Origin of the sequence: Streptomyces sp. AA4 (assembly GCF_000158875.1) — a bacterium.
Lineage (GTDB): Bacteria > Actinomycetota > Actinomycetes > Mycobacteriales > Pseudonocardiaceae > Amycolatopsis.
The window spans coordinates 6,718,734-6,773,242 of record NZ_GG657746.1 but is presented as its reverse complement, the minus strand read 5'-3'; the positions used below and the strand labels follow the sequence as shown (position 1 = coordinate 6,773,242).

Below are 54,509 nucleotides of genomic sequence, written 5' to 3'. Positions count from 1 at the left end.
CGTCGGCGGCGGGCGAGGAAGGCGTGGTGGAGAAGGAATTCACGCTGACCAACGACGTCGGCCTGCACGCGCGCCCGGCCGCGGTCGTGGTGCGCAGCCTCGCGGAATTCGAGGCCGAGGTGTCGATCCGGCTGGGCGAGCAGGAGGCGGACGCGCACAGCGTGCTGGCGCTGATGTCGCTCGGCGCGCGCCAGGGCGACCGGATCGTGGTGCGGGCTCGCGGGGCGCAGGCGTCCGAGGCGGTGGCGAAGGTGGCCGAGCTGGTGGAGTCGAACTTCGGGGAGTGACGCCGGATTCCGTCCGGGTGACTTCGTCGGCACTGACTCGATTCCGATGTGCTTTCCCGGGGCCCGCATGGCACAGTGAGCGGCAATTACCAGCGGGTAACCTCTGGAGGCCCTGTGGCACGGGAAATCTCGACGGTCGGTGTGGTCGGTCTCGGCACGATGGGCGCGGGCATCGCCGAGGTGCTCGCGCGCAGCGGACTCGACGTGGTCGCGGTCGAACTCGACGAGGCCGGGGTCGAACGCGGCCTCGGCCACCTGCGGCATTCGACCGGACGGGCGCTCGCGGGCGGGAAGCTCGACGAGGCGGGCCGGGAGGCGCTGCTGGGCCGGATCCGCGCCACGACCTCGCTCTCCGAACTGTCCGAAGTGGACTTGGTGATCGAGGCGATCCCGGAGAACCTCGCGGCGAAGGCCGAGGTGTTCTCCCGGCTGGACCAGGTGACGCGGCCGGACGTGGTGTTCGCGTCCAATACGTCCTCGCTGTCGATCACCGAGATCGGCGTGCACACCGCGCGGCCGGGCAAGGTCGTCGGGATGCACTTTTTCAACCCGGCGCCGGTGCTGAAGCTGGTCGAGGTCGTGCGCACGGTGGTCACCGAACCGGACGTGGTGTCCGACGTCGTGGAATTCGCGCAGCGGCTGGGCAAATCGCCGGTGGTGATCGGCGACCGGGCCGGGTTCATCGCGAACGCGCTGCTGTTCGGCTATCTCAACCACGCGGTGCGGATGTACGAACAGCGGTACGCCACTCGCGAAGATCTCGACGCGGCAATGCGTTTCGGCTGCGGCTACCCGATGGGCCCGCTCGCGCTGCTCGATTTGATCGGGCTGGACACCGCGTACGAAATCCTCGACACGATGTACCACCAATCCCGCAACCGGCTGCACGCGCCCGCGCCGCTGCTGAAGCAGATGATCACCGCGGGTCAGCTGGGTCGCAAGAGCGGGCACGGTTTTTACACCTACGACGCCCCGGATTCGCCAGTGGTGGTGGATTCGGTCGCATCGTCTACTGTGGACTCTTCGGTGGCTCGCGAGGTGCGTTCCGTCGGCGTGATCGGCACCGGAACCATGGCCACCGGCATCGCGGAAGTGTTCGCCAAGCGCGGTTTTGCCGTCGTACTGCGGGCGCGCAGCCTGGAGAAGGCCGAAGCGTCGGTGGCGAAGGTGAAGAAGTCGCTCGACAAGGCCGTGGTGAAGGGCAAACTGTCCGAAGAGGACGCCGCGGCCGCGCTCGGCCGGATCCGGCCGGTGACGGAATTCGAGGAACTGGCCGACGTCGACCTGGTGGTCGAGGCGGTGGCCGAAGAGCTTTCCGTTAAGCAGGCGGTGTTTTCGGCGTTGGACGAGGTCGTCCGGCCGGGCGCGGTGCTCGCGACCACGACGTCCTCGCTGCCGGTCATCGAATGCGCCGCGGCGACTTCGCGGCCGGGAGACGTGGTCGGTCTGCACTTCTTCAATCCCGCGCCGGTGATGAAACTGGTGGAAGTGGTGTCGACGATCGCGACCGCGCCGGATGTCACCGCGACCGCGGCAGCAGTGTGCGCGGCGGTCGGCAAACACCCCGTGCACTGCGGCGACCGCGCCGGATTCATCGTGAACGCGTTGCTTTTCCCGTACCTCAACGACGCGGTGAAAATGCTGGAGGCGCATTACGCGTCGGCGGACGACATCGACACCGCGATGAAGGTCGGCTGCGGCCTGCCGATGGGACCGTTCGAATTGCTGGACGTGGTCGGACTGGACGTGTCGCTGGCGATCGAGCGGACGCTGTTCAACGAGTTCCGCGAAGAAGGCTTCGCGCCCGCACCGCTTTTGGAACACCTGGTGACGGCGGGACGGTTGGGTCGCAAGACGGGCAAGGGTTTCAAGGATTACTGACGCTGGCAAGGGCAGAGAATGACCTGCCCGCAGCTCACCGGTCGCGTCGCCGGATGCGCGCGCCCTTGGCGGGTTCGCCGTCCGGCGGCAGCAGCGGGCCGCCTTGCCACTGCTGGAACACGAGGTTCGTGTGCACGCGGGCGACCTCGTCGCGGGAGGTGAGTTCGTCCAGCACCAGCCGCTGCAGTTCGGCGGCCGACGTGGTGGCGACGTGCGCGAGGAAATCGTCCGGTCCGGTCAGGTGGTAGACCGCGCGGATTTCCGGCAGCGCCAGCAGATGTTCCACGAACTGCTCGACCAGCGGCCTGCGGTGCGGCCGGACCTGCACGAACAGGAACGCCTCCAGCGGGCGGCCCAGCTTCGCCGCGTCGACCTGGGCGTGCTGGCCGGTGATCACCCCGGTCTCCCGGAGCCGCGCCACGCGGTCCAGGCAGGTCGACGGCGCGAGCCCGACGGCGGCCGCGAGTTCCTTGTTCGACGTCCGGGCATCGTTCTGCAGCACTCGCAGAATCTCAAGATCAACCGGACTCAGTTCGACAGTCTCGCCCATCGTTGAATCTTATCCGAGATTGTTGCTTCGGAGCCGTGGCGTGTCCGAACGTGGCTGCCATGACTTCCGCCTTGCGCACCCGAGCCGTCCACGCCGGTCGCGACGATCTCGCCGACCTCGGCCTGCACGCCGCCCCGCTCGACTTCTCCACGACCTACCCCGCGCGCGACAGCGCCGAGGAGGCCCGCCGGATCGACGAGTTCGCCGCGGGCGGGAACGTCACCGGCATCTACGGCCGGATCGGCAACCCGACCGTCGAACGGTTCGAGCAGGCGCTCGCGGAACTCGAGGGCTTCGACCACGCGGTGGCGTTCGCGAGCGGCATGGCGGCGGTCTCGGCGTGCCTGCTTTCCGCGGTGTCGCAAGGAAAACGGCACATCGTCGGCGTCCGGCCGCTGTACGGCTGCACCGATCACCTGCTGATCACCGGACTCCTGGGCACCGAGGTCACCTGGACCGCGCCCGAGGACGTCGCCGACGCCCTGCGCCCGGACACCGGCCTCGTTTTCGTGGAGACGCCCGCGAACCCGACCCTGAGCGAACTGGACATCGCCGCCCTGACCGCCGCGTGCGGCGACGTCCCGGTCCTGGTCGACAACACCTTCGCGACGCCGGTCCTGCAACGCCCCGGCCACCTCGGCGCCCGCATGGTGCTGCACAGCGCGACGAAGTTCCTGGGCGGTCACGGCGACGTCATGGGCGGCATCGTGGCCTGTGACGCCGAAGAAGCCGCGCGTCTGCGTTCTCTGCGCTTCGCGACCGGCGGCGTGCTGCACCCGCTCGCCGGATACCTGTTGCTGCGCGGCCTTTCGACGCTCCCGCTGCGCGTGAAGGCCGCCTCGGAAACCGCTGCCGTCCTGGCTTCGCGGCTGGCTTCGCACCCGTCGGTCAGCGCCGTGCACTACCCGAAGCTGGGCGGCCCCTTGGTGGCCTTCGAAGTAACCGGCGACCCGCACGCGGTCGTCGGCGCGGTCCGGCTGATCACGCCCGCGGTGAGTCTGGGCAGTGTCGACACCTTGATCCAGCACCCGGCGTCGCTGACGCACCGGATCGTCGCTGAGGACGACCGCACCGGCTCCGGCATCACGCACGGCCTGCTGCGGCTTTCGGCGGGGCTGGAGGACGTCGAGGACCTGTGGCTTGACCTGGATCAGGCGCTGAAGTCCTGCTGATCGGCCGCGGCCTCCGCCGCCAGAGTGGCGGTGGAGGCCCGCTCAGCCGCAGCAACCGCCGCCGCAACACCCTCCGCCGACCGGGGCCGGGGCGGAGGCCGAACCGGTGAGCGCGACCGTCGTGAGCAGCTTGACCGTGTCCGTATGCCCCTCCGGGCACGGGGCGGGCGCGCTGGACTCGGCCATCGGGCGCTGGAGTTCGAACGTCTCGGTGCAGTCGCGGCAGCGGTAGGCGTAGGTGGGCATGCCTTGATTATCGCTGGCGCGCCGCCGCAGTGGGAAGCTGTCCGGGTGGATGTGCCCCAGTACGCGGATGTTCCGCATCTCGGCCAGGTCGTTCCCGCCCTGCTCGGCGCGCTGGGCGTGCCCGGCGAGGACGGCGGCCTGGCGCTGCCCGAAGCCCGCAGCGCGTGCGTGCTCCTCATCGACGGCCTCGGCTGGGAACTGCTCGCCCAGTACGCGGCCGACGCGCCGGTGCTCGCCGAACTCGCCGCCAGCCCGCTGCGAGTCGGCTTCCCGTCGACCACCGCGGCCGGGGTCGCGGCGATCGGCACCGGTCTGGCATCGGGCGAGCACGGCATGGTCGGCTACACCTTCGAGATCCCGGGAGCCGGCGTGCTGAACGCCCTGCGCTGGCGTTCCCACGACGACGGCAGCGACCTCCGCGGCGCCCTGCCGCCCCGCGAAGTCCAACCTCTCCCGACCACCTTCGAGCGAGCCGCCGCCGCGGGTATCGAGGCCGCTGTGGTGTCCTCGGCGCATTTCGCCAACACCGCTCTCACCCAAGCGACGCAAAGCGGCGCCCGGTACGCCGGGGTGCACGCACTGGGCGACCTGGCCGCGCGGACCCTGGAGGTACTGTCCTCGCGCGCGTTTTGCTATGCCTACCACAGCGAATTGGACCTGCTGGGCCACCTTTACGGCCCCGGCTCGACCGCCTGGCGCATGCAACTCCGGCACGTCGACCGGCTCGTCGAGTCCATTGTGGACGGACTGCCCGCCGGTGCGGTGCTGGCGGTGGTGGCGGACCACGGAATGGTGACCGTCGAGGAGAAACTGGACCTGGAAGACACCCCGGAGCTGCTGGCGGGCGTCCGGGCTTTCGGCGGCGAGGTCCGCGCCCGGCATGTGTACACCGAACCCGGCGCGACGGCCGACGTGGTGGCCGCGTGGCGCGAGGTCCTGGGCTCGCGGGCGTGGGTATTGCCGCGCGAGGAGGCGATCGCGGCGGGCTGGTTCGGGGCATCGGTGAGCGACCGGGTGCGCCCGCGGATCGGCGACGTCGTCGCGGCGGCGACCGGAACGTTCGGCATGGTTCGCGAACTGGCCGAGGCGGTCGAGTCGAACCTGGTGGGCCAGCACGGTTCGCTGACCTCCGCCGAACAGCTGGTCCCGCTGGCGATCGCGCGGGGCTGATCCGCTGGACCACCGGCTGAACCGTCCCGGCTGCGCCCGGTTACCGTGGCTGCGTGCCCAGACGCAATCGACCCGGCCGCGGCCGTTCCGGTCCCGTCGAGCGACCGGACGCCGGCGCGGTCAGCGGCTGGGCTCGCAGCGAATCCGCCCCCGACGGCGACTGGCTCGTGCGCACCGTGCCCGGTTCGCAGGCCGCCAAGACCTACCGCTGTCCCGGCTGTGACCACGAAATCCGGCCCGGGGTCCCGCACCTGGTCGTCTGGCCCGCCGACGAGACCGGCGGGGTCGCCGACCGCAGGCACTGGCACCGGCCGTGCTGGGAGGCCCGCGCCCGGCGGCGTCCGCAGCGGCGCCGGTGACGTGAGGTTCTTTACCGCGAAAGGGTTTCCTTCTTCCGGGCGCGGTGCCGCCGGACCGCGTCGCGGTTGACGCAGGCGTGGGTGCAGTAGCGCTGCGTCCCGCTGCGGGTGAAGTCGACGAACGCGCGGCGGCATTCCCTCGCGGCGCAGCGGCCGAGGCGGTGCAGGCTGGTCGAGGTCAGGTACTGCGCCGCCGCCACCGAGGTGACCGCGCGCAGCACCGCGGGCAGGCGCATCCCGTCGTCCTGGTAGTGCAGATGCCAGCTGTACCCGTCGTGCTCGGTGATCCTCGGGTAGGCGGCGGCCTCGGCCAGCAGCGCGTTCAGCAGCCGGACCCGGTCCGCCTCGTCGGTGGCGTCGACGACCTCGATCCAGCGGTCCAGGAAGGCGCACACCTCGGGAAAGTCCTCGTCGGAGACCGGCGGGACCGGGCCCATCTCCGTTTCGTCCCAGCGTTCGACCAGGTCAGCGAGGTCGGCGGGACGGTCGTTGGCGAGGCCGGTCACAAACTTGAGAAAACTCCGGTAGTAAGAGTTATGCGGCATAAGCCTATTACAGCACGCTCTTAGCCATGCCTCATTCGACGAGCGGGGCCGAACCCGCGGTCGCCGCGCCGTCCTGGATTCCGCTGATCGCCGCGTGCGTCGGCACGTTTCTGCTGCTGGTCTACACCAGCGTCGTCACCGTCGCGCTGCCCGCGATCGGGGTCGAACTCGGCGCGGGATACGGCCAGCTGCAATGGATCGTCGACGTCTTCACGGTAGCCCTCGCCGGGCTGCTGCTGGGCTTCGGCTCGCTGAGCGACCTGCTCGGCCGCAAGCGGGTCTACCTCGCCGGACTGGTCCTGTTCTCCCTCGCGACGCTCGTCTGCGGCCTGGCCGCGACGCCCGGCGAATTGATCGCTGCGCGGGTCGTGCAAGGCGTCGCGGGCGCGGCGATGTTCGCGACGATCCTGCCGCTGGTCGGGTTGACCTACGAGGGCCGCGACCGGGCCCGAGCGTTCGCGGTGTGGGGGACGGTCGCCGGAGTGGCCAGCGCGGTGGGCACCTTCTCCGGCGGCATAATCGCGCAATTGCTCGGCTGGCGGTGGATTTTCTTTGTCTCCCTGCCCATTTGCGCGGTCGCGATCGTCATGGCGGCGACGTCGTTGAAGGAAGGACCGCGAGCGCGCGGCCGCAGTGTCGACTACCCGGGCATCGGCACGTTCTCGCTCGCCGCGACCGGACTCGCCTATTCCGTCATCACCGGCGGCGACCGCGGATGGTCTTCTGCCGGTGCGGTGACCGGATACCTGGTCACGGTGGCGGCCATCGCGGCGTTCGTGGTGGTGGAACGCCGCAGCAGCGCACCCATGGTGCCGACCAGTTTGTTCGGCACGCGCCGGTTTCTCGGAGTGCTGCTCGTCGCGTTCAGCTATTACTTCGCCGGATTCGGTGCGCTGCCGGTGATTTCGCTCTGGCTGCAGAACGCGACCGGCCTCAGTTCGGCGGCGACCTCGGCGGTTTTGGCGCTGCAGGTGGTGGTGTTCGTCGTGGTGTCGGCGCTGATCAGCGGACGGCTGCACGCCCGGTCGCCGGACCGGGTGCTGGGCGGCGCGACGGCCTTGCTCGGCCTCGGCTGCCTGACCGCGGTCGCGGTGCTGCTCAGCCCGACCTGGGTGGCGTTGCTGCCGGCGCTGGTCCTGACCGGAATCGGCGCGGGCATCGTGTCCCCGGTCCTCCCGGCAGTCGCCATCGCGTCGGTCCCCGCGGAATACGGCGGCACGGCCGGGGCGGCCGCGAACAGTTCGCGGCAACTCGGGCTGGCACTCGGAATCGCGGTGTCCGGAGCGGTGTACGCGACCCGAGGAGAGGGGAGCGAAGGGGCGACGCACGGGGTGTTGCTGGTGTTGCTGCTGTGCGGCGTGATCGCGGTAGCGAGCGGTCTCATGGGCGGCTGGCTGTTGCGGGACAACGCGAATCGCCTCGACTGAGGGCGACTCGCGGCTTTAGCGCAGACTTGATTCGCGCGTCTGTCCACAGTGGTCACTGGAGGGAACGAGGCCGCGTTTTGGCAACGCAGTCGCCTGCTTGGGCCGCTGTGGAATGCCGGTACGAGTGCGGCAACTATTTCCAGCACGGCAAACCGTGCTGCACCTCGGCACGTGCCGGGAGACCTCCTGCGGCCTGGTCGGCAGCGCACTCGCCCGCCCCCGCGTGCTCGACCTCTGGCTGGCCCGGGTGTTCGTGCGTGGCCAGCCCAGACGGCGAACCCAGGCGTGTGGCCTGGTCGGCATCGCACTCGCCCGCCCCCCGCGTGGTTGGCCTCCGGCTGGCCCGGGTGTTTGCGCGCGGCCAGTCCAGACGGCGAACCCAGGCGTGTGGCCAGGTCGGCTGCGCACTCGCCCGCCCCCGCGTGGTTGTCCTTCGGTTGGCCCACGTCTTCGCGCGCGGCCAGCCAGACGACGAACCCCGGCGTGCAGCCTGGTGGCAGCGCACTCGCCCGCCCCGGCGTGCTTGACCTCCGGCTGGCCCAGGTGTTCCCGCGCAGCCAGTCCAGACGGCGAACCCAGGCGTCCGACCAGGTCAAACCCAGCCACTGCGCGGATGCGCGGTTCCCGCGTTCACACCCGCTCAGGCCGGGCAATCGGATCCGGCTGGCCCTCGTCCCACCGGAAGCCGTTGCGCGTACTCGCAAGCGACCAACCCGCCTGCTCGCCCCTCCTCAGCCCGTCTCCCCAGCCCAGCCACCTCTCCACTCCGGCCAGTCACCGCTTCCCAAACCCAGCCATCACCGCCGGAAATGCCGCGAAACCGCCCCCTCGTACTCCTCCTCCACGTACTCCCTGAACCCCAGCTTCTCCACCACCCGCAGCGACGGCGTGTTCGTCACCGACACGCTGATCAACACCGGAACCGCCGACATCTCCCGTTCCGCCCACTCCACCGCCGCCCGCGCCGCTTCCGCCGCGTAGCCCTTGCCCCACGCAGACGGGCGGAAGCGGTACGCCAGGTTCAGCACCTTCTCGCCCCGGAACTCCCGGTTGCGCACTCCGGTCATGCCGATCACGTCCGACCCGTCCGTGGCCGCGGGCCTGCCCCGCTCCCGGACCGCCAGGTAGCCGTAGCCGAACGTCGCCCAGTGCTCGAGCCAGCTGTCGAACATCACGAGCGTGGTCGCGGTGTCCGGGGGATGCGGGTTGTACCGGTTCGTCTCCGGGTCGCGGTGGATGTCCACCACCGCCTGCCGATCGGTCTCCACGAAGCGCCGCAGCCCCAGCCTTTCCGTCACGATCTCTGTCACGCCCCCGACCATAACGACGGGGTCCGACAAAAAACGCGCCCAAAAGGCAGCGACAATCTCAGCCATGACCGAACTGCCGTTGGTGCTCCTGCACGCCTTCCCGCTCGACGCCCGCATGTGGGACCCGGTCCGCGCGCCGCTCGCGGAGCGGTTCCGGGTCATCACGCCGGACCAGCGCGGTCTCGGCCGGAGTCCGCTGCCGGAGAGCGAAGCCGAGCCGGATCTGGCCGACGCCGCGCGGGACGTCGTCGCGCTGCTCGACAAGCTCGAACTCGATCAGGTGATCCTCGGCGGCTGCTCGATGGGCGGCTACCTCGCGATGGCCGTCCTGCGGCAGGCGCCCGAGCGCGTCGGCGGTCTGCTCCTCATCGACACCAAGGCCACCGCGGACACCCCCGAAGCCGCGCAGGCCCGGCTCGACGTCGCGAGCCGCGCCGAGGCCGAGGGCGTCAAGGGTTGGCTGGCTGAGGCGAACCTGCCGAAGCTGCTGGCCGACAGCGCGTCCACGGATGTCCAAACGCGCGTGCGCGAATTGATCGACGCGCAGCCGCCGTCCGGGGTCGCGTGGGCCGCGCGGGCGATCCGCAACCGGCCCGATTCCGTTGACCTGCTGCGCGAAGTCGACGTCCCGGCGCTCGTCATCGTGGGGGAGCGCGACGCGCTCACCCCGCTCGACGCCGCCAACACCATGGTCGAGGCGCTGCCGGACGCGACCCTCGCGGTCCTCCCGGACGTCGGGCACCTGACGCCGCTGGAAGACCCGGCCGGCGTGGTCGAGGCGATCCTCGGCTGGGTCAGCTGAAGTACTCGACCGCCGCGGCGCGCGCTTCGACTAGCCGATGCGGGAACCGTTGTGCGATCAGGAACCGCCACGCCACCGCGAAGAGCGCGCGAAGCTGCGTACACGTCGAGAGGACGGCTTCGTCTGCTTCGCCCGGGTACGCGGCGAGGAACTCCGGACCGCCCTGTTGCGCGAGGATTGCCAGGTCCCATTCGAGGGGCCCGCGCCAGGTGTCCTCGAAGTCGAGCCAGCACGGGCCGTCGGCGGTCTCGATGAGGTTGCCGGGGTGTGCGTCGCCGTGCAGGGCCTGGAGCGGGCCAGACGGCAGCAGCGCGGCCAGCCGTTCGGTTTCCGCGCGGATCCGCTCCGCGAAGCCGTCCAGCAGCGAGCCGCTGCGGGCGACGGTGTCCAGGAGCTCGCCGACCGGGCCGCGGGACGGCAGTTCGCCCGGGTAGTCGCGCAGCGCGGCGTGGACCCGGGCGAGCGACCGGGCGGTCTCGTCCGGCCCGTGCCGATGGTCCGGATCGTGCGGGGTCCAGTGCCAGAGCGTGACCGGCAATCCCGCCGAGAAATGCGGTCCGGCCGGGGGATCCGAGGCCGGTGAGACGACGCGCACACCACGTTCGGTGAGGTAGGCCGAAAGGGCGACGTCCCGCTCGAGCCACGCGGTCGCGTCCGGCCGCAGCAGCCGGGTCGTGGCGGGGACCCTCGCGACTACCGGACCCATCCTCACCAGCACGTTCGAGCGTTCGTGCAGTACCTCGGCGGCATCGGCCGGGAGCCCGAACCGGCGGCCGACGGCCAGCGCGGAGGAGACCGCCGCGGCGCGGTACGGGTCGGTCATGCGGTGATCTAACCAGCCGGTGCGCGCGACTGTCGGTACCGAGGGCTACGATCCCCTTGACCGCCCGGATCAGGCCCGCCTGAGCCCGAGCGCCCCGAAGTTGACCACCACCAGGCTGCAGTGTTGGAGGCAGGAGTGACGGCCGTAGCCCCCAAGCCGATCGCAACGCGCCCGTATCCCGCGCGCGAGACGGCAAAGGGTTCGTACCTGCTGCGGTTGTTCCGCACGACGGACCACAAGCAGATCGGGATCATGTATCTGGTCTCGTCGTTCGCCTTCTTCATGATCGGCGGCGCGATGGCCATGCTCATCCGGACGGAGCTCGCCCAGCCCGGGCAGCAGTTCCTGTCCCAGGAGCAGTACAACCAGCTGTTCACCATGCACGGCACGGTGATGCTGCTGTTGTACGCGACGCCGAGCCTGTTCGGGTTCGCGAACTTCATCCTGCCGCTGCAGATCGGCTCGCCCGACGTGGCGTTCCCGCGGCTGAACGCGTTCTCCTACTGGCTGTTCCTGTTCGGCAGCCTGATCGTGCTGTCCGGCTTCCTGACGCCCGGCGGCGCCGCCGACTTCGGCTGGTTCGCCTACACGCCGCTGTCGGACGCCATCCACTCGCCCGGCGTCGGAGCCGACCTGTGGATCGCCGGTCTGGCGGTGTCCGGTCTCGGCACCATCCTCGGCGCGGTCAACATGATCACCACGGTGGTCTGCCTGCGCGCGCCGGGCATGACGATGTACCGGATGCCGATCTTCACCTGGAACATCCTGATCACGAGCATCCTGATCCTGCTCGCGTTCCCGATCCTGACCGCGGCCCTGTTCGGCCTGATGGCGGACCGGCACCTCGGCGCCCACGTGTTCGACCCGGCCAACGGCGGGGTGATCCTGTGGCAGCACCTGTTCTGGTTCTTCGGCCATCCCGAGGTCTACATCGTCGCGCTGCCGTTCTTCGGGATCGTGTCGGAGATCTTCCCGGTCTTCAGCCGCAAGCCGGTGTTCGGCTACAAGGGCCTGGTCTTCGCGACGCTGTCGATCGCGGCGCTGTCGGTGGCGGTGTGGGCGCACCACATGTACGCGACCGGCGCGGTCCTGCTGCCGTTCTTCTCCTTCATGACGTTCCTCATCGCGGTCCCGACCGGCGTGAAGTTCTTCAACTGGATCGGCACGATGTGGAAGGGCCAGCTGTCCTTCGAGACGCCGATGATCTTCTCGATGGGCTTCATCGTCACGTTCCTCTTCGGCGGTCTGACCGGCATCATGCTGGCCGCTCCGGCGATCGACTTCCACGTGTCGGACAGCTACTTCGTGGTGGCGCACTTCCACTACGTCCTCTACGGCACGATCGTGTTCGCGACCTTCGCCGGGATCTACTTCTGGTTCCCGAAGATCACCGGCCGGATGATGGACGAGAAGCTAGGGAAGTGGCACTTCTGGACCACGTTCATCGGCTTCCACACCACGTTCCTGGTGCAGCACTGGCTGGGCGCGGAAGGCATGCCGCGGCGATACGCGGACTACCTGGCCAGCGACGGGTTCACCACGCTGAACACGATCTCCACGATCGGTGCGTACATCCTCGGGGCGTCCACGCTGCCGTTCATCTGGAACGTGTTCAAGAGCTACCGCTACGGCGAGATCGTCACGGTCGACGACCCGTGGGGCTACGGCAACTCGCTCGAGTGGGCCACGTCCTGCCCGCCGCCGCGGCACAACTTCACCGAACTGCCCCGGATCCGCTCCGAGCGGCCCGCGTTCGAGCTGCACTACCCGCACATGGTGGAACGCCTCCACACCGAAGGCGAGATCGGCTTCTTCGGCAAGGCCAAGCACGTCGGGGCCCCGTCGCAGAAGCTCGTGGACGCCACCATGCCGGGCGACCACAGCAAGGACAACGCGAGCGAGCAGTAACCGGCGCTCTTCAGTTCCAGACGGCGCGTGCCCGGTCGAGGATTCTCTCGGCCGGGCACGCGCCGTTTTCGTGCCTGGAACTACGGGGATGGTTGCCGGGGCCCGGGCGCGGGGCGGCGGCGCTGGTGGGAGCTGGTGAGTGTTTATGCCGGTTAGAACCGGCATAGACACTCACCAGGCTCGGCCAGGCTCGGCCAGGCAACGATGCTCGCCTGGGTGCCTGGGTGCCTGGGTGCCTGGGTGCCTGGGTGCCTGGGTGCCTGGGTGGGTGCCTGGTGCTCGGCTGAGATTTGCCCTGCCCGCTGCGCTTCTGTCCAGGGTCAGCCCTCGCCCCGTCACCTCGGCCGCGCCCGGCCGCGCCCGGTCCGTCCTGTCCGGCGGCTCCCCCTCATCGCCCGTTAGTGGCACCAGCGGTGTGAAGCGTGGCACGGGGGCGTTCTGCCCGCCGCCGCCGGAGGCCAGACTGGGCGTGCCGACTCGCCGTGGCCTAAAGCGTCGGTGCCGAGACGAACGAGGGATACCGAACCAGTGAGCCAGACTCCCGTCCTCATCACCACGACCGGCCCGGACAAGCCCGGGGTCTCGTCCGTGCTGTTCGCCGTGCTCACCCGGCACGACGTGGACGTGCTCGACATCGAGCAGGTGGTCATCCGAGGGCAGCTCGTGCTCGGCGTGCTCGCCGGCGTCTACCGCGACCCGGAGGGGCTCCAGGAGTCCGTCGAACAGGCGATGGCGACGGTCGGCATGGAGGTCGAGGTTCGCATCGGCGACGCGATCGGCGCGGATCCGTTCGCGCTCGGCCGCCGCGATTCGTCGCACGTGCTCGTCCTGCTGGGGCGTCCGGTGACCGCGCGGGCGTTCTCCGAGATCGCGCGGCGGCTGGCGGGCGTCGGGGCGAACATCGACTCGATCCGCAGCGTCGCCGACTACCCGGTGACCGGGCTCGAACTGTACGTCTCGGTCCGCGAAGACACCGAAGAAACAGACGCCGAACTCCGGTCCATGCTGGCCGATGCGGCGTCCGAGGCCAACATCGACGTCGCCGTCGAGCGCGCGGGCATCACGCGCCGGGCGAAGCGGCTCGTGGTCTTCGACGTCGACTCCACGCTCGTGCAGGGCGAGGTCATCGAGATGCTCGGCGCGTACGCCGGGGTCGAGGAGCAGGTCCGCGAGATCACCGAGGCCGCGATGCGCGGCGAGCTGAACTTCGCCGAGTCGCTGGAGCAACGCGTTTCGCTGCTCGCTGGGCTGCCCGCCAGCGTGATGGACGAGGTCGCGGCGAAGCTCGAGCTGACCCCGGGGGCCCGCACGACCGTCCGCACGCTCAAGCGCATGGGTTTCCGCTGCGGCGTCGTGTCCGGCGGATTCACCCAGGTCATCGACCATCTCGTCGACGACCTCGGCCTCGATTTCGCGGCGGCCAACGAGCTGGAGGTCGTCGACGGCAAGCTCACCGGCCGCGTCGTCGGCGACATCGTGGACCGCGCGGGGAAGGCGACCGCGCTGCGCCGGTTCGCCGGCGAGTACGGGATCCCGCTGGGCGCATGCGTCGCGGTCGGCGACGGGGCCAACGACATCGACATGCTCGCCGCAGCCGGCATGGGCGTCGCGTTCAACGCCAAGCCCGCGCTGCGGGAGGTCGCCGACACCGCGCTCTCGCACCCGTACCTCGACGCGGTCCTGTTCGTCCTCGGCGTCACGCGCGCCGAGGTCGAGGCGGCGGACGCGGCCGACGGACTCGAATTGGCCCGCCCGTGAACCCTCTGCTCGAACCGCTGCGCAGCCGGTACGCCTCGTGGCTCGGCCTGCCCGCCGAGGACACCTCGGACACGTCCGACGAGAACCCGGACGAGGTCCGCGCGATGCCGATCATCCTGCGGATCGAACGCGCCGAACCGCCCGGCCGCACCGCGCTGCTCGAAGCGGCGGCCGCGGCGGCGCTGGCGGTGTGCCTGGACGAACGCGCCGAGCCCGGCGGCGAATGGGCCGAGCCGGTGCACGCGTGGCTCGACAACCGCATCCGGAAGGTCGCGCGCCGGGCCCGCAGCGCGCACTGGCAGGCGGTGCTCGACCTGCCGGGCATCACCGTCGAGGTCGACGGCGCGGAGGCGCGGGCGCTCGTGCCCGGGCTGGTCAAGGAGGCCCCGAAAGAGGTCTCGCGACTGCAGATCTCCGGCAGCGAACTGCCCGCCGACACTCCCGGCCCGGCCCCGGCGGACGTCCCGCTGCTGATGCTGAACCCGGACGTCCCGATGACCGTCGGCAAGGCGTCCGCGCAGGTCGGGCACGCCACGATGATCCTCGCGTCGCTGCTGCCGGACGACGAACTGGCGGCCTGGGCGGCGAAGGACTACCGGGTCGCGGTCCGCACGCCCAGCCCGGCCCGGTGGAAGGAACTGTGCCCGCTCGAGGACCCGGAGGCGGGCTGGCGGGACGACCGCGTCGTCGCCGTCCGGGACGCGGGATTCACCGAGGTCGACCCCGGCACGATCACCGTGCTGGCGCAGCAGCCCGGAACATCGGCGTGACCCGCGCGGTTGGGCCAATGCAGTGACCCGACGGGTGGAAAGGCGTCTCCGATGACCTTGGAAGTACAGCGCGAAGGCACGCACAGTTTCGTGGGCCGCAACGAGCGCGGCGCGGAAGTGCGCTTGGGTCGGGCCGGCGCGGAAGGCGCGTTCTCCCCAGCGGAACTCCTGCAGATCGCGGCCGCGGGCTGCTCCGCGGTGACAGCGGAACAGCTGATCACGCGCCGGGTGGGCGAGGATTCGAAGTTCCGGGTCTCGGTGACCGCCGACCGGCGCGAAGGAGCCTCGGAACTGGACGCGGTGCACGTCGCGTTCGACGTCGACGTGTCGTCGCTCGACGAGGCCCAGCGAGAAGCCCTGGCGGGCGCGGTGGACCGGGCGATCGAGCGGCTGTGCACGGTGAGCCGGACCCTGAAGAAGGCCATTCCGGTGACGGAGACCTTCCCGACCGCCTGAGCTTGGCGGCGGTTCCGGCGGTGGGACGGCGAGCCACCGACGCGGTTACCGAGGTGATGCGGCAGGTGCGTCGGGCAATGCGAGCGCCGTGGCGGCGGCTGCGGCCGGAGCTATCGAAGCCGCGGCGCGCCCACCCTTGCCCAGCAAGCGTTTCCTGCCGGAACCGCGATCAGCGAAAGACTCAGCAGTCCAGTCGCCGCCCCGGAGCGGCTTCACCGAGCCCGAATCAGCTCTGCCACACCACGTACGCCTGATCAGCGTCCGTCGTCATCGCCTCGATGAACTTCTCGTTGTCGAACCCCGGCAAGGTCTGCAGGCGTTCGATGAGCGCGTCCGCGGCCGGGTCGCCGCTCGGGACCGCGGTGCCTTTGCCGTCGTTGCCGACCAGCATGAAGAAGACGTCTTCGTTCCAGGGGCCGTCCGGGATGACTCTCACCATGACGGATTGCAGCTCCGACCACGTCACAGCTTCTTCGCTGCCATCGGCGAGCCGGCGCCGCACCCCGGTGTCGTCAACACTGACGGTCCGGGATTGTGCGCTGGACGAATCCTGGGTCAACGGTGCTCCCTGTCGTGTTCGTTCCGCTCACCGTACCCGCCTGTCCGGTGCGCTCGGTCAGGCGGGCGCGGCCGCGTCGAGTCGCTTCAGTGCGTCGCGGGCGACCTGCGGATCTGTCGTCGGCCAGAACGGCGGCAGCGACGCGCGCAGGAAACCGCCGTAGCGGGCGGTGGCCAAACGGGAATCCAGTACCGCCACTACGCCGCGGTCGGTGACCGACCGGTGCAGGCGGCCGGTGCCCTGGGCCAGCAGAAGCGCGGCGTGCGTGGCGGCGACGGTGAGGAATCCGTTGCCGCCTCGGGCTTCTACCGCGCGTTGGCGAGCTGACTGCACCGGATCGTCCGGGCGGGGGAACGGGATCCGGTCCACCACCACGAGCTGCAGCGACGGACCCGGCACGTCCACGCCCTGCCACAGCGTCAGCGTGCCGAACAGGCAGGTGCGCGCGTCTTCGGCGAACTGCCGCACGAGCAACGGCGTGGCGTCGTCGCCCTGGCAGAGGATCGGGTGGTCGAGCCGTTCCCGCATCGCCTCCGCGGCCTGTTTCGCCGCGCGCATCGAGGAGAACAGGCCCAGCGTACGGCCGCCCGCGGCTTCGACCAGTCCGGCCAGTTCGTCCATTGTGGACTCAGCGAGGCCGTCGCGGCCCGGCGGCGGCAGGTGTTTGGCCAGGTACAGGATGCCGTTGCGGCGGTGGTCGAACGGCGAGCCGACGTCCAGTCCGGTCCACTTCGGGCCGGTGTCCTCGTCCGACGGCGCTTCCTTGTCGGTGGCCGTGCCCGGCGACTTCACCACGCGCGCGCCGCCCGGTGGGAGACCCCATTGCCGGGCCATCGTGTCGAATTCGCCGCCGAGGGTCAGCGTCGCCGAGGTCAGCACGGTGGTGTGCTGGTTGAACACGCGCTCTCGCAACAATCCCGCGACGCCGAGCGGCGCGACCTTCAACGCGGGCGGCCGCGGGTTCGCCGAATACTTGTCGCCGGTCAGCCAGACGACGTCGCGCTGGTGCGCCAGATCCTCGTCGTACGCGTCGAGCAGCCGCACCGCGGTGTCGTGCACTTCTTCGAGCAGCGACCGCGCCAGCTTGCGCGCGGTGGCCTCGCCGACGTCTTCCTTGCGATCCGAGCCCAGCGCGGTGAGGCATTCCTTCGCCGCGTCGCGCACCGCCGGGATCGCGCCCTGCAACGGACGCGGCAGCGCGTCGAGCCTTCCGGCCGGGATGTCGTCGAGGATCAGCGCGAGCCCGTCCGACGACTCCAGCAGCCGGTCCGCGATGCCCGCGTCGATCAGCTTTCCGCAGCGGCGCGCGGCGGCGGACACCATGGCGCTGGTCAGTTCGCCGGTCGCGACCGACGTGACCCGGTCGACCAGGTCGTGCGCCTCGTCGATGATCACCAGGTCGTGGTCCGGCAGCACCTGGTAGCCCTGCAACGCGTCGATGGCCAGCAGCGCGTGGTTGGTGACCACGACATCGGCTTTGCCCGCCTCGGCTCGCGCGCGTTCGGCGAAGCAATCGGTGCCGACCGGGCACTTCGCGGCGCCGAGACATTCCCGCGCGGTGACGGAAACCTGCCGCCACGCCTGGTCGGACACGCCGGGCACCAGCTCGTCGCGGTCTCCGGTTTCGGTGTCCGACACCCACTCGTGCAGCCGCGTGACTTCCTTGCCGAGGCGGGACACCGCGAACGGGTCGAAGAGCTGCGCGTCCTCGGGTTCGTCGGCCGGGCCGGTGTCGAGGCGGTGCAGGCACAGATAGTTGCGGCGGCCCTTGAGGATCGCGAAGGTCGGTTCGCGCCCGAGCGGCTTCTTGAGCGCCTTCGCCAGGCGCGGGAGATCACGGTCGACCAGCTGGCGCTGCAGCGCGATGGTGGCCGTGGAGACGACGACGGTGGTGTCTTTCTCCACCGCGTGCCGGATCGCGGGCACGAGGTACGCCAGCGATTTGCCGGTGCCCGTTCCCGCTTGCACGGCGAGGTGCTCGCCGGTGCGGATGGCGTGGCCGACGGCATCGGCCATCTTCACCTGGCCGGGGCGTTCGGCGCCGCCGACGGACTCCACCGCGTGGGTGAGGAGTTCGAGGACGCCGGGGAAATCGGTTCGGGCGGGCACAGCGAGACACGATAGCCGCCAGGTCCGACAGGATCTTCGATCCGGCGCGAACGGACCCCTCGCGCCGGACCGAAGCTCCCGGGAATCCGGCTCAGTCTTCCTTGCGGAACCGCGAAACCGCGGTCCACGCGAGCGGCAGCACGCCGGCCGCGACCACGGTCTTCAGCACGTCGCCCACGAGAAACGGCGTGACGCCCTTGTCGAAAGCGGTGGCGAGATCGAATCCGGTGGCGGCCATCAGCCACGGCACGCCGAACGCGTAGATCACGACGTTGCCGAGCACCATGGTCCCCGCCGTGCGCAGCGGGGTGCGGTCGCCGCCGCGGCGGGCGAGCGCGCCCACGAGCGCACCGGCGAACACGAACCCGACGATGTACCCGGCCGAGGCGCCGGACAGCCCGGAGGTGCCGCCCTGGAACCACGGCACGCCGGCCGCGCCGACGAGCAAGTACAGCAGCAGCGAGGCGGCGCCGCGGCGCATGCCGAGCGTCGCGCCGACGAGCAGCGCGGCGAACGTCTGGCCGGTCATCGGGACCGGCGTGCCCGGAATCGGGATGATCAGCTGCGCGGCCGCGCCGGTGAGCACGGCGCCGCCGGCGACGAGCGCCAGGTCGCGCACCAGGGTGCCGGGCACGAGGTCGGCCAGCACCTGACGGCGGGCCGGGAGAGACAGTGACGACACGGGACCTCCAACCACGGAAAACGGACGTCCGGGCAGGTTATCGTCGAGCGAGGCGGCGGAACGAGACAAGTTGCGTTCCTCACCACCCCTGTCTTCCGCCACACGTCCGGGTGAGCTGCGACCGTCGACGTTTGGGACCCCTGCCGCGCTGCCGATGTCGAAGCACGGGCGAAGGGAGACAGGTCGAATGCGCGGACGGATCCTGCTGGTCACCGGGGTTTTCCTGGCGACGGCTCCGGGGGTGGCGCACGCCGGTCCGCCGACGTCCACCGGCTGGGGTTCCGCGGGCAGCCTCGACGTGCTGGTGGACTCCGAACACGTCGTCACCGGCGAGCTGGCGCGCTGCGACGCCGACGGTCCGGCTTCGGCGCGCACCACCGGCGGCGCGGCGGGCGACGTCGCGGTGTTCGGCTTCGGCGGCACGACCTGCGAACGGAAGGGCCAGCTCGCGACGGTGCAGACCGGCGGGCAGCGGTTCGAATCCGACCTGCTCACCCGGTACGGCGGACCGGAGCTGAAGGTCCGCACGTACTCGGTCGGCTGCGCCACCACGACCGATTCGGGCAGCACCGGCTCGATGTCGATCGGCGAGGTCTCCGGCTTCACCGTGCCGTCCTCGATCCCGGCGAACTACCGGATCACGATCCCCGGCGGCGCGGCGGGCACGGCACTGGCCACGATCACGCTGAACGAGACCGTGACGCCGCAGCCCGCCGACGGCAGCCTGGTCACGCACGCGGTGCACGTGAAGCTGTTCCCGCAGGGCGGTCCGGCCAGCGGGGACATCTACCTCGGCACCGCGGCGTGCAACCCGTACGGCAAGGGCGGCGCACCAGCCTTGTGAGCGGCCATGCCGGTTCTAACCGGCGTAAACACTCACGAGGCAGGCGGCAGCGCGGGCGTGCCGGTGTAGCGCACCCCCGCCTCGTCGAAGTCCTTCAGCGTCGCGTCCACCGTCGGCTGTGAACCGCCGACAGTCAGGTCCAGCAGGACCTGCACGTTGAACCCGGCCCGAGCGGCATCGAGAGCGGTGGCACGCACACAGAAGTCCGTCGCGATGCCGACGACGTCGACGTCGGTCACCTCGTGCGCGCGAAGCCATTCCTCGAGCGTCTTGCCGTCGCCGGACTTGCCCTCGAAACCGGAGTACGCGGCGGTGTACTCGCCCTTCGAGAAGACCGCCTCGACCGGCACCACGTCCAGCGCGTCGTGGAACGACGCGCCCGCGGTGCCCGCGACGCAGTGCGGCGGCCAGCTGGTGTTGAAGTCGGGCGTGTCGCTGAAGTGGTCGCCCGGGTCGATGTGGTGGTCGCGGGTGGCGACGACGTGCGAATACCCGCCCTCGGCCATCCGCTGCGAGATGGCCGCCGCGGCCGCCGCCCCGCCCGGCAGGCCGAGCGAGCCTCCCTCGCAGAAGTCGTTCTGCACATCCACCACGATCAGCGCGGTTGTCATGGTCGGCTCCCTACAGAAAAGTCGTCGGTATCGCGGGCTCGCCGTGCGAGAGCTTGAGGCCCTCCCACGGCAGGCTCACCTGCGCGCGCCGCAGGCGGGCGCGCGCGTCGTCCAGTGTGGGCAGATCATCCACCGGCGCGCCTCCGCGCACCAGGGGGATCTGCAGGTCGACATCGTTTTCGCCGGGTTCCGGACGGCCGCTCGCGGCGGTCCAGACCACTTCCTCGACCGCGGTTCCGGTGCTGCGGTGCCTGCGCAGCGCGTGCTTGCGCCCGCCGCGGGATTCCTTGTGCGCACTGCGTTTCGCGACCGGGCGGCCGTCGACCTCGACCAGCTTGTACACCATCCCGGCGGTCGGCGCGCCGGATCCGGTGACCACCGAGGTGCCGACGCCGTACGCGTCCACCGGCTCCGCGCGCAGCGCCGCGATCGCGTGCTCGTCGAGGTCGCCGGACACCACGATCCGGGTGTCTTTCGCGCCGAGCGCGTCGAGCTGGTCGCGGGCCTTGCGGGCGAGCGGGCCGACGTCGCCGGAGTCGATCCGGATCGCGCCCAGCTCCGGCCCGGCGACGCGCACGGCCGCCTCGATGCCCGCGGTGATGTCGTAGGTGTCCACCAGGAGAGTGGTGTCCGCGCCCATTTTGCTGACCTGCGCGCGGAACGCGGCTTCCTCGCTGTCGTGCAGCAGCATGAACGCGTGCGCGACGGTGCCGCGGGTGGGAATTCCGTAGCGGCGGCCCGCTTCGAGGTTCGACGTGGTGGCGAATCCGGCCAGGTAGGCGGCGCGCGCGGCGGCGACCGCGGCGTACTCGTGCGTGCGCCGCCCGCCCATCTCGATGATCGGCCTGCCGTGCGCCGCGCCGGACATCCGCGCCGCCGCGGACGCGATCGCGCTGTCGTGGTTGAGGATCGACAGCACCAGCGTCTCCAGCACCACGGCCTCGGCGAAAGTGCCGGTCACGGTGAGGATCGGCGAACCGGGGAAGTACAGGTCGCCTTCGCGGTAGCCGTCGATGTCGCCGCGGAACTCGTAGTCCGCCAGCCACGCCAGCGTTTCCGGGTCGACGACCGCGGTCTGCTCCAGCATGGCCAGTTCGGCGTCGGTGAACCGGAAGTCGGCGATCGCGTCGAGCACGCGCGCGGTGCCCGCGACGACGCCGTAGCGGCGGCCGTCGGGAAGCCTTCGCGCGAAGACCTCGAACACGCACGGCCGGTCGGCCGTCCCGTCCGCGAGCGCGCTCGCCAGCATGGTCAGCTCGTAGTGGTCGGTGAGCAGCGCCGTGCTGGCGCTGGTGACCGGCTCGGGGGAACCCATGGGAGCAGCCTATTCACTCACATGGACGGACCTGGCGCGGCGTACCGGGACGGCTCCGTGACACCATGGTGTGCATGTCCACGCCTGTCGCATCCGAACAGACGCAGGTCGATCCACTCGGGGCCGAACTGGCCGAATCCGACCAGCCCTGGCGGACGATCGTCTGGAACGATCCGGTCAACCTGATGTCGTACGTGACGTACGTCTTCCAGAAGCTGTTCGGCTACAGCCGGGACCACGCCACGAAGCTGATGCTCGACGTGCACAACAAGGGCAGGGCGATCGTGTCGTCCGGTTCGAAGGAGAAGGTGGAGACCGACGTGGCGAAGCTGCACGCGGCGGGCCTGTGGGCGACCATGGAACAGCCCTCGTGAAGGCCTGGCGGCGCAAGGGGGACGCCATCCTCGCCGGGTTCGAGCAGCAGGAGGCCGCGGTGCTGCGCGGGCTCGTCGGGCAGCTCGAGGACATGCTCACCGCGCGGGCCGAGGAGGCCCCGCAGGACGAACTTGCCGAGCTGACCGGGATCCGCACCGGGCCCGCCGAATCGCCGGACGACCCGGTGCTGTCGCGGCTGCTGCCGGACTTCCACCGGCTCGACCCGGACAACCCGAGCCGCGAGGACCTCGATTCGGCGGCGGCGATGCGGTCGCTGCACGAGCCGGAGCTGCTGGAGAAGAAGGTCGGCGTCGCGAAGATCGTGCTCGACACGCTCCCGCGCGACGGCGGTTCGGTGAAGCTGACCTTCGAACAGGCCGACGCCTGGCTCGGCGCGCTGAACGACGTCCGGCTCGCGCTGGGCACGGCGCTCGACGTCACCGAGGACATGCCCGACGAACTGCCGGAAGACGACCCCCGCGCGCCCCATCTCGGCGTCTACCATTGGCTCACATGGGTGCAGGAGACGCTGATCCAGGCGCTGACCGGCTGACCGGCGGGAAAATCACCGACGTCCCCGGCGTGCTCGTAGGCCATCACCAGCGGCTCGGCGACGGCTGGGCTTCCGGAACCACTGTCGTGCTCGTTCCGGACGGCGCGACCGGCGCGGTCGATCAGCGCGGCGGCGCGCCCGGCACGCGCGAAACCAACCTGCTGGAGCCGGAAAACCTGGTGCAGCAGGTGAACGCGGTCTGCCTGTCCGGCGGAAGCGCGTACGGGCTGGCGGCGGCGGACGGTGTGATGCGGTGGCTGTCCGAGCGGAATTACGGGTTTCCCGTTGGCGCACAGCCGTATGAGGTGGTGCCGATCGTGCCCGCGGCGGTGCTGTTCGACCTGCCGCGCAGTGCGTGGGGCAATCGGCCGGACGCCGATTTCGGTTACGCCGCTTGCGAAGCGGCCGGGGAAGCCGTCGCGATGGGCACCGTCGGCGCGGGCTCGGGCGCGGTCGTCGGTTCGCTGAAGGGCGGCATCGGGACGGCGAGCGAGGTAGTCGGCGACGTGACCGTCGGCGCGATCGCCGCGGTGAACGCGGCGGGCCAGGCAGTGGATTTCGCGACAGGTCGGGCTTTTGCCGCGGATCACGAAGTGAACGGCGAGTTCGGCGTCCACTGGCCGGACCGGCCGGGCGAGGTGCCGAGCCAGCGGACCGATCTGAACACCACGATCGGAGTGGTGGCTTGCGACGCGGCGTTGACGAAGGCGGAGGCACGCCGGTTGACGGTCGCCGCGCAGGACGGGCTGGCGCGCGCGGTGCGCCCGGCGCACTCGATGTTCGACGGCGACACTGTGTTCGCGCTGGCAACGGGTGCGCAGCAGCTGCCGGGGGAGCCCGGGTCGTTCGCGGTGGCGGCGCGAGCGGGCGCGTTGGACGCGTTGTGCGCGGCGGCGGCGCGGGTGTTCGCGCGGGCGATGGTGCACGGACTGCTGTCCGCGACCCCCGCGGCTGGCGTCCCGGCTTACCGGGACGTGTGGCCGGAGGCGCTGCCGGTCAGAACGGGTCCTTAGGGAGGGAGTCCTCGCTCCGCTCGAGGTCGGCGGCGCGCACGACGGCCACGTACTCCTCGTCGATCTCCAGCACCAGATCGCCGAACGACACGGTCGGCCCGAGCGACGGATGCGTCTCCACCGGGCCCAGCTCGGTGGAGCGCGGCAGCTGCGCCCACACCGAAACCGGCTTCCACCGGCGGAAAGTGCTGCAGGCGAGCACGGTCACGTGCCGATCGGTGACCACGACGACGAAGTTCCGGTGCGCGGCCATCATCGACACCATCAGCGATGTGGCGGGGAACACGTACTGGACGACGTCCCCCTCCGCCAGCAGGCCACGGCAGCGTTCGCGGATCTTCGAGGACACCGGCATCCCGTTATTGTGCCCTGACCTGCGGATGAGCGGTAGCTCTCACAGTGTGGACTCGTTCGGTCCACGAACTAAGATGTCCGTGTGCTCCGGATCCGCCGTGAACTCGTCGACGAGATCGTCGCCCACGCCCGCCGTGACCACCCCGACGAAGCGTGCGGGGTGGTGGCCGGTCCTGCCGGTTCGGACCGCCCCGAGCGGTTCATCCCGATGCTGAACGCGGCCCGCTCGCCGACGTTCTACGAGTTCGACTCGGGCGACCTGCTCAAGCTGTACCGCGAGATGGACGCGAACGACGAGGTCCCGGTGGTCATCTACCACTCGCACACCGCGACCGAGGCCTATCCGTCGCGCACCGACGCGAACATCGCCGCCGAACCCGACGCGCACTACGTGCTCGTCTCGACAAGAGAGCCCGATTCGCACGAGTTCCGCTCGTACCGGATCGTGGACGCCGAGATCACCGAGGAGCCGGTCGAGATCATCGACTGAACTTTCCGCGGAATAAAGCGCGGCGTCCGATGCGTCAGCGTGTAGGAACCCACCCGGAGGTAGAAACCATGGCCGTGACCGTGTCCATCCCGACCATCCTGCGCACCCACACCGGCGGCGAGAAGTCCGTCGAGGCGTCGGGCAAGACTGTCCTCGAGATCATCGACGACGTCGAGTCGCGGCACGCCGGGCTGAAGGCTCGCCTGGTCAAGGAGGAGAAGCTGCACCGCTTCATCAACGTCTACGTCAACGACGAGGACGTGCGTTTCTCCGGCGGGCTCGACGCCGAGGTCAAGGACGGCGACACCCTCACCATCCTGCCCGCCGTCGCGGGCGGCGCGCGCTGAGCCGATGGCTCGCTACGAGTCCCTCCTCGACGCTCTCGGCGGCACCCCGCTGGTAGGCCTGCCCCGGCTGTCGCCGACCGACGAGGTGCGGCTGTGGGCGAAGCTCGAGGACCGCAATCCGACCGGCTCGATCAAGGACCGGCCCGCGCTGGCCATGATCGAGGCGGCGGAGCGGGACGGCATCCTGCGCCGCGGGTCCACGATCCTCGAACCGACCTCGGGCAACACCGGGATTTCGCTGGCCATGGCCGCGAAGCTCAAGGGCTACGGCCTGGTGTGCGTGATGCCGGAGAACACCTCGGCCGAACGCAAGCAGCTGTTGCAGGCGTACGGCGCGCGGATCGTGTTCTCGCCGGCCGCGGGCGGTTCGAACGAGGCCGTGCGGCGCGCCAAGGAGCTGGCGAAGCAGAACCCGGACTGGGTGATGCTGTACCAGTACGGCAATCCGGCCAACGCGGACGCGCACTATCGCGGGACCGGGCCGGAGCTGCTGAAGGACCTGCCGACGCTGACGCATTTCGTCGGCGGTCTCGGGACGACCGGGACGCTGGTGGGCGTGGGCCGGTACCTGCACGAGCACAAGCCGGACGTCCAGGTCATCGCGGCGGAGCCCCGCTACGGCGAGCTGGTGTACGGCCTGCGGAACCTCGACGAGGGTTTCGTGCCGGAGCTGTACGACGAAAGTGTGCTCAACGGACGCTATTCGGTGGGGGCGTACGACGCTCTCCGGCGGACGCGGGAACTGCTGGAGCACGAGGGCATTTTCGCCGGGATCTCCACCGGCGCGGTGCTGCACGCCGCGCTCGGGGTCGCGGAGAAGGCCGCGGCTCGCGGCGAGAAGGCGGACGTGGCCTTCGTGGTCGCGGACGCCGGCTGGAAGTACCTGTCGACCGGCGCGTACTCCGGGTCGCTGGACGAAGCGGCAGAACGGCTTGACGGTCAGCTCTGGGCCTGACCGTACGTGAGGGGAACCCTGAGGGACTCTGAGTCCCTCAGGGTTCCCCTCACGGCAGTAGTCCCACGACGAGCGCGCGTACGCCTCGTTCGTAACTGTCTTGTGCGGTAAGGGTTTCCCAGCGCGGCCCGATCTGGGCGAGCGCGGGGAATTCCGTCGCGTCCAGCTCCGCGAAGACTCGCTGCCGGTAGGTATCGCCGCCCTGATCGCGTCGGCGCGCCGCCGCCGCGCGTGAGCTGATTTCGCCGAGCGTGTAGTGCCACACCGCTCGGTACACCTCCACCGCCGCTTCGGGCGGCAGCCCGGCTTTTCCCGCCGCGGCAACGATTTTCTCCGGGTACCACAGTCCTCCGACGGACAGCAGGTCGTCGGAGCGCAGTACCTCGACGATCCACGGGCAGTTCGCCAGCCCGTCCCGCATCGCCTTCGCGACCGCCACGATCCGTTCGGCGGGTGCCTCGGGGAGGTTCTCCGGCCGAGGCATTTCGCGGTGCGCGTAGTCGTCCAGCAGCAGCAGAAGCAGACCCTCTTTGTCGCGCACGTGGTGGTACAGCGCCATCGCCGTGCTGCCGACCTCGCGGGCCAGGCGGCGCATGGTCAACGCGTCGACGCCTTCGGAGCCGATGACCCGGTGGGCGGCGGCCACGATGTCGGCCTTGGAGATCTTCGGCGGTCGGCCGGTGCGCGCTGGCATGTCGCCATGCTACTTTTTATACATGTACAAAAACTACTGGGGGACGGTCGCCGCGCTGGCGTTCGCGGTGGCGGTCGGGACCTTGCAGATGACCGTGGTGGTGCCGTTGCTGCCGCAGCTGCAGCTCAAGCTCGGGGTGCCGCTCAGTTCGGTGTCGTGGGCGCTGACCGCGGGGCTGCTGGCCGGCGCGGTCGCGATTCCGCTGGTCTCGCAGCTCGGCGACCTCTACGGCAGGCGCACGATGTCGCTGGTCGTGCTCGCGTTGCTCGTCGGGGGATCGGTGCTGGCGGCGGTGGCGGGCTCGCTGCCGTTGCTGATCGTCGGCCGGATCCTGCAGGGGACGGCCGCGCCGTTGCTGCCGCTCGCGATCGGCCAGGTCCGGACCGTGCTGCCGCCGCGGTCGCTGCCGACCGCGATCGGCGTGTTGAGCGCGACGATCGGCGCGGGCAGCGGCGGCGGGATGATTCTCGCCGGGCTCGCCGGGGGTGAGCACCGGCTGGTGTTCTGGGTGCTGGCGGCGCTCGGCGTGGTGGCGTTCGCCCTGGTCGCCGCGGTGCGGGAGGACCGGACGGCCGCGGTCCGGACCGGTTCGCCGGATCTGCTGGGCGCGGTGCTGGTGTCGGGATGGCTGATCTGCCTGCTCCTGGCGATCAGCAAGGGTGCCGAATGGGGCTGGGCGACCGTCGGGCTGCTGGTCGCGGCCGTCGTGCTGGCGGCGGTGTGGGTGGCGACGGCGCGGCGCACGAAGACGCCGTTGATCGAGATTCCCATGCTGCTGCACCGGAAAACGGTCGGCGCGACGGTGGCGTCGTTCCTGCTCGGCTTCGCGTTGTTCTCCACGATCATGACGCTTTCCGCCTACGCGCAGGGCGTGCTCGGGGCGTCGGTGTTGCAGGTGGGGCTTTATCTCCTGCCGACGACGATCCTGATGCTGGTGGTTTCCGTGCTGGCCGGTGCGTTGATGCGCCGGTTCAGCGCGCCCGCGCTGGTCGCCGGCGGTTCGGTGGTGGTGCTGGCGGCCGCGTTGTGGCTGACGTCGCTGCCGGGCGACGGGCTCGGTCTCTACGCGGTCGCGGCGGTGCTGGGGCTGGGGATCGGGCTCGGGTACGCCGCGCTGGGGACGATGGCGGTCGAGCACGTCGAGCCCGCGAAGACGGCCGCCGCCGGCGGGATCAACGCGCTGGTCCGGGTGGTGGGCAGCAGCCTCGCCGGAGCGGTCGGCGCGGTGGTGCTGTCGGCGGGCGGGCCGGGATGGAGCTTCGCGGTGGCGGCCGTGGCCGCGCTGCTTTCCGCCGTGTTCGCCGCCGCCTACGGCAACTTGCTCCGCAAGCCCGCACTGGTCTGACTGCCGGTCCGTGAAGGACTCCTTGAGGGAATCAGATTCCCGGAAGGAGCCCTTCACGGACCGCTCACCCGGAGCGCAAGTTCAGGGATTTCTCCCGAGGCCGTGCGCCCGGCCCCGACGTAGCCTGAGGTCGTGAGCACACTGCCTCCCCTCCCGCCGACGTCGCCGCCGCCCGCTGCCGGCGGCAAGCCGGTCGACGCCGCGAAGCGCATCCTGCCGCCCAATCCCAAGGCCGCGGCGTTCGTCTCGCTGGGCTTCGTGGCGGTGCTCTACCTGGTGGAACTGCTCGACGTGCTCCTGCCGGGCGACTTCACCCACGGCGGGATCCTGTCGCGGGAGGCGTCCAGCCTCGACGGCATCCTCTGGGCGCCGCTTCTGCACGCGGGCTGGTCGCACCTGTTCTCCAACACGGTGCCGGTGCTGGTTTTCTCGTTCCTCGCGATGGCGGCGGGCATCGTCCGGTTCGCCGTCGTCACCGCGATCATCTGGCTGGTGTCCGGGCTCGGCGTGTGGCTGGTCGGACCGTCGAACGCCTACACCGTCGGCGCGTCCGGGCTGGCCTTCGGCTGGCTCGCGTACCTGCTGGTGCGCGGCCTGTTCCACCGGTCGCTCGCGCAGATCGCGGTCGCGCTCGTGCTGCTCGGCATCTGGAGCGGGATGCTGTGGGGCCTGCTGCCCGGCAACCCCGGCATCTCCTGGCAGGGCCACCTCTTCGGCGCGCTGGCCGGCATCCTCGCCGCGTGGCTGACCTCACGCGGCGAACGCGTCAAATCCCCGAAGATCGAGCCGACGGCCCCGGGTAACCTCGGGTTGTGAGTTCTCCAGACGCGCCCATCGGTGTTTTCGATTCCGGCGTCGGCGGGCTCACCGTCGCCCGCTCGATTCTCGAACTGCTGCCTGCGGAACAGCTGCGCTACGTCGGCGACACGGCGCGCAACCCGTACGGCCCGCTGCCCATCGCCACCGCTCGCGAGTACGCGCTGGCCGCTCTCGACGACATGGTCGAGAGCGGGGTGAAGGCGTTGGTGATCGCGTGCAACACCGCGTCCGCAGCTTGCCTTCGCGACGCGCGCGAGCGTTACGACGTACCAGTCATCGAAGTGGTCCTTCCGGCCGCGCGGCGGGCCGCAGTCGCGACGCACACCGGGCGCGTCGGTCTGATCGGCACCGAGGGCACTGTGCGTTCGAGGGCGTACGACGACGCCTTCGCCGCCGCGCCCGACGTACGCCTCACTAGCGTCGCGTGCCCGCGCTTCGTGGACTTCGTGGAGCGCGGCATCACGACCGGCCGACAGATCCTCGGTCTGGCACAGGGTTATCTGCAACCGCTGCTCGAAGCCGAAGTCGACACGCTCATCCTCGGCTGCACGCACTATCCGCTGCTGTCCGGCGTGCTGCAGATCGTGATGGGGCAGGACGTCACGCTCGTCTCCAGCGCCGACGAAACCGCCAAGGACCTCTACCGCGTGCTGACCGAACTCGACCTGCTCGCCGAGCGCGACGAGCCGCCGAAGCACGAGTTCCTCGCCACCGGTTCGCCGGAACCGTTCGCCCGCTTGGCGCAGCGGTTCATGGGCTTCGCGCCGGGTGCGCTGGCTCCGGTCAGCGCGTGACGCTGCGGCAGCGCTGAGCGGAGTTAGGGTTACCGGGTGCGACTGACGATCCTCGGGTGTTCGGGCAGCATCCCCGGGCCGAACGCCGCCGCGTCCGGGTACCTGCTGGAGGCGGAGGGCTACCGGCTCGGGCTCGAGCTGGGCACCGGCACGTTCGCCCAATTGCAGACTGTGCTGGACCCGTTCGACCTCGACGCGCTGGTTCTTTCGCACCTGCACGCCGATCACTGCGCCGACGTCAACTCCCTGACCGTGCTTCGCCGCTACCACCCCGCGCCGCCGTATCCCGCGCGCCCGCGACGGTTGCCGCTGTACGCACCCGCCGAAGCGCCTTCGCGCCTCGCGCACGCGTACGCCGCCGACGCGGCTGAGCGCGCTGGCGCGGATCTGTCGGACGTGTACGAGTTCCACGAGCTGCGCGAGGAGACGGTCCAGATCGGCCCGTTCGACGTGACCGCTGTCGCCGTATACCACCCGACGCCAGCTTTCGGCCTGCGCATCGCGTACGGCGGCACCATCCTCGCGTACACCGGCGACACCGGACTGTGTCGCGGCCTCGGCGAACTGGCCGACGGCGTTGATGTGCTGCTTTCCGAAGCGTCCTGGACCGATGCTGCCGACCGTCCGGAAGGGGTGCACCTCTCCGGGAAAGAAGCAGGTGAACTGGCCAAGGAGGCCGGGGTCGGCCGTCTGCTGCTGACCCACATCGCCCCGTGGACCGACCGGAACGCGGTCCTGGCCGAGGCCAGGGCGGTCTTCCCGGACGCCGAGCTGGTGACCCAGGGCGCGATCTACGACCTCTGATCGCGAAAGTGTCAGAGGTACGTCCTAGCTCCGCCTTCCTCCCCTCCACCACCCTCAACGGAGTGGCGTTGCCACGCAGTATCGTCTGCTGCGTGGCTAGAAAAGATGGCAGGAACGACGACCAGCTCCGCGAAGTGAAGCTCACCCGCGGGTTCCAGAAGTGGCCTGCCGGGTCGGTGCTCGTCGAGTTCGGCAACACCAGGGTGCTGTGCGCGGCGAGCGTGACCGAGGGCGTGCCGCGCTGGCGGGCCGGGTCCGGTCTCGGCTGGGTGACCGCGGAGTACGCGATGCTCCCGTCCGCGACCAACACCCGCAGCGACCGCGAAGCGGTCAAGGGCCGGATCGGCGGCCGGACGCACGAGATCTCCCGGCTGATCGGCCGCTCGCTGCGCGCGTGCATCGACCTGGCCGCGCTCGGCGAGAACACCATCGTCATCGACTGCGACGTGATCCAGGCGGACGGCGGCACCCGCACCGCCGCGGTCACCGGCGGGTACGTGGCGCTGGCGGACGCGATCACCTGGCTGGGCGCGGCGAACCGGCTCAACGACCCGCAGCCGCTGTCGTCCTCGGTGGCCGCGGTGAGCGTCGGCGTCGTGGACGGCCGGGTGCGCCTCGACCTGCCGTACGAGGAGGACTCGCGCGCCGAGGTCGACATGAACGTGGTCGCCACCGACGCGGGGACCCTCATCGAGGTGCAGGGCACCGGCGAGGGAGCCACCTTCGCGCGGTCCACTTTGGACACCATGCTGGACCTGGCGCTGGCCGGCTGCGAGGAACTGACGCGGCTGCAGAAGGAAGCGCTGGCGCTGCCGTACCCGGGCGAGCTGCCGGAACCGCGTCCGGACAAGAAGAAGGGCCAGAAGTGACCAAGCTGCTGCTGGCCACGCGGAACGCGAAGAAACTGGGCGAACTGCGCCGGATCCTGGAGGCGGAAGGCATCCAGGGCGTCGAGGTGCTCGGCCTGAACGACGTCGAGGAGTTCCCGGAGGCCCCGGAAACCGCCCCCGACTTCGAGGGCAACGCTGCGGCCAAAGCCCGCGACGCGGTCGCCGCCACCGGATTGCCCGCCATCGCGGACGACTCGGGCCTGGCCGTCGACGCGCTCAACGGCATGCCCGGCGTCCTGTCGGCCCGCTGGTCGGGCACGCACGGCGACGACGAAGCGAACCTGAACCTGGTGCTGGCGCAGCTGACGGACACTCCGGACGAGCGCCGGGGCGCGGCCTTCGTGTGCGCCGCCGTGCTGGCTCTCCCGTCCGGCGAAACCACCACGGTGCGGGCCGAATGGCGCGGCACTCTGACGCGGGAAAAGCGCGGCGCCAACGGTTTCGGCTACGACCCGATCTTCGTGCCGGAAAACGAAACGAAAACCAGCGCGGAACTGAGCCCGGCGGAAAAAGACGCCGCCTCGCACCGCGGCAAGGCCTTGCGCGCACTTCTGCCGGCTTTGCGAAAACTGGCCGAAGCCTGAGCGTCCCGTCCGCTCCGGAGCCGCGCCGGTGGCTCCGGAGTGGACGGACGGCTAGTCTCGGCAGGCATGTGCGCCAATATCGTCCTGGCCGAAGACGATCCCAAACAAGCGGAACTGGTCCGCCGCTACCTGGAACACGAGCAGCACACCGTGACCGTGGCGCCCACCGGCGAGGCCGCGCTGGCGGAAATCCGCGCGGCGGAACCCGATCTCCTCATCCTGGACGTCATGCTCCCGGGCATGAACGGCCTGACCGTCTGCCGGACCATCCGGGCCTCCTCCGACCTGCCGATCCTCATGCTCACGGCCCGTTCGACCGAGGACGACCTGCTCCAGGGCCTCGACCTGGGCGCGGACGACTACGTCACCAAGCCCTACAGCCCGCGCGAACTGATGGCGCGGGTCCGCACCCTGCTGCGGCGAACGAACGCGGCCAAGGACGGTCCGCTCACGGTCGGTGCCCTGACCGTCGACAAGGAAAAGCACGAGGTCGCGGTCGGCGGGAACCGGATAGAAACGACCCCGGGGGAATTCCGGATCCTGGAGGTCATGGCCTCCCGTCCGGACCAGGTTTTCACGAGGGCGCAACTCCTGGAACACCTGCACGGCTTCGACCGCTACATCACTCAGCGCGCCATTGACGTGCACGTGATGAATCTGCGGAAGAAAATCGAAACCAATCCCCGGAAACCGGCGAAACTGCTGACGGTTTACGGCGTGGGCTACAAACTGACCGCGAAGTCCGATGCCCCGTAATGCCCACTAGCCTTCTTTTCCGCCTCTTCGCCGTCACCGCGGCGATCGCGGTGTGCGCCATCGCCGCCACCGCCTGGCTGGCCTCCCGGACGACCTCCGGTGCCATCGAACGAGAACAGGGCCAGCTCTTCGCCGACGACGGCACGATCTACCAGGCGCTGCTTTCGTACGCGGCCACCCATCACACGTGGTCCGGCGCGACCCAGACGATCAACGACTACGCGGAAAAAACCGGCCGCAAAATCGTCCTGACCACCCCGCAGGGCAAGCTGATCGCCAGTTCGGAACACAACCCGGGCACCCTCCCGCCGCAGCCGTCCGCGGTCATCGATCCGTTGGCGGTCGACACCCGGCTGGGCGTCAAATCCACGCCGGACCGCATCGACCCCGACGCGGTCGGCCCGTACAACCTCCCCGCCGAAGAACGCGAGGAGCTCCGGGAAATCGCCGAAAAGGTCTTGTCCTGCACTCAGCGCAGAACCGGTTTGGGCAGCATGGAAATCTCCCCGAGCGGCCACCCGCGGGTGATCGCCCCCGCCGGAACCGCGCAGTGCGGCACCGCCCTCCTGGAACGCCCCACCGAGACCGAACGAGCGGCTCTGGCCAAGCTGTCCGGCCTGATCGACGCCTGCCTCGGCCGCAACGACAGCACCGTCCCCGTCGCCAAACTCGCGCTGTCCTGGACTTTCGACGGTCCGGTCGTGCAAGCCACCGACCAGACCATCACCACCTGCGTCACCTCGGCCCGCAAAGAACAGCTGACCCCGTACGTCGCCCCCGCGGCCTGGCTCTACATCACCGAAAAGGGCACCGACCAGGCCCCGACCGGCTTCACCCTCTCCGCGGAAAACCGCACGAAACTCATCGCCGTCACCGCCGCGATCCTGCTGCTGACCGTCATCGTCACCGCACTGGCGTCGATCCGCCTGATCCGCCCGCTCCGCGCGTTGACCGGCGCGGCCCAACGCCTGAAAGCAGGCGAGACGGGCGCGCGGGTCCGCGTCAAAGGCAAGGACGAGATCGCCCGCCTGGCCACCGCGTTCAACGAGATGGCGCGGGCGAGGGAAGAGCTGGAGAACGCGCGCAAGGCAATGGTCAGCGACGTCGCGCACGAACTGCGCACCCCGCTGTCCACCATCCGAGGCTGGCTCGAAGCGGCGCAGGACGGCATCAGCCAGCTCGACGACGACCTGGTCGCCTCCCTGCTCGAAGAAGCCGTTCATCTGCAACACATCGTGGACGACCTGCAAGACCTCGCCCTGGCCGACGCCGGCGCGCTCCGCGTCCACCCCGAGCCCGTCGACGCCAACACCCTGCTGACCCATTTGGCCGCCGCGCACGCCCCGCGCGCCGAAGCCGCCGGCGTCAGTCTTTCCGTTCCGCCCATGGAGAACCCGGCCATCACCGCGGACCCGGTGCGTCTGCGCCAAGCCCTGGACAACCTGGTTTCCAACGCGATCCGCCACACTCCGCCCGGCGGCTCGGTCACCGTCACCGCGAGCCGCCGCGACAACGAAGCGAGCTTCGAAGTGGCCGACACCGGAACCGGCATCGCGCCCGAAGACCTGCCCCGAGTTTTCGACCGGTTCTGGCGAGCGGACCCCTCGCGAAGCAGAGTCTCCGGCGGCAGCGGGCTGGGGCTGGCAATCGTCCGCAAACTGGCCGAAGCCCACGGCGGCGCAGTCACCGCCGCCAGCACCCCCGGCAAGGGCACCACCTTCACCCTGCGCTTTCCCGCGCAGTAGGCGATTTCCGCGAGTAGCGCCTGCTGGCGCGCATCGGCAATGCTGTGGACGTGGAGTACGTGTCCCAAGCGCCGCGACCGCCGCTGGACGGGCTGATCGACGACCTCTACTACCTGGAGGGCGCGCCGCCGTACGCCCGGCTGACCTTGCCGCCAGCGCCGTCCGCGCTGCTGATCGTCAACCTCGGCGCACCGTTCCGCATCCGCGGGGGCACCGATCTCGAGACGGCCGAGTACGCCGACGGCTGCGTGATCACCATGCCGACCCGCGCGTACGAATTCGGCTATCCGCCCCGGACCCGGTCCGTCGGCGTGCACTTCAAAGCGTGGGGCCTGGCACCGTTCCTGCCGATGCCCGCCGCCGAATTGTGCGACCGGCCAGTGACGATCGAGCAGGTCTGGGGCCGCTCCGCCGTCGCCACCCTGCGAGACCGCCTCGCCACGGCCAACGACCCGCACCAGATGCTGGGGCTGCTGGAAAACGAGCTGCGGCAACGGCTCCACGAGACATCCGGCCTTGGCCTGGTCTGCCACACCAGCAGCATCATCGCGGCGACCAGCGGGTCAGTCGCGATCGGCGACCTGAGCGAGACGGCCGGGGTCAGCAGCACGCACCTGGCCCAACGGTTCAAGGCACTCATCGGCGTCACCCCGAAGCGGCTTGCCCGCGCCCACCGCTTCACCGCCACCGTGTTCGCGATCGACCCGGCCGGACCGGTCGACTGGGGCGATCTGGCCGGTCGCGCGGGCTATTTCGACCAGGCCCACTTCGGTCACGAGTTCCGGGAGTTCACCGGTCTCACGCCCACCAGGTACCTCGAAGTCCGACGGCGGTTCTTGCGCGAACACCCCGGCCACACGCTGGACAGCTGGCCGCTGCCGACCGATTGATTTCTTACAAGAGCGACCGCGCGCGACCCGCTAATTTGAGGTCACCCGAAACAGAGGAGAACCCCGTGGGCAAGGTCGTCCTGTACAGCTCGGTGTCGGCGGACGGCTTCATCGCCGACGAAAACGACCAGCCCGGCCCGCTGTTCGACTGGCTGACCAGCGGCGATGTCCCGTTGGACGAGAGCGGCGTGCTGAAGGTGGCGCAAGCGTCGTACGACTACACCCGTGCGTATTGGGACCAGATCGGAGTGACCGTCGCGGGCCGCCACGTCTTCGACCTGACCGACGGCTGGGACGGAACGCCCCCGAGCGGGATCGACCACGTGGTCGTCGTGACGCACCGTCCGGCCCCCGAAGGCTGGAACCCCGACGCGCCCTTCCATTTCGTCGACGGGGTCAAAGAAGCCGTGGCGAAGGCACAGGAGCTAGCCGGGGACCGCGTCGTCGAGGTGGCCGCGGGCGACGTCGGCGGCCAGGTGTTCGCCGCGGGTCTGGTGGACGAGGTGCGCATGGACGTCGTCCCGGTCGTCTTCGGAGCGGGCAAACGCTACTTCGGCTCGGTCCGCGCACCGCACCTGTTGGAGGACCCCGACGTGATCCAGGGCGACCGGGTGCTGCACCTGCGTTATCAGGTCCGTCGCTGACCGAGCGCGCGGAGAGGCCGGTCCGGCCCCTCCGCGCGCCGGGAACAACTCAGGCGGAGATTCCCAGATCCCGGATCAGCTTCGCCACGTGCCCGGTGGCCCGCACGTTGTAGGCGGCCTTGGCGATCTTCCCCTCCGCGTCCACGATGAACGTCGAGCGAATCACGCCCTGCACGATCCTCCCGTAGTTCTTCTTCTCCCCGAACGCGCCCCATTCGGCCAGCACCGTCTTGTCCACATCGGACAGAAGCGGGAACGTCAGCTTCTCCGCCTCGACGAACTTGGCCAGCTTCTCCGGCTTGTCCGGGGAAATCCCCAGCACCTGATACCCCGCGTCGTTCAGCTCCGCGAGATTGTCCCGGAAATCGCAGGCCTGTTTGGTGCACCCGGGCGTCCCCGCGGCCGGGTAGAAGTACACGACCACGGCCTGGCCGCGGAAGTCGCTGAGCGAGACGTTCTTGCCGGTGCTGTCCGGCAGGGTGAATCCGGGCGCTTCGTCGCCCACGGCAAGTCGCTGGTCGGTCATGGGGACGAGCGTAATTCAGGCGTCTCCGCAATACGTGACGACGGCGGGCTCGCCCGTGCTCGGCCGCACCTGCACGGCTATCCGGGCACTGTCCTCGGGCACCGCGAAAGCGAGCGTGACCTGCGTGGATCGGCCCGGCAGGAGGTCCTTGCCCGCGTCCGAAACGCCGCCGAGACCCTGCGTGGCGTCCACGACCTGCTTCGCCGGCTTCCCGGCGACCGTCGCCGTCACCGAGAGCGCGGACACCCGGTACGGGTCGGTGCCGTTGTTGGTGACCTGGATGTAGAACGCCGCCGCGCGCGGACTGCGGGGATACGCGGCCGGGCTCGGCTGGAAGGACTGCGGCGCGGACAGCGAGACCGTGATCCCGCTGGCGAAGCGGTGGTTGGCGCCGAACTGCAGGTCGCCGGAGGCTTGCGCGGCCGCGGGCTGCGCCGCCGGGTTGCCGGCGCCCATCGCGGCGGAGCCTTCCCGAGCGTTGACGCCGCCGCAGGCTGCCACGGAGAACAGCAGGCAGGCGGTCATCAGCAGTTTCGGGGTGCGCGGGGGCGCCATCGCGGGGGTACTCCAGTCGGGGTGGGGCGGTGTGCCGTTCGGCGTAGTTGCCGGGCGGCCCGCTCCACTCTGGCGGCACTTCTGCCGTCACGGTGCGGAAGACGCGGACCTGGTGTACAGCCGTGGCCGATCCGTGATCGAAAGAGCACACCGGGTGACAGTCGTCACCCCGATGTCAACGGCCGCTGGTCGGGATTCAGACCGCGAACGCGAACAACAGGATGAACACGGCGACCCCGGCGCCCCAGGCGACCATGAGCCAGCCGAAGTCGCGCACCGGGTCGACCGCGCGGCTCTCCTCGCCGGGGATGTACACGCCGCGGTTTTCGAACCAGTCCGCGCATTTGCGCAGGATCCGCAGCGGATTGCGTTCCGGCACGGCCCACACCTCCCCGATGTCCGGGCCCAGCCTACGGGTTCGCGGGGGTTTCGCGGCCGTCGAGCCCGGCGATGCGCACGGCGAGTCCGACGAACGAGCGGACCAGCGGCGGCGTCGAGTCCTCGCGCCAGGCGACCACGAGCCGGCTCGGCGGATACCCGGCGAGGGGGACGGTCGCGACGCCCTCGGGGAGCGAGTGCGCGAGCGGGGCGAGCCCGACGGTTCCGTTCCACAGCACGGCTTGCAGGCATTCGTGGACCGTCCGCACGACCGGGCCGCCCGCGCCGCCGCCGCTCCAGAACGCCTGCCACTGCGGGTCGGTGCCGTCCGGGAACCGGAACCACGCGCGGTCGGCGAGGTCCTCCCGGCGCACCTCGGCGCGTCCGGCCAGCGGATCGTCCGCGCGCAGGACGACGCCCATCGGGTCGGAGCGCAGCACGCGCGTGCGGATTCCGGTGGTGTCGAACGGAATCCGGGTGAGCGCGACGTCCACGAGCCCGGCGCGCAGGCCGGTCGTGGGATCGGTGAGGTCGGCCTCGCGGACGCTGATCCGCACCCCCGGATGTCGTTGGCGGAACTCGCTCGCGAGCCGGATCCCGACCTGTTCCGAGCTGTCGGCGAGGGTGCCGAGCGTGAGCGTTCCGGGCCCGGCCGCCGCGGCGACCCTCGCGCGGGCCTGTTCCGCACCCGCCAGCAAGGTGCGGGCCTCGTCGTACAGCGTGGTTCCGGCGGCGGTGAGCGTGACTCCAGATGGCGAACGCTCCAGCAAAACCGCGCCGAGGTCGGTCTCGAGCTGTTTGATCGCGCGGCTCAGCGGCGGCTGGGTCATGTGCAGCCGCGCCGCCGCCCGGCCGAAGTGGCGCTCCTCGGCGACCGCGACGAAGTACCGGAGCGAACGGAGATCCACAACCAGCGACGATACCCGTGCGGTATCGGGAAAAGCGGATCGGTCTTGGACGCCGCGCGGGCGCGCCGCTGGACTGGAATCGTCACTGATCCCGCTTCCGAGGAGCCCCGGCGATGGCCGACTATCCGTATCCCGATCCCGTCGTGCGGACCGCGCAGGCGCGCGAACTCGCCCGCGACCTCGTCGTGGTCCCGAACCAGGGCGTGCAGCTGGTGCCGAACGTCGGCGTCGTCGGCGGGACGCATTCCGTGCTCGTCGTCGAGACCGGCATGGGGCCGCGCAACGCGGAAACCGTGCTGAACTTCGCGATCGAGTACGCGCGCGGCCGCCGGATTTACTTGACCACCACGCATTTCCACCCCGAGCACGCGTTCGGCGCGCAGTCCTTCGCGGGTGCCGCGACCTACCTGGTCAACCGCGCGCAGGCGGCCGACCTCGCCGCGAAAGGCCCCGGCTACCTGCAGATGTTCCGCGGTCTGGGGGAGCCGGTCGCGCGTCAGCTGGAGGGCGTCGAACTGCCTGCTCCGGACGTCGTCTACGACTCGGCGCACGACCTCGACCTCGGCGGGCGCGTCGTGCGGCTACGGGCGACCGGCCGCGCGCACAGCAAGGGCGACCAGGTCGTCACCGTCCCGGACGCGGGCGTTCTGTTCACCGGCGACCTCGCCGAAACCGGCCAGTTCGCGATCTTCCCGTGGTTTCCGCCGCACGACACCGACGTGTCCGGGATCCGCTGGATCGAAGTCCTGCGGAAGCTTTCGGCGCAGCGACCGGAAATCGTCGTGCCCGGCCACGGCGAAATCAGCGGTCCGGAACTGCTCGACGACCTCCGCGCCTACCTCGAACTGCTGCGCGACGAGACCTGGCGGCGCCGCGATTCCGCGATGGACGAGGCGACCGTGACTGCGGAGGTGCGGGACGAGCTGATCAAACGGCATCCGGAATGGGAAGGCCGCGAGTGGATCGACCCGGCGGTGGCCTGCCTGTGCGCGGAGCACGTCAGGCACGCTTGAGCAGCGGCGCGAGCGTCGTGACGATGGCCTGCCGGGTCGCTTCGGCGCGCTGCTCGGGGCTCAGCTCGTCGGAGCGGTCGAGCATGGCCTGCGCCGCTCCGCGCACCGCGCCGGCGAACGCACCGGTCAACGTGCGCGCGGTGAGGTCGTCGAGGTCTTCGGGGAAGGCTTCGGCGAGGATTTCGGCGATCCGGCGCTCGGCGTTGAACTGGATTTGCAACGCCCGGCCCTGGATCGCGGGCACGGTCTGGAGCAGCCGCATTCGCAACGGCGTCAGCTTGCCGATGATGTCGTCGCTGACTTCGCTGCCGTCGACGAGGACGCGGACCAGCAGGTCGATCGGCCGGTCGTCCGGGGCGCGGTTCGCGAGTGCCGCGAGCAACGCCTCGACTCGGCTTTCGGCGTCCGGGAACAGCAGTTCTTCCTTGCTGGCGAAGTAGCTGAAGAACGTGCGCGTGCCGATCTCGGCGGCTGCGGCGATGTCCGCGATCGTCGTCTCGTCGTAGCCGTTGCGCTCGAAAAGGTCCGTGGCCGCGTCGATCAGGGCTTGGCGGGTGCGGGCGCGCTTGCGTTCACGGAGCGACATGCCGCGAGTATACGGCAGCGAGTGCAAATCGGCACTCATTGCAAATTTGCATTGAGTGCGGTTATGTTCGAGGTATGACTCGTGACGTCCTCGTGTGCGGTGCCGGCATCGCTGGTTCGACTCTCGCGTTCTGGTTGGCGCGCAACGGTTTCCGGCCGACCGTCGTGGAACGGGCGGCTGGCCGGCGCAGCAGCGGCAATCCGGTGGACGTGCGCGCTGGCGCGATGGAGGTGGCCGATGCGATGGGCGTCGTGCCGCGGTTGCGCGAGGTCGCGACGCACGCTCAGCGGCTGCGCGTGCTCAACGCGCGCGGGCGTTCGGTCACCACGGTGCGGATGGCGGTGAGCAAGGAGATCGAGGTCCCGCGCGCGGATCTGGCTTCCGTGCTTTACGAAGCCGCGCGCGATGACGCGGAGATTCTCTTCGGCGACACCATCACCGCACTGCAGCAGGACGAGGGCGGGGTCGACGTCACCTTCGAGCACGCTGCGCCGCGACGGTTCGACCTGGTGCTCGGAGCGGACGGCGTGCACTCGACGGTGCGGCGGCTCGTGTTCGGCCCGGAGCGGGAGTTCGTCCGGCACGCCGGGCTGTATGTCGGGACGGTGTCGCTCGGCGAGCCGTCTGACTATCCGGAGGACATCGTCCTGCTCAACGCTCCGGGCCGCCTCGTCGCGATCCATCCGGTGCGGGGGAATTCCGGGGTCGCGTTCATCTTCCGCGCGCCGAATCCCGGGCAGGGCAAGGAAATCGTGTCCGCCGCCTACCGCGGTCTCGGCTGGCGGGTCCCGGAGTTGCTGGCCCGCTTCGACGCGGCGGACGACGTGTTCTTCGACGCGGTCGCCGTGGTCGATCCGCCTCGCTGGTCGCACGGCCGGGTCGCGCTGGTCGGCGATGCCGCGTCGTGCGTCTCGCTGCTCGGCGACGGTTCGAGTCTCGCGATCGTCGGGGCGCACACCCTGGCCGCGGCGCTCGCCGAAGGCACCCCCGCGGAGGCGTTCGCGCGCTACGAGGCGACCCATCGAGCGCGGGTGAAACCCAAGCAGCGCGGGGTCCGGACGGCGGCATCGATGCTGGTCCCGCGCACGAAACGAGGCCTGGCGGTCCGCAACCTCGCCGCCCGCCTGCTGCCCGGCTGAGCCGGGCCGAAAAGAATTCCTTGACACGAATATTCTACCTGGTGAATACTTCAGTGCATGGACGGGATCGCCTCAGCACTCGCAGACACCACCAGGTGGCAGCTGGTCGAACTGCTCGCGGAACGGCCGCGGTCGGTCGGCGAACTGGCTGAGCTGACCGGGCTGCGCCAGCCGCAGACGACCAAGCACCTGCAGACGCTCGCCCGCGCCGGACTGGTCACCATGGCCCCGCTCGGGCAACGGCGGGTCTACGCGGCCGAAGCGGCTCCGCTGCGCGAATTCGCGGATCAGCTGCACAAACTGGCCGCGACGATCGAGGCGCACGCGGGGGAGCGCGACGTGCTCGACCGCTACCGCGCGGCGATCGAAGCCGACACCGCGGCCGCGGACCGGGATCGCTGGGCCGACGGCCGCGCGTTCTCCTTCGAGCGCGAGCTGCCGGTGCCGCCGGAAACGGTGTGGCGGTACTGGACGGACGCCGGGCTGCTCGCGTCATGGTGGGTCCCGCCGTCCCTGACTGTCACCGAGTGTGTTCTCGAACCGGAGCCGGGCGGGCGCGTCGTTCTCGTCTACCGCGACGCCGAGGGCACGTACCGCTCGGAAGGGCAGGTCCGGGCCGTTCGCGAAACCGAGCGGCTCGGGTTCGACCTGTCGGTGCTGGACGCGGCCGGAGCCGTCGCGTTCAGCGGCCACTACGACCTCGCCCTCGCCGCCGCGGCGAACGGCGGCACCCGGCTGCGGCTGGGTCTGGAGATCAGCGCGACGACCGTCGAGGCCGTGTCCGCCATCACCGGAATCGAAACCGGCTGGGGACAGGTCCTCGACCACCTCACCGAAGTCCTCACCCGAAAGGAAACCCAGTCATGACCGAGCGTCGTGTCACCGCCAACCTCGCCCTGACCCTCGACGGCCGCTACCACGGTCCGGAAGGCCCCGGCGACATGAGCGCGATCATGCCCTACGTGACCACCGAAACCGCCCGCAACCAGATGACCCGCATCTGGGAGAACGCGACGACCGCGCTGCTCGGCCGCCGCAACGCGGAAGGCTTCCTCGGTTTCTGGCCGAGCGTCGCCACCGACGAGAACGCCGACCCGCGCGACCGCGGTTACGCGAAATGGTTGGTGGACACGGAAAAGGTGGTCCTGTCGAGCACGCTCACCGAAGCGCCGTGGGAACGCGCGCGGGTCGTGAACGCGCCCGCCGCCGAGGTCGCCAACTCGCTCAAGGCCGACGGCGAGGGCGACATCCTGGTCAACAGCAGCGTCAGCGTGATCAAGGCGCTGCTGGCCGAGGACCTGATCGACCGTCTGTACTTGATCATCTGCCCGCAAATCGCCGGCGGCGGACCGCGGTTGTTCGACGACGGCCTGCCGGGTACCAAGTGGACAGTCGCGCACCAGGAGACCGGCGATCTCGGCGAACTGGCCCTGGTTTACGACCGCGTGCGCTGAGCGGCTTGACCTTCACGCATACGGCAATGTTTAGCGTCGGAAGACATGAGTGAAGAACAGTTTTCCGGCAAGGCAGTGATCGTCACCGGCGGCGGAACGGGCATCGGACAGGTCACCGCGCACGAGTTCGCCCGGCAAGGCGCGAACGTCCTCGTGGTAGGCCGCACCGCCGAGCGGCTCGCCGAAACCGCGGCGGGCTTCCCACGGATCCGTCCGTTCGCCGCCGACCTCACTTCGCCCGGTGCGGCGGAGCAAATCGTCGCCGCGGCGGTCGCCGAATTCGGCCGGATCGACGTGCTGGTGAACAACGCCGGCATCGTCGATCCGGCCGCGCTGGGCGAGATCAAACCCGGCGCGTTCGACACCGTGGTCGCGACGAACCTGCTCGCGCCGGTTTATCTTGTCCAGGCCGCGATGCCGCACCTGAGCGAAACCAAGGGCGCGGTGGTCAACGTGACGACCGCGATCGGCCAACGCGGCTGGCCGATGCCGGGCCGCGAGTTCTACGCCGCGACGAAAGCCGCGCTGGACTCGCTGACCCGAAGCTGGGCAGTGCAACTCGCCCCGCGAGGCATCCGAGTCACCGCCGTCGCCCCCGGTCCGGTCGCCACCGAGATCTACGCCCGCGAAGGCCTGACCGCCGACCAGGCCAAGGCGCAGCACGAAGCCCTGCAGGAAATGGTGCCCCTGCGTCGGCTGGCGCGCCCGGAAGAAGTCGCGCACTGGATCGTCCAGCTGGCGAGCCCCGGAGCGGAGTACCTCACCGGCGTGGTGCTGCCCGTCGACGGCGGCGCAGTGATCGCGTAGCGGCGTACGCTCGGGTCGGTGCGGATCGGAGAATTGGCGAAGGCCACCGGCGTAACGACCAGGGCGCTGAGGTTCTACGAGGAGCAGGGCCTGCTGACCGCGGCCCGCTCCCACAACGGTTACCGGCACTACGACGAGTCCGCGATCGAGCGGGTGGCGAACATCCGCTACCTGCTCGATTCGGGACTGACGATGGAAGACATCCGGCCATTGGGCTCCTGCCTGCAGGGCGATTTGCCGTCCCGGCGCTTGTCGTCGAGCGCGGTGGCGTTGGTGGATCGGCGGTTGGCAGTGCTGGACGAACGGATCGCGGCGCTTACTCGGGCACGGGAGAGACTGTCGTCGCGAGCAACTGCTGCGCGGGGCGAGGTTGGTTGCGATTGATGCGCTAGTAATGGCAGGGGAGCGCAACACACGCGGCTGTTCCGGCGGCTAGCGGAGGTACGGCTGGCAAGTTCGCCCATTATCCGGCACAGTCAATGCGGTCTCTCGCGCTGGGAGACCTTAGGACCTGGGCTCGGGCGTTCCGTTAGGCCAAATGCACGGCGAACTGACCCCGATGTTGAGCCTTCCCTTGTCCGGCCCGGTGACCGTGCCTTCCAAGCTCATCAGATAGCCGTCGCGCTGGGCATTGGCGAACAGATCTCGGGGCCGGTTGTCCGATTCGAGCGACCAGCCGTTCTGCGTCCACCATTTCTTGAGCTTTTCGTAGTAGCTGTCGTTGCGCGTGCGGTCCGGGCCGTCGACCCACATGCTGACGCTCACGTGAATCTGCCCCGTCGCTTGATCATTGTCGTCAGTGCACGAAAGCTGTGGTGCGAAGTCGTCGGTCAACCGGTACCCCGGGGGGAATATGGCTGCTGCGGCTGCGTGCGCAGAAGCCAATGCGGTCTCGCGTGCTTGCGCGGCCGAAACCGTGGGTTGCATGGAGGCACCTCCGCATGAGGCCAGGGCGAATACGGCGATTGCCATGAGAGCTGCCTGAATTCGCGCAGGCGTTTTTCGGTTTGGCGGGTTCGTCAAGGTTTGTTCCCAGCGATGATGTTGCCCATCGCGCGGAGCGAGGGCGATCGGTCGACCCAGTAATTGCTGTGGGCACCCGCGACATGTCCGGGGTCGGACTCGAATGTCTGCCCGCCGAAGTAGTCGGTGGCGGGGTCCGGGCCGAGAGGGTCGAACGGTTCGGCTTGGGGCGAGTGAAGGTTGGTCAGGGCGGGAACGGGGTCGGTGAGTGCTTTGGTGGAGTAGATGTGCTGTCCGACCTGATCTTGCGGGACGGCGTCGAGGCGGAGCTGGTTGGCGTGGTCGACGCCGACTCCCGGGCTGGCGACCATGACGAGGTTGTCGGCGGGCAGGCCGAGGTCCCGGGCGGTGTGCCCTACCGCGGTGGTGCCGTAGCTGTGGCCGATGACGGTGGTGTTCACCGGTCCTTGGTGTGCTGCGCCGATTCCTTCCTGGAAAGCGCGGAGAGAGTGTTCCGCGTTGTCGGCGTAGCTGGTGCTGGCGGCGTCCGTGAGGGTTTGCGGTGCGTCGTACCCAGCCCAGGTGATGACCGAGGTCGACGGCGACCCGAGCCCCGCATGTGGGTTTTGTGCTGGGTGGCCGCGCCCTCGGCGGCTGGGCCGCTCCAGCCGATCACCGGGAGAAGTTTGCCGTAGTCGTCGCCCTCGCTGACCAGAACCTGGACCTTCGCCCGCACGGTCGAGCAAACCTCGTCCAGCACGTTCGGGTTCCAGGCGCGCACATCGGCCAGCGACACCATCAGCGCGGCCCCCGCATCGTCGGAGCGGCCGGGAACACCCCCGCGGCGGCCTGGTCGCCGCGCGCGTACCGGTCGGCCGCGGCTCCCAGATTCTCGCCGAACCGCTGGGCTTGGGAGCACCACTGCACGAACGTCGCCGACAGCGACTGCCCGCACGCACCCGCCGCCGCTGCGGCCTTCCCGCCCCGCATCGCAGCGGAGATCCGCCCGACCAGACTCGCGCAATCCGCGCCCCGCAACCCACTGGTCTTCTCACCCGCAGACCGGCCCGCTGCTCTCAACGCGGCGGGCACACTCGTGAACCCCATCGGCCTCCCCTTCCGTAACCGACCAATCACGTTACGGACGCCTGGGCTCGGAGATCAACGGCGCTACTCCCTCAAACGGGGTGCTCACCAGCGAAAACGCGAAGGTCTACCTAGCTCGGCTGAGTAGAACCACTCAGCATTGGCGAGGGAGCAGGCGGAGGCGACCGCATTATCTCCGATAAGTGAATAAGTGTCCTTATCGCCGGCACATGTGGGGCATGCGGTCTGTCCGGACCAGTTGCCAGGCTTGCTCCGCTGCATGGCAGAACCGCCAGGGGTGGGGCCGGAGAGACTCGAACTCTCACTGGCACGGACCTAAACCGTGTGCCTCTGCCAATTGGGCTACGGCCCCCAGGAACCAGGTGCGATCGTAGCGCGCGCCACGTTCGGGTTCGCTCGGCGTGGCCAGTCGCCGTCGCGCGGGGGTTGTCCTCTACCGTGGACCGCCTACAGTCCGACTGCGGCGAGGAGGGCACGTGGCTCGCGACCCCGAGACCATCGAGCGTGAGATCGAGCAGGCGAGGACCGCTTTGGCGGCTACCCTCGACCAGCTGGGCACGAAAGCCAGTCCGCAGAAACTCGCCGAGCAGGCGAAGGACGGCGTGCGCGCGAAGCTCGACAACCCGAAGGTCAAGTACCCGCTCATCGGGGCTGGCGTGCTGGTCGCCGTGCTGCTGGTGCGGAAGCTGTTCCGCTGACGGTTCGCGGCCCGCGCTGACCAGGGTTGCCGACGTACGCCTCGGTTACGCCGGGCGCGGCCTTCTCCGCGAATGCGGGTCCTCCCTGAATGGCGGATGGACAGCGCTGTTCGTTACGCCCGGTGAACTTCGTGAGAAGTGCCACTGAACCAGGGGTCACCTGTTTGGTGGTCGCTCATTCGGGTCGGTTCGGGGCAACACGTTCGCCGAATCGGGCTACCCCTTCAGGGTGACGAGGCGGGTTTACCCCGCTGTACTGGACGCTGGCAGCTGTTTGCGGGCGTGAACCGGCGGGGTGTTGAGGCGATGCCGCTCAAGGTCGCGAGGCGACCTCAAGGGCAGGCAATGCGCGTCAAAGCTGGGTACGGGCGAGGCGGTCGCGAGGACGACCCCAAGAGCAGGGACGCGCCGAAGCAGCGGCGCGGGCAGGCCCTGAGGCAGGCCGTGCGTCAAAAGCAGAGGCGCGTGCAGGCGAAACCGGCTCGCGAAGGTGGCCTCAAGGGGCGGGCGACGTGCGCCAAGGCGGGTGAAACCAACTCGTGTAAGCGCCCCAAGGTGCAGGCAGCGCGCCGAAGCAGGGTGCCCGGGCAGCGAAACCAGCCCACGAAGAAGCGGGCTGAAGCAGAACGCGGTAAGGATCAGGCGCGTGCGACCGGAGGAGTGGCCGACGCGCCCGCTGTCACACCGGGGCGGCTCGCCTCGTCGGGTTTGCGGTCCTCGACCTCTTTCGGGAGCTGCTTGCTCGGCGGCAGCGCGGGCTTGGCGGCCTTGTCCTTTTTCGCGGCCGGAGCTGCCGCAGGCGTCTCGGCCTTGCTCTCCGACGAAGCCTCCTTGGCCGCCTTCGCGCCGCCCGACGGCGGGATTTCCAGCGGTTCGATCTCCGGCAGCGTCAGGCGGGCGGCCATGTACGCGCTGGTGAACTCCAGTGCGTTGCCGTTCAGCAGGTGCACGACCGTGGGTCGCTCGTTCGGGGCGAGCTTCTCCACGAGCTGGTCCGCCCGGTCGCGGGCGGCGATGATGCCCGGCGCCTTGCCGGTCAGCTCCTTGCCGCGGCCGCTGACGGTGATCGTCCAGTCGTCGTTGTCGTGCTCGTACGTCGCCGTGATCGTTTCCACCACTGCCTCACCCCTCTCGTCATCAGCATGCGTCACAGGTCGAGACCCGGCCACCGCAAACTCATGACGCGATTCCTGCTTGCCGGCCGCTGGCGCGACACTCAGTGTGTCTTTCTACCGTGTCATCGATACCGCAAGAAAACTCTGTGTCACAAGTAACGGGACGAGATGTGCGCTGAGTGACGACCGAATGGCCTAATGCACGGCCATCTTCACGTGCACGCTAGATCGCTCGCTGTGACAACCCCGCCCAGAGCAGATCCATCGCGTACTCGGTGGCCTTCTCCGGAGTCACCTCCGGGAAGCGCTCGCACCAGATGGCCAGCCGCTCGCAGGCTCCGACGACGAACTCGGCCGACGCTTCCGCGCGCAGGGTGTCCTCGCTGTCGAAGTAGCCGCTCATCAACGCCGTGATCAAGTCAGTCTGCTGCCGGCGGGTTTCCTCGATCTCGTCCGCGGCGTGCGTGCCGATCAGCGCCATCTCGTGCCGCAGCAGCGACCAGGCCTGACGGCGCTCGCGGATGAACACGAAGAACGCCAGCAGCCCGCGCCGCAGGGCGTCCTGTGCGGACTCCGCGCCGACGATCGACTGCTCGGTAGCCTCCTGCAGCGCGGCTCGCGACTGCCGGATGCACGCCAGCAGCAGGCCCTCTTTCGAGTTGAAGTACTCGTACAGCATCGGCTTGGACACACCGACCAGCTCGGCGATCTCGTCCATCGACGCCATCGCGTAGCCGCGCTCGCCGAAGACCTGCTCGGCGACCTCGATCATCTGCCGTTCCCGCTCGGCTCGGGGCATGCGCTTGCGCTTGGCGGTGGTCATGGCGCACACTCTACCGCCAGTAACCTACTCCGAGTAAGCTGGACTTCGGGTAACAGTTAACGGGAGGACGCATGGGCAACCGCACCGAGACCGGCGTGATCGTGGTCGGCACCGGGTTCTCCGGGCTCGGCATGGCGATCCAGCTGCGCAAGGACGGCCGCGACGACTTCGTGGTGCTCGAGAAGGCGCACGACGTCGGGGGGACCTGGCGCGACAACAGCTACCCCGGTTGCGCGTGCGACATCCCGTCGCACATGTACTCCTTCTCGTTCGAGCAGAACCCCGGCTGGTCGCGCGCGTACTCGCCGCAGCCGGAGATCTACGAGTACATGCGCGGGGTCGCCGACAAGCACGACCTGCGCCGCTTCATCCGCTTCGGCCAGGAGATGACCGGCGCGCGCTGGGACGCCGAGGAGAACCGCTGGCACGTCAGCACGCGCGGCGGCGACGAGTTCGTGGCCCCGGCGCTGGTCGCGGGCGTCGGCGCGCTGCACCGGCCGATGATCCCCGACCTGCCGGGCATCGAGCGGTTCCAGGGCCGCGCGTTCCACTCCGCCGAGTGGGACCACGACTTCGACTTCGCCGGCAAGCGCGTCGCGGTGGTCGGCACCGGGGCCAGCGCGGTCCAGTTCGTGCCGAAGATCGCACCGGAGGTGGCCGAGCTGACGCTGTTCCAGCGCACGCCGCCGTGGGTGATGCCGAAGGCCGACCGCGACATGCCGGGCTGGCTGCGCGGGCTGTTCCGCGCGGTGCCGCCGGCGCAGCGGCTGTACCGGAATTTCCTTTACTGGACGCTGGAAGCGCGCGCGATCGGCTTCAACGGCCAGCCGTGGATCATGAAGATCGGGCAGCGGCTCGCGAAGAGCAACATCGACCGCGCGGTGAAGGATCCGGAGCTGCGCGCCAAGCTGACCCCGGACTACACGATGGGCTGCAAGCGGGTGCTCATCTCGAACGACTACTACCCGGCGCTGGCCCGCGACAACGTCGACGTGGTCACCGATGGCGTCGCCGAGGTGCGCGAGCACAGCATCGTCGACCAGGCGGGCGTCGAGCACGAGGTGGACGCGATCGTCTACGGCACCGGTTTCCACGTGACCGACGCGTTCGACAGCCTGGAGATCGTCGGCCGCGACGGGCGGAACCTCGCCAAGGAGTGGGCGAGCGAGGGGATGCGGACGCATCTCGGGATCACCGTCAACGGCTTCCCGAACCTGTTCTTCCTGCTCGGGCCGAACACCGGGCTGGGCCACAACTCGGTGGTCTTCATGATCGAGGCGCAGATTTCCTATATCGCGCAGGCGTTGCGGCTCGCGGGCGACCGGGCGCTGGACCCGCGCGAGGACGTGCAGGAGCGGTTCAACGCGCAGGTGCAGCGGAAACTCGAGAAGGGCATCTGGACCCAGGGCGGCTGCAAGAGCTGGTATCTCGACGCGAAGGGCGTCAACCGGACGCTGTGGCCGGGCTTCACCTGGCGGTACTGGCTCGACACCCGGACGGTGCGGCGGGAGGACTACGAACTGCTCGGGTGACGCTGGCACGAGGGGGACTTTCGCGGCGGGGGATGGAGTCGCGAAGGTCCCCCTCGTGGTCTTGTGCGGCAGTCCACAGTGGACTGGTCGGTGCGAGGGGAACCTTCGCGGCAGGGGAGGAGTCGCGAAAGTTCCCCTCGCAGTACGCGGGCAGCGTTCAGCGCGGAGCGGGCACTCCACAGTGGACGCCGCGAGGGCGGCGTTGTCGTCGAGCGGAAGAGAAACCTCGGCGGACGAGCGGCCGCGCGGAGGCGAAGCAGAACGAGGGGGACGTTCGCGGCAGGGGAGGAGTCGCGAAGGTCCCCCTCGTGGTCTGCGGTCAGGCCGGAGCGAGCTTGCGCAGGTGCGAAACCAGCTCAGCCGTGGGAAGTCCGCACAGCTCGGCCATCCGCTCCAGCGCGGCGAAGTCGAACGACACCTCGTCGGCCGAGGCGCTCGCCGAAGCGGGCTGGCCCGAGGCCGCGGGCGCGGAAGAGGTTGGCGTGCCGGAAGATCCGGATGCGGAAGCGGCGGCTGGCGCGGCCGGCATCGCGACTCCGTTCTGCCGCAACCGTCCTTCGGCCCAGCGCCGCAGCGGAGTCAGCTCCGGACCGGCCTCCGCGACGACCCGGCGCAGGTCCACGCGGACCCGTCCCGGTTCCTCGGTGAACACCCGGCTGTGCACCTTCGCCAGCAAATCCTGCGGAAGCTCGTCCATCGCCACGCACAGTTCGACCAGGCGCACCACGGAACACTGCCGCGTGCCCAGTTCGTACGTCGCCAGCGTCTGCAGCGAGATCTCGCTCTGCAGATGCGCGTTCAGCTCTTTGCGCGTCCATCCCCGGCCACGCCTGAGCTTGCGCAGCTCGTCTCCCAGTACCCGCTGGTAGTGCTCAGCGTCGATCACGGCCCCTGCCCCTCAACCAACTTCGCGGACGCGGGCTTGCGTCCCGGTGGTGAAAGTGCCGAAGCGGCCGCTCATTACGCGGGTTTCGGAAAAATTTTCCGCTTGCCCCGAATGGAGCAACGCGTTAGTTGACGCACGGCACCCCGTCGGCGGTGATCGGCTGGTCGTCGCTGCCCGGACCGGTGGGCGTGGACGGGGGAGCGGACTGCTGCTGCGCCGGAGGAGCTTGCGCCGCACCGGTTCCGCTCGAAGCGCCGGCGGAGGGTTGGTAGTCCGAACCGAGGAACACCTTCACGTGGCCCTTGGGCACGCTCTTGTCTTCCTGCACCGTCGCCTTGGTGCCGAGCGCGTCCGCGACCGCCTGCCCGGCCGCCTCGCCGCCGCTGGGGACCCAAATCACAGTCGTCTTACGCGAGGACGCGTTGTCCGTGTCGCCCGCAGTGAAGCCCTTGTCCGCCAGCTGCTTGGACACGGTCGCCGCGAGACCGGTGCGATCCGAGGCGTTGCGCACGTCGACCGTGGTGTCCTTGTGCGACTCGTCGGGCTTCGGCGCCTTTTGCTGCGCCGGGGCGCCGTCGGCCCCGGCCTGCGGACCCGCGAGGCCCTGCACGAACGCCTTCACCTTCGCCGGGTCGACCTTCACCGCGACGCCGTCGTTCGGCGTGCGGTACTCGACGTTGTCGACCGGGATGGTGCGGAACTCGAGCTGGCCGCCGGTGAGGCCCTTCATCTGCTGGGCGAAGCTGAAGATGTCCCAGTTCTGGTTCAGCACCACGGACTTCTTGATGGCGTCGACCAGCGCGTTGAGCTTGGACGGGTCGGTCAGCGTTCCCGCGGACAGGATCTTGCGCGCCATGCCCGCCATGAACACCTGCTGGCGCACGACCCGGTCGAGGTCGCCGCGCGGGAGCCCGTGCCGCTGCCGGACGAACTCGAGCGCCTCGACCCCGGAGATGGTGTGCTGGCCCTTGGTGAAGTTCGCGCCGGAGTACTCGTCGTTGACGTTGTCCTTCAGGCAGACGTCCACGCCGCCGACGGCCTTCGTGATGTCGCTGAAGCCGAGCAGGTTGATCGCCGCGTAGTTGTCGATCGTGGACCCGGTCAGCTGCTGGATCGTCGCGATCAGCAGCTTCGCGCCGGCCTGGTTGGCCTTGACGTCGAGTTCCTTAGGATCGGTGACGCCCTGGGCCTGCAGGTCTTTGCGGGCCTGCAGCATCGCCCTGGCGTACGCCGAGTTGATCTTGTGCTTGCCGTAGCCGGGGATGTCCACGTACGAATCGCGCGGCAGCGACAGCGCGACGGCCTTGCTGCCGTCGTTCGGGATGTGGACCAGGATCAGCGTGTCGGTGTTCAGCTCGCCGTCCGATTCGCCCGCGCGCAGCTGGGCGAGCAGTTCCGGGGACAGCGGGTTGCCCTGGGCGTCGGTGCGGCTGTCGAGGCCGACCAGGAGGATGTCGCGGGCGCCGTCGGCGGGCTTCTCGCCGCCCGCGCCCTCGCCGATCACGTCGGAGTAGCTCAGGCCGTTGACCAGGCCCTGCAGCGACGCCCATGCGTACCCGGTGAGCCCCATGACCAGCAGCGACACCACGGTGAGAGCGATTTTCGCGCCGCGCAGGCCGCCTCGGCGGGACCGTCCGGACGGACGGCGCGGGGGCGGTCCGGGACGCCGGGACGGACCAGTGGCCTGCGGTTCGCGTCGCGAGCGGGGCGGTGGCCCGGGCCGCCGCGCCGGTCCCCGGCCGGGCTGGTCCTGCCACGAGCGGGCGGGGCGGCGATCGCCTTGCCCGTTCCGAGGCGGGTAGTCCACGGGGCCGGCTCCTTCTCGTCGTTCTGGTCTCCGCTACTGGAGACGCATGGTGCCGGGCGGGGGTTGCGGCGGTTTCGCACCTCCCCCGGGCGGTGTGGTGTGCACCACCTATGGTCCGGTATCCGAAGCAGTTTCGCCCGGTTGGCGGTACGCGTGTCGCGGGTCAGGACGCGGCGGCGGCCGCTCGCCTGGCCGGAACCATGCACGAACCCGCTCCGACCAGCGCGAACACCGCGGTGAGAAGGTGCAGGACGACGACCGCCGAACCGTGCGTCTCGCCGCCGGCGGCCGCCACGAGCGACGGCACGCAGGTCAGCGCGGCGGCGAACCACGTCGCGGCCGAGGTCGCCGCCGCGCCGGTCCGGACGGCGTGCAGCAGCAGGACGCCGAGGAGCAGGTGCACGAGGCTCTGGACCGGGTCCAGCCGCAAGCCGAGCACGTCGGCGTCGGCGGCCACGGCGCCGAACCGGGCCAGCGCGAGACCGAAGACGCCGAGCGTCGCGTAGCCGATGCCCAGCGTGGCGGCCGCGCGAGTGAGCAGCACCGAACGGCGGCCGGTCGGGTGGTACGGACGCGGGGCGACCGGCGCTTCGGCGCTGGTCTTGCCGGGTTTGGCCGGGTGCCGTTCGAACCACCAGAAGACCAGCGCGGCGGGCACGAGAAGCAGCGCCACCGCGGCGAGCATGCGCGGCTGGAGGAGCCAGCTCAGGCCGTTCGCGATCGGTCCGGGCAGGTAGACCACGGCGACGAGCAGCAGCATCGCGGCGAGGAACGCCAGGTACAGGCTCATCGGGGCGCGCAGCATGAGCCCTGCGGTGCGGACTACCCGGTCGCGGGCGGCCCAGCGCCGCAGCGGCGCCGCGAGGAGCCCGACGAGGCCGAGCTGCGACACACCCAGCAGCAGGACCGTCCACGGCCTCGCGGACAACGCGGCAGGCGCGCCTGGGTTGCCCAGCAGTACCGGCGAAGCGTCGAAGGCGAACACTGCGACCGCGAGGGCCGCGACGCCGCTTACGGCCGCGACAGCGAGCACCGGACGGCGAGGGCGGACGCCGTCCGCGTACGCGAACGCCACCTGCTGCGCGAGGAGAGCCAAGGCGAGCGTCGCGGCGTAGCGCGGCCAGGACACGTCCGTCCAGCTCGCGGCGAGTTCACCGGCCACGACGACAGCGGTCAGCGCCGCGACCGACCACAGCCGCGTGCGGCGGTAGAGCGCGAGCAGCATCGGCGCGCCGATGACGGTCAGCAGGTAGACGCCCAGCAACCACAGCGGGTGCAGGGCGATCCGCATGACGGTGGCGTTGGTCCCGGCCGGGATGCCGAGAAGTTCCAGCGCCAGCGGCACGATCAGAGCGACCACGGCGAAGATCAACGCCGGGCGCAGCAGCGGGCTGGACCGTTCGGCGAGGTAATGCCGGTAGCCGCGATCGCGTTCGGCCCGCCAGCCCGCCGCGTTGGCGAGCCCGCCCGAGAAGAAGAGCAGCGGCGTGAGCTGCGCGAGCCAGGTCAGCGGCCACCAAGTGGCTTCCGGCGCGCCTGCCCAGTCGGCCAGCGCGGTCGCCGATTCGCCGATCATCAGCAGCACCGCCCCGGAGATGCCGAGCACCGCCCACGGCCGGGGGACGCCGCGCGGCAGCCGCGGACGCGGGGTCGTGCGGCGGGCGGTGTGCCAGCCGCGCAGGCGCATCACGAGCAGGCAGCCGATCACCAGGACGCCGGCGACCATCGGGCCGATCGGGTCGCCGACCGGCGGGCCCCAGCGCTGGTGCCACGAGTTGAGCACCAGCCCGCCGGTGAACACCGACGCGACCAGCTGGCAGGTGCGCTCGGAGTTCATCGGGTTCAGCTCGCAGGTGCGGTGCATGTCCTGCTCGAGCCGGTCGTCGAGCGCGGCCCGGGCGGACTGGTCGAGCGGGTGGCCCTTGTCGTTGGCGTAGCGGAGCAGGTCGTAGCCGAGGTCGTGCGCCTTGCACGGGACCGAGAAGTCCCATTTCGTGTTGTCGTCGCCCCACGGGGCCGAGCAGCCGCCGTCGAGGTGCGCCGCGCGGACGGTGCCGTCGCGGGCGGGCAGCGCGCCGGGCTTCACGCCGGTGACCGCGGTGAAGTCCTTGGGCAGGAGCGCGAGCGCGGTGGCCTGCCCGTCGGGGTGGGTGAGCGCGTCGACCGCGTTCCGCGCCGCGAGCACGCCGCCGGTCGGCGGGCCCTGGTCGGGCGGCGACGCGGGCCGCGAGGCGATCAGGCCGAACCCGAACACCACGAGCAGGACGAGCAGCAGCCAGCCGGACGTCGACCAGGGACGGCGAACGCGAACGGCGGCCGGGGCACGGTCGTCGGTGGCTGGCATGCGCACCAGGGTGCCAGCCCGGCGCGCGCCGCGGGAGGCGGCTGTCCCCCTCACCCGGGTGGGGGGTAACCCCCGGGGCGGGCCGACGTGGGGTTGGTTGCGCTGGGCTCATCGGGGGCCACTTTGGGTGCTCCCGGGTCTGTCTCGCCGCCGCTCTTGGAGGCGCGGTGCTGCGCTGGGTCCGGTCAAAGCGCCAACAACGCCACATTGGGTGCATCTGACGCACCCAATG

At 70.0% G+C, this 54,509-nt stretch carries 61 protein-coding genes and 1 tRNA gene (1 of these 62 only partly in view); 36 read left to right on the top strand and 26 right to left on the bottom strand.

The annotated features are described in order from the left end of the window. Positions 1 to 287 carry the final stretch of a dihydroxyacetone kinase phosphoryl donor subunit DhaM gene (dhaM, locus tag SSMG_RS47805; RefSeq protein WP_009082535.1) on the top strand. Its footprint begins 400 nt before the window's first position, so the window shows 287 of its 687 coding nt (coding positions 401–687); its start codon lies off the left edge, out of view; it ends in the stop codon at positions 285 to 287. 114 nt (positions 288 to 401) lie between these two features. After that, positions 402 to 2,168 carry a 3-hydroxyacyl-CoA dehydrogenase family protein gene (locus tag SSMG_RS30760; protein WP_037715389.1) on the top strand — a complete coding sequence of 589 codons (1,767 nt, stop codon included), beginning with the start codon at positions 402 to 404 and terminating at the stop codon, positions 2,166 to 2,168. Positions 2,169 to 2,202: 34 nt separating this feature from the next. On the opposite strand, the gene SSMG_RS30755 is transcribed toward SSMG_RS30760, so the two are convergent. Continuing rightward, positions 2,203 to 2,718, bottom strand: coding sequence for an Lrp/AsnC family transcriptional regulator (locus SSMG_RS30755; protein WP_009082531.1), 516 nt, complete (start codon positions 2,716 to 2,718; stop codon positions 2,203 to 2,205). Between the two features lie 59 nt (positions 2,719 to 2,777). Here SSMG_RS30755 and SSMG_RS30750 point away from each other — a divergent pair, with 59 nt between their 5' ends. Then, positions 2,778 to 3,890, top strand: a complete 1,113-nt coding sequence (locus SSMG_RS30750) for a PLP-dependent aspartate aminotransferase family protein (protein ID WP_037715387.1) — start codon at positions 2,778 to 2,780, stop codon at positions 3,888 to 3,890. 42 nt (positions 3,891 to 3,932) lie between these two features. Here the strand turns inward: SSMG_RS30750 and SSMG_RS30745 are convergent, their stop codons facing one another. Further along, positions 3,933 to 4,136 (bottom strand): zinc ribbon domain-containing protein, encoded by a 204-nt coding sequence (locus SSMG_RS30745; RefSeq protein ID WP_037715384.1) that lies wholly within the window; start codon positions 4,134 to 4,136, stop codon positions 3,933 to 3,935. Between the two features lie 45 nt (positions 4,137 to 4,181). Between SSMG_RS30745 and SSMG_RS30740 the strand changes: the two genes are divergently transcribed. Further along, positions 4,182 to 5,306: an alkaline phosphatase family protein gene (locus SSMG_RS30740; RefSeq protein WP_009082527.1), complete on the top strand. Its 1,125-nt coding sequence runs from the start codon at positions 4,182 to 4,184 to the stop codon at positions 5,304 to 5,306. A gap of 53 nt (positions 5,307 to 5,359) precedes the next feature. Next, positions 5,360 to 5,665, top strand: coding sequence for a hypothetical protein (locus SSMG_RS30735; RefSeq protein ID WP_009082523.1), 306 nt, complete (start codon positions 5,360 to 5,362; stop codon positions 5,663 to 5,665). Positions 5,666 to 5,676: 11 nt separating this feature from the next. Here SSMG_RS30735 and SSMG_RS30730 read toward each other — a convergent pair whose 3' ends face one another. Then, positions 5,677 to 6,171: a CGNR zinc finger domain-containing protein gene (locus tag SSMG_RS30730; RefSeq protein WP_009082521.1), complete on the bottom strand. Its 495-nt coding sequence runs from the start codon at positions 6,169 to 6,171 to the stop codon at positions 5,677 to 5,679. Between the two features lie 65 nt (positions 6,172 to 6,236). On the opposite strand from SSMG_RS30730, the gene SSMG_RS30725 reads away from it, so the two are divergent. After that, a complete protein-coding gene (locus SSMG_RS30725) occupies positions 6,237 to 7,637 on the top strand; it encodes an MFS transporter (protein WP_009082519.1) in 1,401 nt (466 codons plus the stop codon). A gap of 797 nt (positions 7,638 to 8,434) precedes the next feature. On the opposite strand, the gene SSMG_RS30720 is transcribed toward SSMG_RS30725, so the two are convergent. Then, complete coding sequence (locus tag SSMG_RS30720) at positions 8,435 to 8,947, bottom strand: GNAT family N-acetyltransferase (RefSeq protein ID WP_199786027.1); 513 nt, start codon at positions 8,945 to 8,947, stop codon at positions 8,435 to 8,437. Positions 8,948 to 9,011: 64 nt separating this feature from the next. Here SSMG_RS30720 and SSMG_RS30715 point away from each other — a divergent pair, with 64 nt between their 5' ends. Then, entirely contained in the window at positions 9,012 to 9,749 is a 738-nt protein-coding gene (locus SSMG_RS30715) for an alpha/beta fold hydrolase (protein ID WP_009082516.1), read from the top strand. On the opposite strand, the gene SSMG_RS30710 is transcribed toward SSMG_RS30715, so the two are convergent. After that, positions 9,742 to 10,572 (bottom strand): phosphotransferase enzyme family protein, encoded by an 831-nt coding sequence (locus SSMG_RS30710; protein WP_009082512.1) that lies wholly within the window; start codon positions 10,570 to 10,572, stop codon positions 9,742 to 9,744. The two genes, SSMG_RS30715 and SSMG_RS30710, sit on opposite strands and share 8 nt — an antisense overlap. Positions 10,573 to 10,731: 159 nt before the next feature. Here SSMG_RS30710 and ctaD point away from each other — a divergent pair, with 159 nt between their 5' ends. From ctaD to SSMG_RS30690, 4 genes are all read left to right on the top strand, one after another. Further along, entirely contained in the window at positions 10,732 to 12,480 is a 1,749-nt protein-coding gene (gene ctaD / locus SSMG_RS30705; protein ID WP_286157079.1) for a cytochrome c oxidase subunit I, read from the top strand. A gap of 528 nt (positions 12,481 to 13,008) precedes the next feature. After that, positions 13,009 to 14,238 (top strand): phosphoserine phosphatase SerB, encoded by a 1,230-nt coding sequence (gene serB / locus SSMG_RS30700; protein WP_009082509.1) that lies wholly within the window; start codon positions 13,009 to 13,011, stop codon positions 14,236 to 14,238. Then, positions 14,235 to 15,008, top strand: a complete 774-nt coding sequence (locus tag SSMG_RS30695; RefSeq protein WP_009082508.1) for a peptidyl-tRNA hydrolase — start codon at positions 14,235 to 14,237, stop codon at positions 15,006 to 15,008. Before serB ends, SSMG_RS30695 begins: the two co-directional genes overlap by 4 nt. 51 nt (positions 15,009 to 15,059) lie before the next feature. Then, complete coding sequence (locus SSMG_RS30690; RefSeq protein ID WP_037715375.1) at positions 15,060 to 15,464, top strand: OsmC family protein; 405 nt, start codon at positions 15,060 to 15,062, stop codon at positions 15,462 to 15,464. Positions 15,465 to 15,690: 226 nt separating this feature from the next. On the opposite strand, the gene SSMG_RS46430 is transcribed toward SSMG_RS30690, so the two are convergent. The 3 genes from SSMG_RS46430 to SSMG_RS30675 form a co-directional block, all read right to left on the bottom strand. Continuing rightward, positions 15,691 to 15,903 (bottom strand): hypothetical protein, encoded by a 213-nt coding sequence (locus SSMG_RS46430; protein WP_199786026.1) that lies wholly within the window; start codon positions 15,901 to 15,903, stop codon positions 15,691 to 15,693. A 177-nt stretch (positions 15,904 to 16,080) separates the two neighbouring features. After that, complete coding sequence (locus SSMG_RS30680) at positions 16,081 to 18,132, bottom strand: ATP-dependent DNA helicase (RefSeq protein WP_037715373.1); 2,052 nt, start codon at positions 18,130 to 18,132, stop codon at positions 16,081 to 16,083. 91 nt (positions 18,133 to 18,223) lie between these two features. After that, positions 18,224 to 18,814, bottom strand: a complete 591-nt coding sequence (locus tag SSMG_RS30675) for a biotin transporter BioY (protein ID WP_037715371.1) — start codon at positions 18,812 to 18,814, stop codon at positions 18,224 to 18,226. 187 nt (positions 18,815 to 19,001) lie between these two features. On the opposite strand from SSMG_RS30675, the gene SSMG_RS30670 reads away from it, so the two are divergent. Continuing rightward, complete coding sequence (locus tag SSMG_RS30670; protein WP_050788322.1) at positions 19,002 to 19,658, top strand: choice-of-anchor P family protein; 657 nt, start codon at positions 19,002 to 19,004, stop codon at positions 19,656 to 19,658. A gap of 32 nt (positions 19,659 to 19,690) precedes the next feature. Here SSMG_RS30670 and SSMG_RS30665 read toward each other — a convergent pair whose 3' ends face one another. Both SSMG_RS30665 and SSMG_RS30660 read right to left on the bottom strand, forming a co-directional pair. Then, complete coding sequence (locus SSMG_RS30665; protein ID WP_009082502.1) at positions 19,691 to 20,269, bottom strand: isochorismatase family protein; 579 nt, start codon at positions 20,267 to 20,269, stop codon at positions 19,691 to 19,693. Between the two features lie 10 nt (positions 20,270 to 20,279). Continuing rightward, positions 20,280 to 21,584, bottom strand: a complete 1,305-nt coding sequence (locus tag SSMG_RS30660) for a nicotinate phosphoribosyltransferase (protein ID WP_009082501.1) — start codon at positions 21,582 to 21,584, stop codon at positions 20,280 to 20,282. Positions 21,585 to 21,649: 65 nt separating this feature from the next. Here SSMG_RS30660 and clpS point away from each other — a divergent pair, with 65 nt between their 5' ends. From clpS to SSMG_RS30645, 3 genes are read left to right on the top strand one after another with little or no spacing between them, the layout of a single operon-like run. Further along, positions 21,650 to 21,958, top strand: coding sequence for an ATP-dependent Clp protease adapter ClpS (gene clpS / locus SSMG_RS30655; RefSeq protein ID WP_009082500.1), 309 nt, complete (start codon positions 21,650 to 21,652; stop codon positions 21,956 to 21,958). Beyond that, complete coding sequence (locus tag SSMG_RS30650; protein ID WP_037715369.1) at positions 21,955 to 22,512, top strand: DUF2017 domain-containing protein; 558 nt, start codon at positions 21,955 to 21,957, stop codon at positions 22,510 to 22,512. Before clpS ends, SSMG_RS30650 begins: the two co-directional genes overlap by 4 nt. Beyond that, positions 22,473 to 23,525, top strand: coding sequence for a P1 family peptidase (locus tag SSMG_RS30645; RefSeq protein ID WP_009082498.1), 1,053 nt, complete (start codon positions 22,473 to 22,475; stop codon positions 23,523 to 23,525). The genes SSMG_RS30650 and SSMG_RS30645 overlap by 40 nt, the downstream gene beginning before the upstream one ends. Here SSMG_RS30645 and SSMG_RS30640 read toward each other — a convergent pair. Then, a complete protein-coding gene (locus tag SSMG_RS30640) occupies positions 23,509 to 23,880 on the bottom strand; it encodes a hypothetical protein (protein ID WP_009082497.1) in 372 nt (123 codons plus the stop codon). The genes SSMG_RS30645 and SSMG_RS30640 overlap by 17 nt on opposite strands. A gap of 81 nt (positions 23,881 to 23,961) precedes the next feature. Here SSMG_RS30640 and SSMG_RS30635 point away from each other — a divergent pair, with 81 nt between their 5' ends. From SSMG_RS30635 to SSMG_RS30625, 3 genes are all read left to right on the top strand, one after another. Further along, entirely contained in the window at positions 23,962 to 24,369 is a 408-nt protein-coding gene (locus SSMG_RS30635; protein ID WP_009082496.1) for a Mov34/MPN/PAD-1 family protein, read from the top strand. 68 nt (positions 24,370 to 24,437) lie between these two features. Then, positions 24,438 to 24,716, top strand: a complete 279-nt coding sequence (locus SSMG_RS30630; protein WP_009082495.1) for a MoaD/ThiS family protein — start codon at positions 24,438 to 24,440, stop codon at positions 24,714 to 24,716. Between the two features lie 4 nt (positions 24,717 to 24,720). Further along, positions 24,721 to 25,671: a PLP-dependent cysteine synthase family protein gene (locus tag SSMG_RS30625; protein ID WP_009082493.1), complete on the top strand. Its 951-nt coding sequence runs from the start codon at positions 24,721 to 24,723 to the stop codon at positions 25,669 to 25,671. 49 nt (positions 25,672 to 25,720) lie between these two features. Here SSMG_RS30625 and SSMG_RS30620 read toward each other — a convergent pair whose 3' ends face one another. After that, on the bottom strand, positions 25,721 to 26,365 hold the full coding sequence (locus SSMG_RS30620; protein ID WP_009082491.1) for a TetR/AcrR family transcriptional regulator: 645 nt from the start codon (positions 26,363 to 26,365) through the stop codon (positions 25,721 to 25,723). A gap of 22 nt (positions 26,366 to 26,387) precedes the next feature. Between SSMG_RS30620 and SSMG_RS30615 the strand changes: the two genes are divergently transcribed. The 10 genes from SSMG_RS30615 (at position 26,388) to SSMG_RS30570 (ending at position 35,636) form a co-directional block, all read left to right on the top strand. After that, positions 26,388 to 27,710 (top strand): MFS transporter, encoded by a 1,323-nt coding sequence (locus SSMG_RS30615; RefSeq protein WP_009082489.1) that lies wholly within the window; start codon positions 26,388 to 26,390, stop codon positions 27,708 to 27,710. A gap of 132 nt (positions 27,711 to 27,842) precedes the next feature. Beyond that, complete coding sequence (locus tag SSMG_RS30610; protein ID WP_009082487.1) at positions 27,843 to 28,526, top strand: rhomboid family intramembrane serine protease; 684 nt, start codon at positions 27,843 to 27,845, stop codon at positions 28,524 to 28,526. Continuing rightward, on the top strand, positions 28,523 to 29,323 hold the full coding sequence (gene murI / locus SSMG_RS30605) for a glutamate racemase (protein ID WP_009082485.1): 801 nt from the start codon (positions 28,523 to 28,525) through the stop codon (positions 29,321 to 29,323). The genes SSMG_RS30610 and murI overlap by 4 nt, the downstream gene beginning before the upstream one ends. Positions 29,324 to 29,359: 36 nt before the next feature. Beyond that, positions 29,360 to 30,127: an MBL fold metallo-hydrolase gene (locus tag SSMG_RS30600; protein ID WP_009082483.1), complete on the top strand. Its 768-nt coding sequence runs from the start codon at positions 29,360 to 29,362 to the stop codon at positions 30,125 to 30,127. 92 nt (positions 30,128 to 30,219) lie between these two features. Next, positions 30,220 to 30,996, top strand: a complete 777-nt coding sequence (gene rph, locus SSMG_RS30595) for a ribonuclease PH (protein WP_009082482.1) — start codon at positions 30,220 to 30,222, stop codon at positions 30,994 to 30,996. Then, complete coding sequence (gene rdgB / locus SSMG_RS30590; RefSeq protein WP_009082481.1) at positions 30,993 to 31,601, top strand: RdgB/HAM1 family non-canonical purine NTP pyrophosphatase; 609 nt, start codon at positions 30,993 to 30,995, stop codon at positions 31,599 to 31,601. The genes rph and rdgB overlap by 4 nt, the downstream gene beginning before the upstream one ends. Positions 31,602 to 31,667: 66 nt before the next feature. Continuing rightward, on the top strand, positions 31,668 to 32,357 hold the full coding sequence (locus SSMG_RS30585) for a response regulator transcription factor (protein ID WP_037715366.1): 690 nt from the start codon (positions 31,668 to 31,670) through the stop codon (positions 32,355 to 32,357). Continuing rightward, positions 32,357 to 34,102, top strand: a complete 1,746-nt coding sequence (locus SSMG_RS30580) for a cell wall metabolism sensor histidine kinase WalK (protein WP_009082479.1) — start codon at positions 32,357 to 32,359, stop codon at positions 34,100 to 34,102. The genes SSMG_RS30585 and SSMG_RS30580 overlap by 1 nt, the downstream gene beginning before the upstream one ends. Before the next feature lie 50 nt (positions 34,103 to 34,152). Further along, entirely contained in the window at positions 34,153 to 34,992 is an 840-nt protein-coding gene (locus SSMG_RS30575) for a helix-turn-helix domain-containing protein (protein ID WP_050788490.1), read from the top strand. Between the two features lie 65 nt (positions 34,993 to 35,057). After that, positions 35,058 to 35,636 carry a dihydrofolate reductase family protein gene (locus SSMG_RS30570; RefSeq protein ID WP_009082477.1) on the top strand — a complete coding sequence of 193 codons (579 nt, stop codon included), beginning with the start codon at positions 35,058 to 35,060 and terminating at the stop codon, positions 35,634 to 35,636. Positions 35,637 to 35,685: 49 nt separating this feature from the next. Here the strand turns inward: SSMG_RS30570 and bcp are convergent, their stop codons facing one another. From bcp to SSMG_RS30550, 4 genes are all read right to left on the bottom strand, one after another. Then, positions 35,686 to 36,162 carry a thioredoxin-dependent thiol peroxidase gene (bcp, locus tag SSMG_RS30565; RefSeq protein ID WP_009082476.1) on the bottom strand — a complete coding sequence of 159 codons (477 nt, stop codon included), beginning with the start codon at positions 36,160 to 36,162 and terminating at the stop codon, positions 35,686 to 35,688. Between the two features lie 15 nt (positions 36,163 to 36,177). Continuing rightward, on the bottom strand, positions 36,178 to 36,717 hold the full coding sequence (locus SSMG_RS30560; protein WP_009082475.1) for a hypothetical protein: 540 nt from the start codon (positions 36,715 to 36,717) through the stop codon (positions 36,178 to 36,180). A 196-nt stretch (positions 36,718 to 36,913) separates the two neighbouring features. Then, positions 36,914 to 37,096, bottom strand: a complete 183-nt coding sequence (locus SSMG_RS30555; protein WP_037358542.1) for a hypothetical protein — start codon at positions 37,094 to 37,096, stop codon at positions 36,914 to 36,916. Positions 37,097 to 37,127: 31 nt separating this feature from the next. Further along, complete coding sequence (locus tag SSMG_RS30550; RefSeq protein ID WP_009082473.1) at positions 37,128 to 38,003, bottom strand: LysR family transcriptional regulator; 876 nt, start codon at positions 38,001 to 38,003, stop codon at positions 37,128 to 37,130. Positions 38,004 to 38,116: 113 nt separating this feature from the next. Here SSMG_RS30550 and SSMG_RS30545 point away from each other — a divergent pair, with 113 nt between their 5' ends. Beyond that, positions 38,117 to 39,016, top strand: coding sequence for an MBL fold metallo-hydrolase (locus tag SSMG_RS30545; RefSeq protein ID WP_009082472.1), 900 nt, complete (start codon positions 38,117 to 38,119; stop codon positions 39,014 to 39,016). Here the strand turns inward: SSMG_RS30545 and SSMG_RS30540 are convergent. Continuing rightward, positions 39,003 to 39,602 carry a TetR/AcrR family transcriptional regulator gene (locus SSMG_RS30540; protein WP_063631978.1) on the bottom strand — a complete coding sequence of 200 codons (600 nt, stop codon included), beginning with the start codon at positions 39,600 to 39,602 and terminating at the stop codon, positions 39,003 to 39,005. The genes SSMG_RS30545 and SSMG_RS30540 overlap by 14 nt on opposite strands. A 74-nt stretch (positions 39,603 to 39,676) precedes the next feature. On the opposite strand from SSMG_RS30540, the gene SSMG_RS30535 reads away from it, so the two are divergent. Genes SSMG_RS30535 through SSMG_RS30515 form a run of 5 tightly spaced genes read left to right on the top strand, consistent with a single transcriptional unit; the run spans position 39,677 to position 43,386 of the window. Then, the gene (locus tag SSMG_RS30535) at positions 39,677 to 40,741 is read left to right on the top strand and encodes an FAD-dependent oxidoreductase (protein WP_037715361.1); all 1,065 of its coding nucleotides are present in this window, start codon (positions 39,677 to 39,679) and stop codon (positions 40,739 to 40,741) included. A 57-nt stretch (positions 40,742 to 40,798) separates the two neighbouring features. Next, positions 40,799 to 41,608, top strand: a complete 810-nt coding sequence (locus tag SSMG_RS30530) for a metalloregulator ArsR/SmtB family transcription factor (RefSeq protein WP_009082469.1) — start codon at positions 40,799 to 40,801, stop codon at positions 41,606 to 41,608. Then, positions 41,605 to 42,195, top strand: coding sequence for a dihydrofolate reductase family protein (locus SSMG_RS30525; protein WP_009082468.1), 591 nt, complete (start codon positions 41,605 to 41,607; stop codon positions 42,193 to 42,195). The genes SSMG_RS30530 and SSMG_RS30525 overlap by 4 nt, the downstream gene beginning before the upstream one ends. 45 nt (positions 42,196 to 42,240) lie before the next feature. Continuing rightward, the gene (locus SSMG_RS30520; protein ID WP_009082467.1) at positions 42,241 to 43,002 is read left to right on the top strand and encodes an SDR family NAD(P)-dependent oxidoreductase; all 762 of its coding nucleotides are present in this window, start codon (positions 42,241 to 42,243) and stop codon (positions 43,000 to 43,002) included. Between the two features lie 18 nt (positions 43,003 to 43,020). After that, complete coding sequence (locus tag SSMG_RS30515) at positions 43,021 to 43,386, top strand: MerR family transcriptional regulator (RefSeq protein WP_009082466.1); 366 nt, start codon at positions 43,021 to 43,023, stop codon at positions 43,384 to 43,386. Positions 43,387 to 43,506: 120 nt separating this feature from the next. On the opposite strand, the gene SSMG_RS47320 is transcribed toward SSMG_RS30515, so the two are convergent. From SSMG_RS47320 to SSMG_RS30495, 4 genes are all read right to left on the bottom strand, one after another. Further along, the gene (locus SSMG_RS47320) at positions 43,507 to 43,767 is read right to left on the bottom strand and encodes a hypothetical protein (RefSeq protein WP_050788321.1); all 261 of its coding nucleotides are present in this window, start codon (positions 43,765 to 43,767) and stop codon (positions 43,507 to 43,509) included. Positions 43,768 to 44,021: 254 nt separating this feature from the next. Beyond that, positions 44,022 to 44,711 (bottom strand): alpha/beta hydrolase, encoded by a 690-nt coding sequence (locus SSMG_RS43925; protein WP_234392773.1) that lies wholly within the window; start codon positions 44,709 to 44,711, stop codon positions 44,022 to 44,024. 52 nt (positions 44,712 to 44,763) lie between these two features. After that, complete coding sequence (locus SSMG_RS47315; RefSeq protein ID WP_037715358.1) at positions 44,764 to 45,072, bottom strand: hypothetical protein; 309 nt, start codon at positions 45,070 to 45,072, stop codon at positions 44,764 to 44,766. Positions 45,073 to 45,350: 278 nt separating this feature from the next. After that, positions 45,351 to 45,424 (bottom strand) — tRNA-Leu (locus tag SSMG_RS30495). A gap of 124 nt (positions 45,425 to 45,548) precedes the next feature. On the opposite strand from SSMG_RS30495, the gene SSMG_RS30490 reads away from it, so the two are divergent. After that, entirely contained in the window at positions 45,549 to 45,770 is a 222-nt protein-coding gene (locus tag SSMG_RS30490; RefSeq protein WP_037715356.1) for a DUF3618 domain-containing protein, read from the top strand. A 638-nt stretch (positions 45,771 to 46,408) separates the two neighbouring features. On the opposite strand, the gene SSMG_RS30485 is transcribed toward SSMG_RS30490, so the two are convergent. Both SSMG_RS30485 and SSMG_RS30480 read right to left on the bottom strand, forming a co-directional pair. Next, positions 46,409 to 46,888: a hypothetical protein gene (locus SSMG_RS30485; protein ID WP_037715354.1), complete on the bottom strand. Its 480-nt coding sequence runs from the start codon at positions 46,886 to 46,888 to the stop codon at positions 46,409 to 46,411. Between the two features lie 220 nt (positions 46,889 to 47,108). Then, positions 47,109 to 47,708, bottom strand: coding sequence for a TetR/AcrR family transcriptional regulator (locus tag SSMG_RS30480; protein ID WP_037715350.1), 600 nt, complete (start codon positions 47,706 to 47,708; stop codon positions 47,109 to 47,111). 71 nt (positions 47,709 to 47,779) lie between these two features. Between SSMG_RS30480 and SSMG_RS30475 the strand changes: the two genes are divergently transcribed. Continuing rightward, entirely contained in the window at positions 47,780 to 49,240 is a 1,461-nt protein-coding gene (locus SSMG_RS30475; RefSeq protein ID WP_009082460.1) for an NAD(P)/FAD-dependent oxidoreductase, read from the top strand. A gap of 319 nt (positions 49,241 to 49,559) precedes the next feature. On the opposite strand, the gene SSMG_RS47310 is transcribed toward SSMG_RS30475, so the two are convergent. The 3 genes from SSMG_RS47310 to SSMG_RS30460 form a co-directional block, all read right to left on the bottom strand. Then, the gene (locus SSMG_RS47310) at positions 49,560 to 50,126 is read right to left on the bottom strand and encodes a helix-turn-helix domain-containing protein (protein WP_009082459.1); all 567 of its coding nucleotides are present in this window, start codon (positions 50,124 to 50,126) and stop codon (positions 49,560 to 49,562) included. 124 nt (positions 50,127 to 50,250) lie between these two features. After that, the gene (locus tag SSMG_RS30465; protein ID WP_037715347.1) at positions 50,251 to 51,933 is read right to left on the bottom strand and encodes an LCP family protein; all 1,683 of its coding nucleotides are present in this window, start codon (positions 51,931 to 51,933) and stop codon (positions 50,251 to 50,253) included. Between the two features lie 163 nt (positions 51,934 to 52,096). Then, positions 52,097 to 54,277 (bottom strand): phospholipase A2, encoded by a 2,181-nt coding sequence (locus SSMG_RS30460; protein ID WP_037715345.1) that lies wholly within the window; start codon positions 54,275 to 54,277, stop codon positions 52,097 to 52,099. Between the last annotated feature and the right edge of the window lie 232 nt (positions 54,278 to 54,509).

Excerpts from the sequence above, each read along its gene's own strand:
- SSMG_RS30645 (WP_009082498.1), top strand. The coding sequence starts at position 22,473 with ATGGGTGCAGGAGACGCTGATCCAGGCGCTGACCGGCTGACCGGCGGG.
- SSMG_RS30480 (WP_037715350.1), bottom strand. The coding sequence starts at position 47,708 with ATGACCACCGCCAAGCGCAAGCGCATGCCCCGAGCCGAGCGGGAACGG.
- SSMG_RS30690 (WP_037715375.1), top strand. The coding sequence starts at position 15,060 with ATGACCTTGGAAGTACAGCGCGAAGGCACGCACAGTTTCGTGGGCCGC.
- SSMG_RS46430 (WP_199786026.1), bottom strand. The coding sequence starts at position 15,903 with ATGGTGAGAGTCATCCCGGACGGCCCCTGGAACGAAGACGTCTTCTTC.
- SSMG_RS30545 (WP_009082472.1), top strand. The coding sequence starts at position 38,117 with ATGGCCGACTATCCGTATCCCGATCCCGTCGTGCGGACCGCGCAGGCG.
- SSMG_RS30475 (WP_009082460.1), top strand. The coding sequence starts at position 47,780 with ATGGGCAACCGCACCGAGACCGGCGTGATCGTGGTCGGCACCGGGTTC.
- SSMG_RS30660 (WP_009082501.1), bottom strand. The coding sequence starts at position 21,584 with ATGGGTTCCCCCGAGCCGGTCACCAGCGCCAGCACGGCGCTGCTCACC.
- SSMG_RS30620 (WP_009082491.1), bottom strand. The coding sequence starts at position 26,365 with ATGCCAGCGCGCACCGGCCGACCGCCGAAGATCTCCAAGGCCGACATC.
- SSMG_RS30540 (WP_063631978.1), bottom strand. The coding sequence starts at position 39,602 with ATGTCGCTCCGTGAACGCAAGCGCGCCCGCACCCGCCAAGCCCTGATC.
- SSMG_RS47315 (WP_037715358.1), bottom strand. The coding sequence starts at position 45,072 with ATGGGGTTCACGAGTGTGCCCGCCGCGTTGAGAGCAGCGGGCCGGTCT.
- SSMG_RS30625 (WP_009082493.1), top strand. The coding sequence starts at position 24,721 with ATGGCTCGCTACGAGTCCCTCCTCGACGCTCTCGGCGGCACCCCGCTG.
- SSMG_RS30530 (WP_009082469.1), top strand. The coding sequence starts at position 40,799 with ATGGACGGGATCGCCTCAGCACTCGCAGACACCACCAGGTGGCAGCTG.
- SSMG_RS30665 (WP_009082502.1), bottom strand. The coding sequence starts at position 20,269 with ATGACAACCGCGCTGATCGTGGTGGATGTGCAGAACGACTTCTGCGAG.
- SSMG_RS30585 (WP_037715366.1), top strand. The coding sequence starts at position 31,668 with ATGTGCGCCAATATCGTCCTGGCCGAAGACGATCCCAAACAAGCGGAA.
- SSMG_RS30520 (WP_009082467.1), top strand. The coding sequence starts at position 42,241 with ATGAGTGAAGAACAGTTTTCCGGCAAGGCAGTGATCGTCACCGGCGGC.
- SSMG_RS30755 (WP_009082531.1), bottom strand. The coding sequence starts at position 2,718 with ATGGGCGAGACTGTCGAACTGAGTCCGGTTGATCTTGAGATTCTGCGA.
- SSMG_RS30460 (WP_037715345.1), bottom strand. The coding sequence starts at position 54,277 with ATGCCAGCCACCGACGACCGTGCCCCGGCCGCCGTTCGCGTTCGCCGT.
- SSMG_RS30525 (WP_009082468.1), top strand. The coding sequence starts at position 41,605 with ATGACCGAGCGTCGTGTCACCGCCAACCTCGCCCTGACCCTCGACGGC.
- SSMG_RS30640 (WP_009082497.1), bottom strand. The coding sequence starts at position 23,880 with ATGCCGGTGTCCTCGAAGATCCGCGAACGCTGCCGTGGCCTGCTGGCG.
- SSMG_RS30615 (WP_009082489.1), top strand. The coding sequence starts at position 26,388 with ATGTACAAAAACTACTGGGGGACGGTCGCCGCGCTGGCGTTCGCGGTG.
- clpS (WP_009082500.1), top strand. The coding sequence starts at position 21,650 with ATGGTGTGCATGTCCACGCCTGTCGCATCCGAACAGACGCAGGTCGAT.
- SSMG_RS30725 (WP_009082519.1), top strand. The coding sequence starts at position 6,237 with ATGCCTCATTCGACGAGCGGGGCCGAACCCGCGGTCGCCGCGCCGTCC.
- SSMG_RS30745 (WP_037715384.1), bottom strand. The coding sequence starts at position 4,136 with ATGCCCACCTACGCCTACCGCTGCCGCGACTGCACCGAGACGTTCGAA.
- SSMG_RS30750 (WP_037715387.1), top strand. The coding sequence starts at position 2,778 with ATGACTTCCGCCTTGCGCACCCGAGCCGTCCACGCCGGTCGCGACGAT.
- bcp (WP_009082476.1), bottom strand. The coding sequence starts at position 36,162 with ATGACCGACCAGCGACTTGCCGTGGGCGACGAAGCGCCCGGATTCACC.
- SSMG_RS30710 (WP_009082512.1), bottom strand. The coding sequence starts at position 10,572 with ATGACCGACCCGTACCGCGCCGCGGCGGTCTCCTCCGCGCTGGCCGTC.
- SSMG_RS30535 (WP_037715361.1), top strand. The coding sequence starts at position 39,677 with ATGACTCGTGACGTCCTCGTGTGCGGTGCCGGCATCGCTGGTTCGACT.
- SSMG_RS30670 (WP_050788322.1), top strand. The coding sequence starts at position 19,002 with ATGCGCGGACGGATCCTGCTGGTCACCGGGGTTTTCCTGGCGACGGCT.
- SSMG_RS30715 (WP_009082516.1), top strand. The coding sequence starts at position 9,012 with ATGACCGAACTGCCGTTGGTGCTCCTGCACGCCTTCCCGCTCGACGCC.
- SSMG_RS30580 (WP_009082479.1), top strand. The coding sequence starts at position 32,357 with ATGCCCACTAGCCTTCTTTTCCGCCTCTTCGCCGTCACCGCGGCGATC.
- SSMG_RS30630 (WP_009082495.1), top strand. The coding sequence starts at position 24,438 with ATGGCCGTGACCGTGTCCATCCCGACCATCCTGCGCACCCACACCGGC.
- SSMG_RS30560 (WP_009082475.1), bottom strand. The coding sequence starts at position 36,717 with ATGGCGCCCCCGCGCACCCCGAAACTGCTGATGACCGCCTGCCTGCTG.